Genomic DNA, 57,671 nt, shown 5'->3' on the forward strand with positions numbered 1-57,671 from the left:
CGATTCCTGTCTTTGAAATATTATTAGCCATTGGCAGGCCCATATTCCCTAAACCTATAAAACCTATTTTTTTCATTTCAGAGATCCTCCAAAGGATTTTTATCCCAGGCTACATCAGTATGCCTATCAAGCCATTCTGACGGCACGTTTGATATTGAATCATATTTCCATTTAGCTTTATTATCTTTATCTATTATGAGTGCTCGGATACCTTCCTTAAAGTCACCTATCCTAGTTATTTGAATTGCCATATTAAGTTCAAATTGAAATACTTTTTTTAGATCTAAATGTGATGAATTCTGACACTGCAACCAAATCAGATGTGCAGATGTAGGGCTCCCTCTCTTCAATGAATCTTTACCTTTCAAATACCATTCATCATTACTTTGATTCGACATAATATTCTTAGCAACTTCATGAAGATTTGAAGCATTAGTAAGTGACTGAATATTGCTTAATTCGTCTTTGAGCTTGCTCTTCGGAAAATTATTTAATTTATTTGTGTAATCAGCTTGGTGAACAATTGAATTCAATATTTTTAAGTTATCCTTTTTCATGTCTTTCCACTCGATTTCTTGGATCTCTTGAAAAAATTTTTCTAAATCTTCTGAGCTTAATGAACAATCTGTCAAATTACAAAAAAGGGTATCAGCAGCATTCAATTGAGTTGAAGTTAGCATGATATAAAGACCCAATCCTTCTGGTAAATCTTTTATTACAGATGTAAATCCTACATCTGGAAATAAACCAACACCAATTTCTGGCATTGCAAATTTTGTTCTTTCTGTAGAAATCTTAAAACTACTTCCAAACATCAGGCCCGCGCCACCACCCATTACAATACCGTCTATGATGGAAATTATAGTTTTGGGAAAATTATGAAGCTTATAATCTAGTCTATATTCAGACTCAAAAAACGTTTCTGCAAAAATTGGACCGTCGGCAGAACACATTGATTCATATAATGCTCTGATGTCACCTCCAGCACAAAAGGCCTTATCCCCTGAACCGTCCATTATGATCAATTTTATTTGGGGATCAGCTTCCCATTTGTCTAATAGTTTTGATATCTCATTGACCATATTTAATGTTAATGAGTTTAATGTTTCGGGAGAGTTGAGAGTTATATAGCCAATTTTAGTATCATTCCGACACTTTAAAATCTCAACCAATAATTCATCATCAGGCATTTTGCCAATTTGGTTTTCTTTTATCTAAGAATGCATCTACACCTTCTTTTTGATCTTTTGTATCAAATAAATTTACAAAAGGTTTAAGTTCTTCTTGATAAGGTTCGCTTGAAAGACGTGCTTTATGAATTAGCTCCTTGCATTTTGCAATGCTACTAGGACTTTGGTTTGCAACGGAAGTGGCAATAGATAAAGCGGCTTCTAAAGACTTTCCATCTTCAACCTTTTCTTCAATTAAGCCTATTTTAAGGGCTTTATCAGGTCTAATTTGTTCACCAGTTAAAATAATTCTTTTAGCCCAGCCTTCACCGACTAATCTTGGAAGTACTTGAGTCCCACCTCCGCAAGGCAGTAAACCTACCTTAGGTTCAGGTAGAGCAAGAACTGCTTTTTCTTCAGCGACTCTAATATCACAAGCTAATGCACACTCAAGTCCTCCTCCCATAGCAAATCCATTGATAGCAGCTATAGATACACCTCTAAAATTACTGAGTGAATTGAAGGCTCTTGAAAAGGCATTGCTCATTTCTTTGGCTGCATCTTTTCCTCCTTCTTGGAAAACTTTAAGGTCAGCTCCAGCAGAAAAGAATTTTTCGCCTTTTCCAGTTATAACTAAAGAAAAGATCTCATTATCTTGGTTGAGATGCTCAATAATTTCTTCTAATCCTGCCAAGCTCTCAAGATCCCATGTATTAGCACTAGGATTATTTATAGTAACCTTGGCAATGTTATCTATTTTTTCGAGTAATAATTTTTCAGACATAATTTTTATTGGATTATTGAGGCTGCATTTTCCATTATCATTCTTCGCCCAATTATCATTTTCATAATTTCGTTAGTACCTTCTAATATTTGATGGACCCTTACATCTCTTACATATCTTTCTAAAGGATATTCTTGAATATATCCGTAACCTCCAAATATTTGAAGAGCTTCATTGCAAACATTAAAGCCTACATCAGTAGCAAATCTTTTTGCCATTGCAGAATAGATGGTTGCTTCAGAATCATTTTTATCAAGTTTTGATGCTGCAAGTCTTGTTATTGTTCTGGCTGCAATAAGTTCAGTTACCATATCAGCAATCTTGAATTGCATCGTCTGGAATTCAGATATCTTTTTACCAAATTGTTCTCTTTGATTCATATAGTTTTGGGCTTCTTCTAATGCAGATTGAGCTGTTCCTATAGAGCAGGTTGCTATATTTATTCGGCCTCCATCTAATCCTTGCATGGCGATTTTGAAACCTTTTCCTTCTTCTCCTACTAAATTCTCTTTAGAAACTTTCACATCAGTCAAAGATACCAATCTTGTTGGTTGATTTTTCCAACCCATTTTAGGCTCATTTTTTCCATACTCTATGCCTGGTAAATCCGCTGGAATTAGAAAACATGAAATACCTTTCGCACCTGAATCACCTGTTCTGGCCATTAATACAAGACAATCTGTAGCTCCAGATCCTGATATGAAAGCCTTTGAACCATTTAGAATGAAATTATCACCATCTTTTTTAGCTGTAGTGCGCAAAGACGCAGAATCTGAACCTGAACCAGGTTCAGTCAAACAATAAGAGGCAAGCTTCTCACCCGAGCTGAGTTGAGGAAACCATTCTGTTTTTAATTCTTCCGAACCAAATTTGCTGATCATCCAAATCGCCATATTATGAATTGTCATAAAAGCTGTAGTGCTTGTGCAGCCCTGGGCTAGCTGCTCAAAAACTATAGAGGCATCAAGTCTACCTAAACCCATTCCTCCTAGATTAGTATCAACATAGAGTGATAAGAAACCTAACTCTCCAGCTTTCTTAAGAGTTTCTTTAGGAAAAAAAGCTTCTTTATCCCATTCAGCGGCATTAGGTTTCAATTCTTTATCAGAAAAGCTTTTTGCTAAGTCCCTGTAATGTTTTTGATCAGAATTTAAATCGAAATCCATGAACTACTCCAGATTGATGGTTAGGTTTTTTGTGCTTTCTTCATCTTCTTCAAACCACCTTTCAGTCACAGTCTTGGTCTCTGTGTAAAACCTAACTGCCTGTTTGCCATAGGCATGAAGATCTCCATAAAATGATTGTTTCCAACCAGTAAATGAAAAGAAAGGTAGTGGAACTGGTATAGGTACATTTATACCTACTTGACCAACTTCAATTTCATGTCTGAATTTTCTTGCAGACCTGCCAGAGGCTGTAAATATAGAAGTTCCATTACCATATGGATTTGCATTAATTAATTCTATTGCTTCCTCTAAAGTATTAACTTCAATGCAAAGTAAAACAGGCCCAAATATCTCTGTTTTATATATTTCAGATTCAGTTTTTACACCAGAAAATAGGGTAGTACCAATCCAGTTCCCATCTGGAAATCCTTCAACCTCACATTTGCTTCCATCTATTAGGCATTTTGCTTCGCTTTTTCCTTTTTCTATCAAACCAATAATCTTTTCTTTAGCTTGAGCGCTAATAACAGGCCCAAAACCAGATTCTTCAGAGTCCCATGGGCCTGGTTTCACCATTGCCATTTCGTTCTTCAGGTCTTCTATCCATTCCTTCGAAGAACCCACGAAAACAGCAACACTGATCGCCATACATCTTTGACCAGCTGCTCCAACTGAAGATCCTACCAAACTGTCAATAGTTTTATTTTTATTTGCATCTGGCAATACAACCATATGATTCTTAGCCCCAGCGAAAGATTGAACTCTTTTCAGATGTTCAGTTCCTGTTTTATAAATATATTGGCCGACGGGAACTGATCCAACAAATGAAATAGCTCTTATATCAGGATGTCTAATAAGCTGGTCTACTTGATCTTTACCACCATGGATTACCTGTAGGAGATTTGGAGGAGCTCCAGCCTCTGTAAAAAGCTCTGCAAGTTTATTGGAGGTCATAGGATCCTGCTCAGAAGGCTTCAGGATAAAAGTGTTGCCACAGGCTATCGCCATCGGAAACATCCACAAAGGTATCATGGCAGGAAAATTGAATGGAGTAATGCCTAAACAAACCCCCAGAGACTGAGTATAACTATAAGAATCTATTTCTCTTGCAACATTTTCAACAGTTTCGCCCATCAATAAAGGGGTAATATTCGCCGCTTGCTCAACAACCTCTATACCTCTCCATACATCTCCTTTAGCATCTTCAAAAGTTTTTCCATTCTCTTTGCTAAGAATTTGAGCTATTTCATCTTGATTAATTTTAAGAAGATCTTGATATTTCATCATGACTCTAGATCTTTCTGGAGGAGGAGTTTCTCTCCAAGAGAAAAAAGCTTCTTTAGCAGAACTTATGGCACTCTCGATTTCTTCATCAGTAGTGCATGGAGCCTCACAAAGAACTTCTTGTGTGGCAGGGTTTAGAACTTCAATCCATTTTTTTGTAGTACTCTTAACTGAGCTACCGCCTATAAAGAGATTCAATTTTTCAGTCATAAAGTATTTCTTCTTAATTTATCTGAAGTATCTTACTATCTTTCTACACCTGAAGATTTAGTCAAAGAGATAGACAGGACTAGAGAAATGACTGACAAGCCATTTGGGGTAAACCTCACTGTACTGCCGACTATCAATCCTCCTCCTTATGAAGAATATGCGCAAGCTATTGTTGGATCAGGGGTAAAGATCGTTGAAACTGCGGGACGCAGTCCAGAACCCTTTATGGAATTATTTAAAGAGTATGACGTAAAAGTTATTCATAAATGCACTTCTGTTAGACATGCTTTAAAAGCTCAATCTGTAGGTGTAAGTGCAATAACAATTGATGGTTTTGAGTGTGCCGGTCATCCTGGCGAAGATGATATTCCTTCCTTGGTTCTATTACCACAAGCAGCAGAAGCATTAGATGTACCTGTAGCGGGGTGCGGAGGATTTAGCGATGCCAAAAGTATGGTTGCGGCATTAGCTCTAGGCGGAGAGGCAATAGTCATGGGAACTAGATTTATGGCTACTAAGGAAGCTGGTATACATCAAAATGTTAAAGAGAAAATGACAGAGGCAGATGAACTCTCAACAAATCTAATGTTTAGAACTATGCACAATACAGCAAGAGTTTTTAAAAATTCGATATCTGATCAAGTAGTTGAGATAGAGTCTACAGGTTCTGCCACCTTTGAAGATGTTAAGGACCTTGTCGCAGGACAAAGGGGAAGGGTCGTTTTTGAAGAGGGAGATTTAGAACATGGCATATGGTCGGCAGGCATCTCAGTTGCAAGAGTTAAAGACGTACCAACTTGTAAAGAAATGGTTGAAAGGTTAGTCTCAGAAGCAGAGGAGATCATAGACGGAAGACTGCAGTCAGTAAAAGCTTAAGGAGATATCAATGGAAGATGTGAAAGTATATATGGTTGTAAACCTTGAAATTGAAGATAAAGATACTTATCTCAAATATGAAAAAGGTTTTTTCCCTATCTTAAAAAAACATGGCGGTGAGTTTCTAACATTTGACGATTCATTTAGGCATTTGGAGGGACCAGAACCTCTTTCTGGAGGTCGAGTAATAATATTTTCTTTTCCATCTGAAGCTGCAGCAGACGGATGGTACAATGATCCCGAATATCAGGAACTGTCAAAGTTTAGAAAAGAAGGCGCTCCATTACGCTCTTTGAGTCTCATCAAAGGTTTACCTCCAAGGTCCTGATTTATTCAAAAAAAGTGAAGTAAATTAGAAGAAGAAGCATCACATCAACAAACATTAGTACACTGATTGACGTGCAGCCATAAGATATTTCTTCTTTGTGCAATGATTTATGTATTGAAAAGGATAAGTATAAAAAAACAAGAAGGAAAAAAATCTTTATCACCGAATCAAACCCATTTTTTTGCAATATCCTTAATGGCTTTTGCCAAATCTAAAGGCTGGTCCAATAAAACATGATGTGCAGCCTTTTCTATCGCCAACATTGGAGTGCCTTCAGGAACATTCTCTCTCATAAAACTTAGAATTTCGTCGGTCATCATATTGCTTTCGGTTCCGTAAATAATTCCCAGATTACATTTCAACTCAAAAGCTTGATTCTTTGTCATATGTGAAAAGCCTAATTTATCAAAAATTGTGTCATCAAATTTCCATTGGTATCCATTTTCCACTTCTCTGATAGACCATTCGGCTATATATTTAACCAAAAATTCATTTTCACATTCCTGCTCCGGGGTCAGTCTAAATCTCTCTAAAATAGCATCTCTCGTTGGATAGGTTTTTATTCTTCTTATAGGCCCACTTCTAACATGAGTTGAATAGTCATAGGTTGGTGGTCTGATGGGTGAATCTATCATTATTATTCCCCCAAGCTCTTTGTCAGATATAGTACCAGCAAAAGCACTCATAAAACCCCCCATGCTGTGCCCACAAATAATGGGATCAGATATCTCAAAAAAGCCACTATCTTCAGCTACTGATAAGATTTCTTTTGCATAAAGTTGAGCTGAATAGTCTTCTCTATGATCACTATCACCCATTCCGGACATATCTATTGCACTAATTTGAAAATCTTCCAACAATAAAGGGGCTATAAAGTCCCACCAGTGAGAATGACTTCCACTGCCATGAACTAGGACCATGCCAGGTTTAGTTGCATCACCCCAATGTTGATAGTGAACATTTCCATCATCAACATTTATACTCCTTTGTTTCTTTGGTATTGACAAAGCTTCTTTAAACCATTCAGGATGAGAATTCACCATTTAGACATTCCTTTGAAATAAATTTATAGTTAATTAAGTTTTTGAAGATGCTAGTCTATTATAATCTTAGACAATAAGGACGATTTATGAAAAATCCACTACAAGGTGCAAATACTCAGATGGCAGACCCGAATGAAGAACCGACTGTCCCTCAGGCTGCTGCAACAGTTTTATTGGTTAGAGATTCCAAAGATGAAGGAATAGAGGTCTTTTTAGTTGAAAGGGCATCTAAAGCAAATTTTGGAGGTGCATTTGTTTTTCCTGGTGGAAAAGTAGATCCAGAAGATGGCTTAGATAATATGGAGGAAATAACAACCGGCTCATCTGATCAGTACCTTTCTAATATTCTAGGCGAAGAAAAAGGAGGTCTAGCATACTGGGTGGCCTGTATCAGGGAATGTTTTGAGGAAGCGGGAATATTAATTGCTTTTAGGGAAGATGGCTCTACATTTGACCCCTCAGATTCTGATGAAAGGCAAAGATTTATGGAGTATAGAAATAGACTAAATGCTGGAGAGGCTGTACTAGAAGAGATGTGTAAGAATGAAAAACTAACCCTTGCTACTGAAAGACTTGCTTATTTGGCCCATTGGATAACTCCTAAAATAGAAAAGAGAAGATATACAACTCGTTTCTTTGTAGCTATTGCACCTCAAGGTCAAGAGGGCCTTCATGATGGTTCGGAGAGTGTAAATAGTTTGTGGATTAAACCTGAAGATGCCCTGCAACAACAAAAAGACGGAAAACTTTTATTAATAATGCCTACTATTAAAAATCTCGAGAGTATATGTGGTTACTCAAATGTTGAATCACTCCTGGAGGATAAATCCTCAATAGACCCATCAACAATTCCTACAATTGAACCTAAGTTTTTTATGGAAGATGGAAAAATGGTAGGACTTCTTCCTGGAGATAAAGGTTACGAGGACCATTGATGGAAGCTGAAAAAGTTGTACAAATCTCCCCATTAATAAGAAGGATTACGGCTGGCAATGGAAGTGTTTTTACTGGACCTGGTACAAATACCTACTTAGTAGGCAATGAAGAAGTAACAGTTATCGATCCCGGACCTGCTATGCAGGATCATATCGATGCCATTTTAGCTGCCTCTAAAAATATCAAACAAATACTAGTGACTCATACACATCCAGATCATTCTCCTGGGGTTCGTTTACTTAAAAACAAGTTAGGCATTCCAGCTTATGGCATGCTTACGAGCTCTACAAAAAATCAAGATACAACTTTTAGCCCAGAAAGACTTTTAGAAGATGGGGAGTTGCTTGAAGAGAATGAATTTTCATTAGAAGTGGTTCATACGCCTGGTCATGCCTCTAATCATCTCTGTTTTATTCTGAAGGAAGAGAAATTTATTTTTACAGGAGATCATATTATGAGTGGCTCTACTGTAGTTATAGGACCGCCAGATGGAAACATGAATCAGTATATAAATTCATTAGAAAAACTTAAGGACTACGATATTGAAAAGATAGCACCTGGTCATGGTGATATCTTAGAAAACCCTCATGAAGTAGCTGACTGGATAATTAGCCATAGATTAGAAAGAGAGAAGAAGGTATTTTCGGCTCTCAAAGAGGCTTCTCGAGGAACGCCCGAATCTTTGGTAGAAAGGGTTTATGATGATGTAGATTCTTCTTTATTTCCTATCGCAAAAGCTTCGCTTTTGGCCCATCTAATAAAACTTGAAGAAGATAAGGTTATTGCAAAAGAAGGCGAAGAGTATATTTGGGAAGAACTTAATTAATTTTTACCCCTGTGCCGGCTAGAGCACAATAACCATCAGGATTTTTAGCTAGATATTGCTGATGATAATGTTCCGCATAATAAAAGATACCAGCTTCCTTAACTTCAGTCGTAATTGAGCCAAATCCGTTTAAATTTAATTGAGATTGATATTTTTGTTTTGTCTCAGCAATGATTTCTTTCTCATCATCTGAGGAGTAATAAATACCCGATCTATATTGGGTACCCATATCATTACCTTGTCTCATGCCTTGAGTAGGATCATGATCTTCCCAAAATGTTTTTAGTAATGATCCATAACTTACAATTGTAGGATCATAAACAACAAGAACAACTTCATTATGTCCTGTAAAACCGGTACAAACTTCTTTATAAGATGGATTTTTTGTATATCCACCAGCATATCCTGCTGCAGTAGAATAGACGCCATCTAATTCCCAAAACCTTCTCTCAACTCCCCAAAAACATCCCATTCCAAATATGGCTTGTTTTAGGTGATCTGGAAAAGGACCTTTTAATGGCGTTCCCTTTACAAAGTGGTGCTCTGGAACTTCAACTTCCTCTTCTCTGCCAATCAAAGCTTCAGATTCAAGAGGTAGGATGCTTTTTTTGTTCAGTAAATCTATTAACGACATTATTTATTCTCTCTATTTGAAATGAGTTCATCAACTACAGATGGATCTGCTAAAGTTGTGGTATCACCTAAGTTATCAATTTCGTTGGTGGCAATTTTTCTCAATATTCTTCTCATAATCTTACCAGATCTTGTCTTTGGTAATCCAGGAGCCCATTGAATAATATCTGGTTTAGCAATAGGTCCTATTTCTTTTGCAACCAGTTGAACTAAATCATATTTGAGGTCTTCTTCTGGCAAAATACCAGACATCAAAGTTACGTAGCAATAGATACCTTGTCCCTTAATATCATGTTCATAACCAACTACTGCCGCTTCAGCTACATCTTTATGAAGAACTAAAGCGCTTTCAACTTCTGCTGTCCCTAATCTATGGCCAGATACGTTAAGTACGTCATCTACTCTTCCAGTTATCCAATAATATCCATCTGAATCCCTTCTCGCTCCATCGCCAGTTGTGTAGTACCCAGGATACATTGAGTAGTAAGTATCTATGCATCTTTGATGGTCACCATATACCGTTCTGATTTGAGAGGGCCAGCTAGATTTAATGACAAGATTTCCAGAACCCTCGCCTATAATTTCTTTTCCACTTTCGTCAAGAAGAGCTGGCTCAATTCCAAGAAAAGGTTTTGTGGCACTTCCTGGCTTCATAGAAGTAAATCCTGCTACAGGGGTAATCATCATGGCTCCAGTTTCAGTCTGCCACCAAGTATCGACTATTGGACAAGAAGAATCTCCAACAACTTTGAAATACCATTCCCAAGCTTCAGGATTTATAGGTTCTCCCACCGTCCCTAAGATTCTTAGTGAATCTCTGCTCGATGATTTAACAAATTCATCACCTTGTGCCATAAGAGCTCTTAGAGCAGTTGGTGCTGTATAAAAAATATTTACTTTGTGTTTATCAATAACTTCCCAAAATCTTGAAGGCGAGGGAAAAGTGGGTATTCCTTCAAAGATTAATGATGTTGCACCATTTGCTAGAGGTCCATAAACAATATAAGAATGCCCAGTAACCCAGCCAACATCAGCAGTACACCAATATATCTCATCATCTTTATAGTCGAATACCAGCTTGTGAGACATGGCAGCTTGAAGAAGATATCCACCTGTAGTGTGTAAAACTCCCTTTGGCTTACCTGTTGATCCAGATGTATAGAGAATAAATAGGGGATCTTCGGAGTCCATTATTTCTGGTTCGCAATTGGAAGGAACGTCTTTTGAAATTTCTTCAAATCTAACATCACAGTTCTCATTCCATGAAATCTCTGCTCCTGTTCTGGTGACGACTAGAACAGTGTGGACATTTGGACATCCTTGAAGAGCCTCGTCGACGTTCTGTTTAAGAGGAACTTTTTTCCCTCCTCTCAAGCCCTCATCAGCAGTGATAACAGTCTGGCAATCAGAATCCAGGATACGGTCTTTTAAGGATTCAGGGGAAAAGCCCCCAAAAACAACAGAGTGAATCGCCCCAATTCTCGCACAAGCCAACATCGCATATGTTGCTTCGGGGATCATAGGCATATAGATACAAACTCTATCCCCTTTTTTTACATTTCTAGCTTTAAGGACATTCGCAAATTTGCATACTTCATCATGAAGTTTCTTATAGCTGATATTTTTTGTTTCTTCAGGATTATCTCCTTCCCATATGAAAGCAGTTTTTTCAGCATTTTCAGGAAGATGTCTATCTATACAGTTCACAGACGCATTTAATTTTGCATCTTTAAACCATATGATTTCGCCTTTCTCCATATTAGTCTCTTTTACTTTAGACCATTTATTATTCCAACTTAGATAATTCTCAGCCTGGGAAGCCCAAAACTCTTCTGGTTTGCTCAAAGACCATTGGTATAGTTCTTCAAATTCAGATTCTTTTATATTTGAATTCTCCAGAACTGATAGGGGAGGGTTATAGATTTTATCTTTTGTCATAAAATTTATATTAATGCAGGTGAGGGATTAAAGTACATTTTGGAACCTTCTGGTTTATTAAAGTACTCAAGTAACTTTTCCAAAAGAAGGTTGTAATCGCTTTTATTGGCTTGCAAGTCTAAATAATCCGAATTTACTATCAAAACTGGCGATCTATTGTATTCAAAGAAAAATTCTTTGTATGTCTCATTTAATAATTCTAGGTAGTCAAAACTGATTGTTTTTTCCATTTCTATCCCTCTATGCATAACTCTCTCATAGAGAGTTTTTGTCTCAGCTTGAAGATAGATAACCAAATCAGGAGATGGAAGATCTATAGCAAGATACTGATAGATTTGTTCGTAAAGCTTTAATTCTTCTGCTGAAAGGGTTGCCTTAGCAAACAGTTTGTCTTTATCTAAAAGAAAATCTGAAACTCTATTGGATGAGAAGATATCCTCTTGTTTAAGCTCTTGGATTTGTTTTACTCTTTGAAAAAGAAAAAAAAGTTGAGTTGCTAAAGCAGCTTGCGACTGATTGATATAAAAATCAGGTAAAAAAGGATTTTCGGATGGTCGTTCCAAAAAAGTGTCATAACTAAAAGAGTCTGCAAGAAGTTTTGTTAAAGTTGTTTTTCCGGCGCCAATTGGTCCTTCTACAGCTATAAATGTAGGCAACTTGTCATACTTTGTTATATCTATTTGACCTTTTTCCATGTGCTAGGTTATTACAAAATACATCTTATCCTAACTTCAAAACATTTAAGTATTTTTAAGTTTAAATAGCTTTTTTTTGCAATTTTTTAGTCCACCACGCACCGACGCCACTAAGATCTTCTCCTGATTTTTCTCTCAGCAAAAGAAAATCATAAGAAGCTCTAAATCTAGGATGTTTAATTAAAATTTTGGATTTTTCAGGTATTTTTAATAACTTCACTTGCATTTCCCATATCTCTTTTATAGATCTTTGAATTCTACCTGGGATAAAACAATGTTCATTATGTCGTTTAAGTATTACATTTGCTGCTCTCGTAATCTTTGTAATCTTTATTTTCTTTGAATTGAGTTCACCTACTTTATTTATTAAGGCAGGCCATAAGAATACTGAGAATAGAAAAGATGGAGTCAGTGTTTTATCCTCATGAAATCTTTTATCTGTGTTTCTTAAAGCATTAAATATAAATCTTCTGTCTTTCTTAGCATTAAGATATCCTTGCGTTACAGGGAGGATATATTTAACAATTTGATACTTCTGCATATCTTGCATTATTGATTCCGCATTTCCCGTTAGGAACATCTTGAGTGTTTCTTCATAAATTCTTCCTGATGATATTTCATTGAGTAAGTGTGAAAGCTTGAGTATTTCTTTCTCAAGATTGGGCTCAAAAGTTAGATCTAGCTTAGACTTGAACCTGATGGCTCTAATTATTCTTACAGGATCTTCTCTGAATCTTTTTGAACTATCTCCAATTGATCTGAGTATTCTATTTTGTATGTCTTCGTAGCCCCCAACAAAATCAATTACATCCATATTTCTGATATCTAAATATAAAGAATTAATTGTAAAGTCTCTTCTATAGGCATCATCTTCTATGCTGCCGTAATTATTATCTCTGAGAATAACTCCTTTTTGAGATTTTTTAGTATGCCTTTTGCTAGATGATCTAAACGTAGATATTTCTGTAATATTTTTGCCCGATCTTGCATGAACTATTTTAAACCTTTTTCCAATGATTCTTGTTTTTGTAATAGCCTTTTTTATTTCTTCTGGTGTGGCATCTGTTACTACATCACAATCTTTTGGTTTTAGCCTTAGAATCGAATCTCTGACAAAGCCACCAACTATAAATGCATCAAACCCTGAATTATTAAGCTTTGCGATAATGGATTTAGCATCCTTATCAAGATTCTTAATTTTTATACCATGCTTAGAGGCCTTAATGACCTTGGGAGAGTTGGTATTTTGGTTTAGCACCCAAACATTTTAGCCATATTGCTGCCTTTCATGAATCTCTTCAATTGTTTTGCAATCAATACATCTAGTTGCGGTAGGCCTAGCCTCTAGTCTTCTAATGCCAATTTCTATCCCACAGGATGCACAATATCCGTAATCATCTGATTTTAGATCTTCAATAGATTCACTAATTTTTGATAAAAGTCTTCTTTCTCTTTCCCTAGTCCTAAGCTCTAGAGTAAATTCTTCCTCATGTGTAGCTCTGTCAGACTCATCTGGAAAGTGACTAGCATTTTTTTGTATTTTGTCTGCTGTTCTGTCTTGTTCTAGTTGTAACTGTTTTTGCCAACTTGCTAGTATTTCTTGAAAATGCTGTTTTTGTTTAGCATTCATATATTTCTCATTTTTCTTAAGTGCATAGGGCTTAATCGAAGCCAGGAATTGAGACTCTTCATAACGATCTACTTTCTTAGTTTTCTTAGATGTTACTTTTTTGGTTGATACCGTCTTTGCTGAACTTTTTTTTGTAGTTGTTTTCTTGGAAGGCTTTGCTTTTAAGGGCGCCTTTTTTGCCGATGTTTTTTTAGCAGGAGTCTTTTTGATAGTTGCTTTTTTTACAGTTTTTTTCGCAGGCATTTTATGAATTCTCAAATTGTTTAATGCTAAAGGCGCAGCAATTTAGCAGAATAATTTTTCAATTGCTAGTAAAAGTTCTTTTAATTTCTTCGTATTCTTTTTTTGATAATCTCGGCCCATTTTTTTGAACAATTTTAGAAGCAGCGAAGCATCCAAATTTTGAGGATTCTTCAAGGTTTTTTTGATTATTTAGACCATTTAAAACAGCACCAGCAAACATATCGCCAGCACCATTTGTGTCTATAGCCTTGACCTGTTGTCCAGAAACAGAAAACTCATAATTTTCATCATAACCGATGCAGCCATCTGACCCTTTTGTAATGATAAGGTTACGAGTGTAATTTTTAAAAAAACCTAAAATTTCCTTTTCATTAAAACTTCCGGCGAACTCCTGGGCTTCAGATTCATTACAGAAAATTAGATCGCAATTAATTTCTATTAGTTCTACAAGTTCCTTTTTAAATGACTTCACTATAAAAGCATCTGACAAAGATAGCGCTACTTTAGTGTTATATTTTTTTGCTTGTGTTATAGCCTCTTTAAAAGTGTCATAACCTTTTGGAGAAGCAACTAGATAGCCTTCTAAAAATATGTATTCAGAATTTTTGATAACTTCCTGATCCACATTGCTGGTAGAAATATTAGAATTTATTCCAAGGTTTGTGCACATAGTTCTTTCTGCATCATCTGAGATCATGACTAGACATTGCCCAGAAGGAATTTCTGAATCAATCAATTCAGAATTATGACCTATTCCGTTAGACGACAAGTCTTCCAGATAAAATCTTCCATTGTCATCATCAGAAACAATGCAAGACATATGACAAGAAGATCCAAAAAGAGAAGCAGCAACGACTGAATTAGTAGCGGAACCACCGCAAGCCTTATCAGGTGATTTCCCAAGATCCATGAGCTCTTGAATTAAATTAATCTGATCATCTTTTTCAATTAATGTCATACCCCCCTTAGCTATACCTCTATCTTCATTTGCTTTAACGAAATCATCGTCAATTTGAAAGGTTATATCTACTAAAGCACTACCAAGACAACAAAGATCATATTTCATTTTTTTACACAAAATTTTTTAAAAAACGTAGACTGTGCCAAATGAAGCAAGTAATCAAGTATTAAATGAAATTTAAGCTGACAATAGGATTTTTTATCGGTTTGATTTCGATAATAGTCTTTATTTTCACTGCCGCAAGTATTGCCGTTCTCGACTATCGAGTTACATCTAAACTAGACGGTGTACTGTGGACCATACCTGCAAAAATCTATTCACGTCCTTTGGAATTGGCAGAAGGTATTCACCTCAATAAGGATAATTTGATTAAAGAATTAGAAATGCTTTCGTATGAAAGGGTTAAAAATCCCGTGCAGCCTGGTGAGTTTAAATTTTCTGAAGATGATCTAAAAATATTTCTACGAGGTTATTTAGATCAGCGCTCGGGTATATTTAATATCAATTTCGATGATTCTGAGATTAAGGGAATTACCAATCAGTTGGGTATAGCCGAAGATTTAATAAAACTTGAACCAACCGTTATTGGCGGCATGTACCCTTCCCATATGGAGGATAGAGTACTTCTTAATTGGCCAGAAGTACCACCAATATTAGTCGATACTATTCTTGCAGTGGAGGATCAAAATTTTTTCAACCATTATGGAATATCATTGAAGTCTATTTCACGAGCATTTCTAAGAAATGTGCAAGCTGGAGAGGTAGAACAAGGTGGAAGTACCATCACACAACAACTAGCTAAAAGCCTTTTCTTTTCATCAGAGCAAACCATCAGAAGAAAAGTTTTGGAAGCAATAGCTTCTTTGATAATAGAGACCCGTTATTCTAAAGAAGAAATTCTTTTGGCATATATTAATGACGTATTCCTTGCACAATCAGGGAAGAGAGCGATACATGGATTTGGAATGGGCGCACAACATTTTTTTGGGACGTCTATTCAAAATCTTTCTACAGATCAAGTGGCTCTATTAGTAGGAATGCTCAAAGGACCATCTTTTTATAATCCAAGAAGAAATCCAAATAATGCTACTAAAAGAAGGAACTTAGTTTTAAGAGTTTTAAATAATAGTAATAAGATATCGGACTCAGCATTTGAGATGTTAAGAAATAAAGCGCTTGGTGTCTCCTTACCTAATTATAGGACTGAGACAAGATATCCCGCTTTTCATGACATAGTTAGGCTTGAACTTCAGAAGAATTTTAATGAGAAAGAACTTAGAACTAAGGGCTTGGCTGTCGAAACTAATTTGGACCCTGTATTACAAGATTCTTTAGAGAATAATCTTCAAAAAACTAAACTGCAGTTAATAAAAAAATATGGATCTAGATTAGAAGGGCTTGAAGGTGCTGCCATTGTAGTTGATATTTCTAGTGGTGAAGTCAAAGCTGTTGCGGGTAGTACTGAACCCTCTAGTTATGGTTTCAATAGATCAATAAATGCTATAAGACCAATAGGATCTTTAGTGAAACCTTTCATCTATCTAACTGCTTTAGATCAATATAGTGACTACAACCTCACAACTTTATTAGATGATTCTAAGTTAAGTCTTATGAGTGGCGGTAAGCTTTGGGAGCCTGATAATTTTGATAAAAAATTTCACGGCGAAATACCATTACATGTAGCCTTATGGCAATCTTATAATATAGCTTCAGCCAGGCTTGGATTAGATTTGGGATATGAGGCTGTAGAAAACATGTTTCTAAACCTTGGCATAACAAAGGATGTTCCTAATTATCCTTCCCTTTTTATTGGGTCATTTGAACTTTCTCCTTACCAAGCTATTCAAGCTTATCAGACTATAGCAAGTGACGGTTTTTACTCGCCTCTGAGATCGATAAGACAAATTAAAGATACTGAGGGAAAGATCGAATTCTCTTATCCTTATAGTATTGATCAAACAATTAGACCTGAACCGGTAGCATTATTGAAATTTGCTATGCAACAAACCTTTGAGCGCGGTACTGCTAGAGGATATTCAAAGAAGCAAATTCAATTATGGAATGCAGGAGGTAAAACAGGTACTTCAGATGATCAAAGAGATAGTTGGTTTGTTGGTTTTGCGGGCGAACTCTTGGTTCTTGTGTGGCTGGGATTCGATGATAATAGACAAACTCCCTTAACTGGACGAACGGGCGCATTTCAGGTTTGGAAGAATTTCATTAATGATATAAAACCCGTCAAAACCACTCAATCTTCATTACCACGAATTAACTACGTTTGGACAGATATTGGAGATGGGTTAAGAAGTGGTAAAAAATGTAAAAATTCAATACTTATACCTTTTATAGAAGGAACTGAACCAAATAAAATACCAGATGTCAGAAGAGAATGTTCAAGTAAGATTGAGAGTTCAAGAAATACTGTAATGGATAAATTAAAAGAAGTTTTTGAGGTAGGACAGGGGTGAAGTTAATAAAAATATCAACAATTGTTTTAATTGTTACAGGCTTATTGTCATGTGCATCGAATCAAAACATGCGGGATATTAGTAAATATAAGGTTCCAGTTAATGATTTCTCCAAAACTGTGGAGCTCTTGATTTCTAACCAACAATTCTTGGAAGATGAAATTATGAAAATAAATTCACAAAATCCTTCTGTTCAAAGGATACTTTTAGCTGCTGACTCTGACTTGAAACAAGAAAACTATATTAAAACTAACTCTGAACTCGAAAGGGCTTTTAGGATAACTAAAAATGATGGTGCTCTATATCTGAGATTAGCACACTTAAGATATAAACAAGGGTTATTGAAGGAATCTGAATCCTTTGCCTCTAAAGGATTGTTGTTAACAAATATTTCATCTTGGGAAAGATTACTTCTAAATGTTTATCTTAAAAACTAAGCCTAGATAGTCTCATTGCAAGTATATATAATCCGCACCCCTTAAATATTGAAGCTTATTGATGACCAAAGTTGGAATTATAGGAGGATCGGGTTTTGCTGGTGAAGAGCTAATAAAACTCTTATCTCTGCATGACTCAAGCTCTATAGTAGCTATTAGCTCAAGAGAGCTTAAAAACACTCCTGTGTCAGACTTATTTCAAGGTACTGATTTAAATTTTGTAGATCCGGAAGATCAGATATTTTTTCAATGTGATGTCGTTTTCTTTGCTACTCCTCATGGAACTGCAATGAATAAAGCAGACTCTTTTATTCAGAAAGGAATAAAAGTCATTGATCTATCTGCAGATTTTCGACTAAAAGATCCGTCAATCTGGAAAGAATGGTATGGCTCAAACCATAAAGATTTAGAAAACTTAAAGAATTCTATTTACGGTTTAACTGAAATTAATGCTGAGTTGATCGAAACAGGCACTCTTATAGCCGTACCTGGTTGTTATCCTACTGCATCTATTCTTGGGTTGCTTCCTTTAGTTAGCAAAAAGCTTCCGATAGATTCAATTATCATTGATGCAAAGTCAGGAATTAGTGGTGCAGGCAGGACTAAAGTTAACGAAAGTTTAAAAGATGAAATTCAGGAAAATTTTAAAGCATATGCTACTGGTGGACATCGACATCTCCCTGAAATAATCGAAGTCCTTGAAGGAATTCATGGATCATCTTTAAAGATTAATTTTTTGCCTCACCTAATTCCCGCCATGAGAGGAATTTACTCAACTATGTATGTTAATTTCGAGGATACTCAGTATCAATCTATAGAAGATATTTATAGAGATTTTTATCAAGACTCACTTAACATTGAATTAATGTTAGATGGTCAGGTTCCTGAAATTCTGAAAGTTGCTGAAACAAATAATTGTCAGATAGGTGTTTATCAATCAGCCATTGAAAATCAAGTTGTGATCATTTCGGCCATTGATAATTTAGTTAAAGGAGCCGCAGGTCAGGCGATAGAATGCTACAATCTTATGACTGGTAATTATCAATTGAAAGGTATATATAATGGTTGAAACTTATACACCCTCTTTAATGCAACTGACAGACGGAGCTGTAAATAAGATTTTATCTCTCAAAAGTAAGGAGTCAGAATCTGAAATACTGAATCTAAGGGTATACGTTACAGGCGGAGGATGTTCGGGTTTTCAGTATGGGTTTTCTTTTGATAATACGATAGACGAAGATGACACCTGCATAGAAAAAGAGGGAGCTAATCTGGTTATTGACTCCTTAAGCTTGCAGTATCTTCAAGGCTCAACAGTAGATTACATAGAAGATTTAACGGGTTCAAAATTTATAATTTCTAACCCGAATGCTACTACAACTTGCGGATGTGGGGAGTCCTTCTCTATTTAGCAGGTAAATACACTTTACCTAAGTAGACTTTCTCATTGCTTCCTGTAATCGCGCTCATATCAAATTTGATATTATTAACTCTTTTGTATGCCAACCAAGCGAAACAAATAGCTTCTATGAAATCTGGATCTAGCCCGAGCTTAGCTGTCGTGTAACATTTTTCTCCCAAAAGGAATGATATCCTGCTCATCAAAAATTTATTGTGAACTCCACCACCACACATATATATATTTTCACTAACGATTTTAAGTTTCTCCAAAGAATTTGAGAGACTGCTTGCAGTAAGCTCTACCAAGGTTGCTTGAGTATCAGAAGGATCTACTTCTCGGTTTAGTTTCATTAGACAATCTTGAAGCCAAGTTAAGTTAAAGTAATCTGGGCCAGTACTTTTAGGTGGCTCAAGCGAAAAATAACTATCCATCATCATTATATTCAGTAAGTCTTGATCTACAGTTCCTGATTTTGCCCATCTACCTTTGTTGTCGTAGTCTCCCTTTCTATTCTTTTTTGTCCAAGTATCTAAAAGACAATTCCCTGGACCAGTATCAAAACCTTTAAGCTCTCCGCCACCTAATAAAGAAACATTAGTAATACCTCCTATATTTATTATTATTCTCCTCTTATTTTCTTCAGCGAATACTTCTTTATGAAAAACAGGTGATAAAGGTGCGCCTTGTCCTCCTTTCTCAATGTCATCATCTCTGAAATTGGAAACAGTTTGTAAACCAAGCTGATTACTTATTAACTGAGGATTACCAATTTGAAGTGAGAAAGGAGGTATAGAATTAGGTTCATGTTTTATGGTTTGCCCATGAGAACCTATCGCCACAATTTTTTCTTTTTTCAAACTAAGAGATGCAATAAATTCTTCTACTTTATCGGAAAAAAATTCGCCTAGTCTTAAATCTAAATCTTTAATTAGAGTTTCGTTAAGCTCTTTAGATCTTGTATTTTCACTAATTTCTTCTTTTATATTACTCGGTATATCGTAATTCTTTAGCCCAATTATGTTCAACTCATTATCAGAAAACTCAACTGCTGCACAATCTAAAGAATCTGCGCTAGTTCCAGTCATTAACCCAATGTATATTTCACCCGCCATAAACTTCTCTTTGATTAATTAGAGATTTATAATTATTTAGTTCATCCAGGAGATTTTGAGATTTTTTTCTATAGTTATTGATTTCAGAAGAATTTATGGGTGAGGCATTTGGAAATTTTACTTTAAGAGGGTCCGTGTGCTTTCCATTAACATGGAATTCATAATGCAAATGAGGGCCAGTTGCTAGACCGGTGCTACCTACATACCCAATTGTTTGACCTTGTTTGACCTTACGACCAACTTTTGTTCTGGAGCTAAATTTGTCCAGATGACAGTAACGAGTAACATAATCTTCAGAGTGCTTAATCTTAATTTCATTACCGCAACCTCCATTATATTCAGCAAATATTATTGTTCCATCACCAGTTGCTCTAATTGGAGAGCCCTTATTGGCTGCATAATCTACCCCTTTGTGTGCTCTTATTGTGTGTAAAACAGGATGTCTCCTATTGAGATTATACTTTGAACTTATGTAACTTAATTTCACAGGAGATCTAAGAAATGCCTTTTTTACATTTTGGCCATCAAGATTAAAATACTCTGAAGTTTTTGAATCCAAGTCATATCTAACTGCAATAAATTTTTTATCCCTATTATTAAACTCTGAAATAAGGATATCCCCGTCAATTGCTTTTTCTCCATTAATAATTATTTCCTCATAGATTATGCTGTAACTATCACCTTTTCTTATGTCATGAGTAAAATCTATATCCCAACCATTAATATAAGCCAAGTCCATTAATACACTGTCCGGGACATTCTCCTTTAGACCGGATACATACATTGAATCTTCAATAATCACGTGCTTAAAGACTTTAACTTTTTCTATTTTTGATAAGTATTTTGAGATAGAGTAACCATCCTCATTTCTTTCAGCTTGTATGCCACTCTTAATGTCATCAATATAAAACATTTTCAGCAGCTCTCCTTTGTCATTCATTAAGATCTTGATCTTATCTCCGACTTCAATTTTCGATAGAAGACTGCTTTCTTTGCTATTAATTAACTTGATTATGTCTTCTTGCAATACTCCGAGTTTATTCAGAATTGTAAAGAGTGAATCATTTCTTTTGATTAAAGCCTCTTTTTCTATTGGGGGTATGTCAATTTGATAGCCATCAGTAAGGGAACTTAGAGAAAGTGATTTTGTGAGTTCGGAGTATTGATTTTCTTCAGCAAATTCTATGTTACTTAGTAGGCTAATAGAAATTATCAAAATCAAGCCAATCAAAAGAGTAAAGATATGCTTTCTCGGAAAGTTTTTCAAAACATTGATTAATTCTCTAACCAGCATAAAGTCGAATCATACCCTAAAAAAGGACATATAATAGAATAACAATGAGCAAAGAGAACCTTGAATTACTCACCAGAGGGACTGAAGAAATTATCCCTGAAGAGAGCTTTTTGGAGCAAATAAAATCAAAGAAAAAGTTAAGAGTTAAAGCGGGATTCGACCCTACCTCGCCTGATTTACATTTAGGCCATACTGTACTTTTGAATAAGATGAAAATCTTCCAAGATTTAGGTCATGAAGTAATTTTTTTGATTGGAGATTTCACTGGTCTTGTTGGTGATCCTTCAGGAGTAAATGAAACACGCCCAGTTCTAACTCAAGACCGGCTTGATAAAAATGCAGAGACTTATAAAGAACAGGTTTTCAAAATCTTGGATCCTAATAAAACAGAGATCAGATTTAATTCTGAATGGATGAACCAAGTTGATCCTTCTGAATTTATTAAAATGCTTTCGTCCTATACAGTCGCAAGAATGTTAGAGCGGGATGATTTCTCAAAAAGATATAAATCTCAGCAGCCGATTTCTATTCATGAATTTTTGTATCCAATTTTACAAGGGTTTGATTCTGTAAAATTAGAAGCAGACGTTGAATTAGGTGGAACAGATCAGAAATTTAATTTACTTTTAGGTCGCGAAGTCCAAAAACACTATGGTTGTAATCAACAATCCATTATGACTGTTCCTCTTCTTGAAGGATTAGATGGTATTAAGAAGATGTCTAAATCTTTAGGAAATTATGTAGCTCTGGAAGATAGCCCTGATGATATGTTTGGAAAAATTATGTCAATTTCCGACGATTTAATGTGGCGATATTTTTCTCTTTTAAGTTTTAAATCATCTGAAGAGATATCTAATCTGAAAGAAGAGATCAAAGAAGGAGCTAATCCAAGAGATATTAAGTTTTTACTAGCTGAAGAAATAGTTGAAAGATTCAATAACGGTCTGGGCAGCAAATCAAAAGAGAATTTTATAAACAGATTCCAAAAAGGAAATATTTCACAGGAACTTGACGAAATAAATTTTGAAATCTCGGAAAATTCAGAGCTTTTAACTAGAGTCTTAAAAGAATCAGAGTTACTAAAGAGCACTTCTGATGCCATCAGGATGATAAAACAAGGTGCGATTAAAGTTAACGATGAAAGAGTTTCAGATCCTAAATTCTTATTAAAAAAAGGCTCTTCGAATCTGGTGTTGGTAGGTAAAAAGAAAGCCGCAAGAATTAATATAAAATAATAAAGAAAAACTTCTATGAAACACCATATTATGTTGTATACTGCGCTGCCCTCGTTCGCGAAGGGGAGTTTTTTAAAAGTTTTAATAAGTAATTCGTGTGGGCGCTTATAATTAAGCGCAACTTACCAAAGTCAGTAATTAATCCATATTTATATAGATTAATAAGCTGATTTAGTGTCATTTTGGCACTTAATTCAAAATTCAATTGAAGAGTTTGATCATGGCTCAGATTGAACGCTGGCGGTAACTTTTAAACATGCAAGTCGAGCGGTAACAGACATAAAGATTCAGCTTGCTGAATCCGGTGCTGACGAGCGGCGAACGGGTGAGTAACGCGTAGGAATCTACCCAGTAGCGGGGGATAGCCCGAGGAAACTCGGATTAATACCGCATACGCCCTGAGGGGGAAAGGGGGCAGTTTACTGCTCTCACTATTGGATGAGCCTGCGTAAGATTAGCTTGTTGGTAGGGTAACGGCCTACCAAGGCGACGATCTTTAGCTGGTCTGAGAGGACGATCAGCCACATTGGGACTGAGACACGGCCCAGACATCTACGGATGGCAGCAGTTAAGAATATTGGACAATGGGGGCAACCCTGATCCAGGTATACCGCGTGTGTGAAGAAGGCCCTAGGGTTGTAAAGCACTTTAATCAGAGAAGAAGCATTTTAAGTTAATACCTTATTATGTTGACGTTACCTGAAGAATAAGGACCGGCTAACTCCGTGCCAGCAGCCGCGGTAATACGGAGGGTCCAAGCGTTAATCGGAATTACTGGGCGTAAAGCGCGCGTAGGCGGTTTAGCAAGTTGTATGTGAAAGCCCTGGGCTCAACCTAGGAACTGCATCCAAAACTACTAAGCTAGAGTACGAGAGAGGAGAGTAGAATTTCTGGTGTAGCGGTGAAATGCGTAGATATCAGAAGGAATACCAATGGCGAAGGCAGCTCTCTGGCTCGTCACTGACGCTGAGGTGCGAAAGCGTGGGTAGCAAACAGGATTAGATACCCTGGTAGTCCACGCCGTAAACGATGACAACTAGCCGTTGGGCAGATTTAACTGTTCAGTGGCACAGCTAACGCATTAAGTTGTCCGCCTGGGGAGTACGGCCGCAAGGCTAAAACTCAAATGAATTGACGGGGGCCCGCACAAGTGGTGGAGCATGTGGTTTAATTCGATGCAACGCGAAGAACCTTACCAATCCTTGAAATCTAGCGAAGTTCGTAGAGATGTGAATGTGCCTTCGGGAACGCTATGACAGGTGTTGCATGGCTGTCGTCAGCTCGTGTCGTGAGATGTATGGTTAAGTCCAGTAACGAGCGCAACCCCTATCCTTATTTGCCAGCGCGTAATGGCGGGAACTATAGGGAGACTGCCGGGTGAAACCCGGAGGAAGGCGGGGACGAGGTCAAGTCATCATGGCCCTTATGGATTGGGCTACACACGTGCTACAATGGGAAGTACAGAGGGATGCGAAAGCGCGAGCTGAAGCCAAACCCTTAAAACTTTTCTTAGTCCGGATTGGAGTCTGCAACTCGACTCCATGAAGTCGGAATCACTAGTAATCGCGAATCAGAATGTCGCGGTGAATACGTTCTCGGGCCTTGTACACACCGCCCGTCACATCATGGAAGTGGGTTGCACCAGAAGTGGTTAGTCTAACCTTCGGGAAGACGATCACCACGGTGTGATTCATGACTGGGATGAAGTCGTAACAAGGTAGCCCTAGGGGAACCTGGGGCTGGATCACCTCCTTAAACTAAAATCGTTTTTTTGTAGGCGTTCACACGAATTACTTATTTATCTTTGATCTCTTTAGAGATTTTAGATGCGTTTTTTAACATTTTTATAAGTTCAATCAAGTCATATCAAAAGCATTTATGTTTTAGATATGCAAATTAACTATTCATTAAAGGTTTTATTATCTTTTAATCTGAAGCCTTTTATGAATAACTGCAAAGTAATTTGGCGTTTTGTGTTTTTTAAAACACATACAGTAGATAGAAATGCTTGAAAATATCATTAAGTTAATTGATGTAATATGGTCAAGTAATGAAGTGCAAACGGTGGATGCCTTGGCAGCTAGAGGCGATGAAGGACGTAGTAACTTGCGATAAGCTTCGGGGAGTCGGTAACAGGCTTTGATCCGGAGATTTCCGAATGGGAAAACCCACCTAGGATAACCTAGGTATCTTTATCTGAATACATAGGATAAAGAGGCAAACGCGGAGAATTGAAACATCTTAGTAACCGCAGGAAAAGAAATCAATTGAGATTCTGTGAGTAGCGGCGAGCGAAAACGGAACAGCCCTTAAGCTTTATATTGGTTAGTGGAATGGTTTGGAAAGACCAGTCGTAGAAGGTGATAGCCCTGTACACGAAAACTAATTTAAAGTGAAATCGAGTAGGTCGGGACACGAGAAATCTTGACTGAAAATGGGGGGACCATCCTCCAAGGCTAAATACTCCTAGCTGACCGATAGTGAACCAGTACCGTGAGGGAAAGGCGAAAAGAACCCCGGAGAGGGGAGTGAAATAGAACCTGAAACCGTTTGCATACAAGCTGTCGGAGCTATTAGTTTACTAATAGTGACGGCGTACCTTTTGTATAATGGGTCAGCGAGTTAATTTCTGTGGCAAGCTTAACTTTTTTAAGGAAGGCGCAGGGAAACCGAGTCTTAATAGGGCGACTTAGTCTCAGGTATTAGACGCGAAACCGGACGATCTATCCATGGCCAGGGTGAAGGTGAGGTAACACTTACTGGAGGCCCGAACCCACCTATGTTGAAAAATGGGGGGATGAGCTGTGGATAGGAGTGAAAGGCTAATCAAGTTCGGAGATATCTCGTTCTCCCCGAAATCTATTTAGGTAGAGCCTCTCATATTACTGCTGGGGGTAGAGCACTGTTTCGGCTAGGGGGTCATCCCGACTTACCAAACCGATGCAAACTCCGAATACCAGCAAGTACAGTGAGGGAGACAGACTGCGGGTGCTAACGTCCGTAGTCAAGAGGGAAACAACCCAGATCGCCAGCTAAGGTCCCAAAGTATTATTAAGTGGGAAACGTTGTAGGAAGGCCCAAACAGCTAGGAGGTTGGCTTAGAAGCAGCCATCCTTTAAAGAAAGCGTAACAGCTCACTAGTCGAGTCGGCCTGCGCGGAAGATGTAACGGGGCTAAATAATACACCGAAGCTGCGAATGAATATTTATATTCATGGTAGGGGAGCGTTCTGTATGCCACTGAAGGTAAATCGAGAGGTTTGCTGGAGGTATCAGAAGTGAGAATGCTGACATAAGTAACGATAAGAGGGGTGAAAAACCTCTCCGCCGAAAGACCAAGGTTTCCTGTCCAACGTTAATCGGGACAGGGTGAGTCGACCCCTAAGGCGAGGGCGAAAGCCGTAGTCGATGGGAAATAGGTTAATATTCCTATACTTCTTGTTGCTGCGATGGAGTGACGGAGAAGGCTAGGCCAGCACAGCGATGGTTGTCTGTGTTTAAGGTTGTAGGCTGGAGATTTAGGTAAATCCGGATTTCTAAGGCCGAGAGCTGATGACGATTATCTCTTAGGAGATAAGAAGTGGTTGATGCCATGCTTCCAGGAAAAACTTCTAAGCTATAGGTAGCAAGGAATCGTACCGTAAACCGACACAGGTGGTCAGGTAGAGAATACTAAGGCGCTTGAGAGAACTCTGGTGAAGGAACTAGGCAAAATGGTACCGTAACTTCGGGAGAAGGTACGCCCTCATTACGTGACGAGACTTGCTCTCCGAGCGGAAGAGGGTCGAAGATACCAGGTGGCTGCGACTGTTTACTAAAAACATAGCACTCTGCTAACACGAAAGTGGACGTATAGGGTGTGACGCCTGCCCGGTGCCGGAAGGTTAATTGATCGGGTTAGCCCCTCGTGGGCGAAGCTCGTGATCGAAGCCCCGGTGAACGGCGGCCGTAACTATAACGGTCCTAAGGTAGCGAAATTCCTTGTCGGGTAAGTTCCGACCTGCACGAATGGCGTAACGATGGCCACGCTGTCTCCACCAGAGACTCAGTGAAATTGAATTTGCGGTGAAGATGCCGTATACGCGCGGCTAGACGGAAAGACCCCGTGCACCTTTACTATAGGTTCACACTGGACTTTGAGTTTATTTGTGTAGGATAGGTGGGAGACTTTGAAACAGGAGCGCCAGCTCTTGTGGAGTCGTCCTTGAAATACCACCCTATTAAATTTGGAGTTCTAACTTAGGCCCGTAATCCGGGTCGAGGACAGTGTGTGCTGGGTAGTTTGACTGGGGCGGTCTCCTCCCAAAGAGTAACGGAGGAGTGCGAAGGTAACCTCAGCACGGTCGGACATCGTGCAATGAGTGCAATGGCATAAGGTTGCTTAACTGCGAGACTGACACGTCGAGCAGATACGAAAGTAGGTCATAGTGATCCGGTGGTTCTGAATGGAAGGGCCATCGCTCAACGGATAAAAGGTACGCCGGGGATAACAGGCTAATACCCCCCAAGAGTTCACATCGACGGGGGTGTTTGGCACCTCGATGTCGGCTCATCACATCCTGGGGCTGAAGCAGGTCCCAAGGGTATGGCTGTTCGCCATTTAAAGTGGTACGCGAGCTGGGTTTAGAACGTCGTGAGACAGTTCGGTCCCTATCTGCCGTGCGCGTTGGAAAATTGAGAAGAGTTGCTCCTAGTACGAGAGGACCGGAGTGAACGAACCTCTGGTGTTCGGGTTGTCATGCCAGTGGCATTGCCCGGTAGCTATGTTCGGAAAGGATAACCGCTGAAAGCATATAAGCGGGAAGCCTCCTTCAAGACTAGTTTTCCCTGGACCTTTGGGTCCTAAAGAGCCGTTCAAGACTAGGACGTTGATAGGCAGGGTGTGTAAGTGCTGTAAGGCATTGAGCTAACCTGTACTAATTGCTCGATCGGCTTGACCGTATTACATCAAGTAATTTTTTGATATAGTCAATTTGCTAAATAGATTGAATTTATAAGTTTATGTCTGATGACCATAGCAAGAGTGAACCACCTGATACCTTTTCGAACTCAGAAGTGAAACCTTTTAGCGCCGATGGTAGTGTGGTTGCGACCATGTGAGAGTAGGACATCGTCAGACTTTTTTATATAACCCTTCTAATTTTTCAATTAGGAGGGTTTTTTTCTGCCAATAATAATGCTCCAAGAGCTGAGGCATATTCTCCATTTTCCGGGAAATGTGGTGTAAATCCTGTAATCGAAGCAGCTTCTTCAAGTGACTCTTTAAGACCATTAAAAGAAGGGGCTCTTCCAACAACTACAATTTGTTTGGCCTCGAACATCATTGCCACTGAAGTTGCTATTCTGGCGGCGGTTTGACCCACTAAGTTAACAATACCAGCTGCAATATCTTCCTTAGAGTAGTCACCTTCAATCTTAGTTATCTTTCCAAAATTAACAGCAGTTGTAGAGGGAGGTAATTGACCTATGGGACCTGATACGACATCTTCCAATATCAAGTCAACCTGACTTTTATTACCTTTTTCTGCTAGTGATGCGATTTCAAAAGGGTCACTAGTGTCTAATAGCAGTTTACTTAAACCTAGGACAGTCCCTCCACCAACTCCTGTACCAGAGCAATGCGTAAATATTCCATTTTGTGCATGAATACAAGCGGTACCTGATCCAGCACTAACTATAATTACTGAGTCTTCTTTATTTAATCCAGAGAGACTCATTGAGCCCTCTCCTATCGCTTCTATTTCATTTATGTGAATAATAGGAGTTGAATCTATTTCATCGCCTAACTCTAAATGTCTGCCACCAGTAACTGCCAAGAAACCCTGATTTGAAGTAAAGTCCTTATCAGGAAAGAGTTCCCTAATTCTTTGGTGATTCAATTCTTTAGAGCTTAGCTCCATACTATGGACTAACTCGTCACCATTTCTTCTAAGTGTATCTGTTACTGTAATACCAAAATCAGCAGATATATTCATGGGGTATTCTATTAATAATGAGTTAGTATAAGCGTGGTTATTATTATAAAGGGGAAATTAGTAGGTTTGTAAATGGATATAAGACAGATAGTTATGGTCTCGGCTAAAAGAGATCCAGTTGTTAATAATCTATGTGAGTTGTTTGAATGCGAAGTGGCTTTTAATGATCCCGGAGTTAGCCATTTTGGTCTTGAAAATGCCGTTATACCTATAGGAACAGACTTTTTAGAGGTAGTTAGTCCGAAAGAAGAAAACACAACAGCCGGGAGGTTCTTGGACAAGAGAAATGGCGATGGCGGTTACATGATTATAATTCAAGTAGATAATTTTAAGGATTCAAAAGGCTTAGTAGAAAAGAATAATATAGAGGTTGTTTGGGAAACAGATTTACCCGAAGCAAAAGCTATACATCTTCATCCTAAACAAATGGGAGGGGCAATACTTTCTCTTGACTGGATGAATCCTAAAGAAAGTTGGAAATGGGCTGGACCGGAGTGGACAAGTTATATATCTGGACCTATATCAGGTGTAGATGGAGTCCAAATTCAGTCTGATAATCCTGAGGCCATGTTTCAAGACTGGCTCGATGTTTTAGGTAATCCCAAATCAAGTAAAGAAAAGTTAAAAATATTTTTAGATGATACCTGGTTAGAATTCATTCTGGATAGTGATGGAAGAGGTCCTGGGATCTCAGCTTTTAGCTTGAAGTCAAAAGATCACGATATAATTTACAGAAGAGCTGCAGAATTAGGTTTTGTAAGTGAAGGCATAATTTGTTTAGGCGGATTAAAATTCTATCTAGTATGAAGAAAAGTATTTCATACTTTTTTATGATTTTTCTCCTGTCTTGTGGGGGTGGCGGCGGTGGCAGTTCGAGTTCTCCGATTCCCCAAACTTCCACTGGTAGCGAAAGTTCTCAAAGTACAAATACGTCCTCCTCTTCAGCTTCCGCAACAATAACTACTAGTTCTTATAATCCTAATCTACCTACTTCAGGCTCAATTTCGCTTACCGGCAATTTTGACGCAGATAAAATGACCTATGAAGACTCCTCAGAATATAGTGATCAATATGGTTTAGGTTTAATCAAGGCATCATCTGCTTATGCGAGAGGAGCTACAGGAAGAGGTGCAATTATAGGTATCATGGATTCTGGCGTTGATATTTCTCACCAAGAGTTAAACAGCCCCAATAAACTTTTACCGGAAAGTTATTTAGTCTATCCAGATAGATCACCAACAACTGATGAAAAACGACATGGTTCTCATGTTGCAGGTATCGCCTTGGGTGAAAGGGATGGATCTGGAATACATGGAGTTGCATTTGATGCTCAGTTATTTTTTATCTCCATAGAACTAGGAACTGCAGGTGACACTTATGATCCTGCAACTATTGATTCGTCAGTGGACTATACAGGAATCGATAATAGTTGGTCTCAACTTGAAGCTGAGTTTGTTTCCAAGGAGGTGACAGTTGTAAACGGAAGTTTTGGCTATCAAGGGAATATAAATGACTATACCGAAGAGAATATAAGGCAAGCATTTCCAAAAACCATTGAAGTATTAGCACAATCACAAAAAGCGGATGAAAATAAAACAATTTTTGTTTGGGCGGCTGGAAATGGTGGCAACTATGCAGATCAAGGAGTTGATTATTCAAGTCCAGAGGTATTCGGAGGTTTGGCATACCTTTTACCGGAGCTAAGGGGAAATACCGCTGCAGTCGTTTCTGTCGATGAGGATGGCTCTATAAGTAGCTTTTCTAATAGGTGTGGTGTTGCACAAGATTATTGTTTAGCAGCTCCTGGAAATTCTATCTTAAGTGTATATGCTCAAGATGAACCCACAATTGATTCTTATGGAAGAGCAAGTGGTACTTCAATGGCAGCACCTCATGTTTCAGGCGGAATAGCTCTTCTCGCTGATTATTTTGATGGACAGTTAGGTAATACAGAAATACTACAAAGACTTTTTACTACAGCAAATAAATCAGGTATCTATTCTATCTCAGAGATTTATGGTCAGGGTCTAATGGATTTAGATGCTGCAACAAAACCAGTAGGTACTGCAATGATCGCCACGGCTGGTGCATCCCTTTCTGCCTTAAATCTCAAAGAAGAGGGAAGTTATATAGGTATAGTTGGCCCTGCGTTTGGTAACATTATCTCTAAAAAATTAAGTCAGTTATCTTATGTAGTTTTTGATGAATTAGGTGCCCCTTTTGAAAGATCTTTCAATGATCGCATACTTAATAACATTCCTAATATAAATTGGTTGACATCTTTTCAACTCAATCCAAGTAGAAGGGTTTATGAGAGATCAATTGCTACTAAAAATGGTTTTGTCCAATTAGGCATTAATGATGGCTACTTCCATGAACATAATGTTCTATCTTTGTGGGCTGATACTGAGAATAAATTAGCCTACTTTTCATTTGAACAAAGATTTACCCAAAATAGTAAATTATTTTTTGGCAGCGGAACAAGTCCCAATACATATCTTTCATCAAAAAAAGGCTTCAAATATAGAGGAATTCCTTTTTTGGAGTATTCTTCTGATGGATCTTATTTTGGTATGGATATCGATATACCTTCAAAAAAATCTGTGCTTTTTTCATTTTTTCAAGGCTCTCATCGAGATGGTAAAAGATTCGTAAATCAAATAGGAGATAGCAAAGGTATTCTTTTAGAGGTAAGAGATTATAAAGAAATGTCTTCAATCTCATATCAACTAGGGCTCACTACAAATAATACAAATTTATTAGGTATATCTTCAGAAGGAGGTTTTGGACAGGCTGATAAATCTTTAACTTCTTTTATTGGAGTTGACTTCTTAACTAGTGTGAAAGACTTTTGTTTTAAAAGTTCATTTCACGCAGGTATGACTTCTTCAACTTTCAATAAAATGGGAATGATAGAAGATATAGAGGACACATACTTTTCGTCTTTTGATATAGGAATTTACAAAGACAATATATTTACTAACTCAGATTCATTGGGCGTGGAAGTGAATCAACCTCTGAGGTCAGAACGAGCTAATATTAATTTCTCTCTTCCTGTTGGCAGAACAAAGGATAGACAGATAGTATTTCAAAACCTTAATCTAGATTTAACTCCTTCAGGAAGACAAATAAATTCTCAACTAGTTTATAACGCGAAAAGTTCTAACTTCTCCTTCTTTGGAAAGATAGGTTTAGTGTCTAACGAATTTCATCAAAAAGAAAACAGAGTGAAGCCATACTTTCAGTTCGATGTTGAATTAAGCTTAGAATAATCCCTGAGCTGCATGAGCAGCCAATTCTTTCTCAGATTGCTGGTCTATTTCCTTTGACGACTCTAGTGGTTTATTAAGTTCTGCCCAATCAATTTCAAATTCACTATCTGCATCCATATATGAAGTAAGGTTAAGCTTTTCATAAAGCGGAAGTACTTTGTCAGTCAGAAGACCAATTCTTTTCAGGTTTGGCATAACTCTGCTGAATAAGAGATTTGTAAACATATCTTGTGTTTCATCATTGATTATCATTTCTCTAATTTCTTCTTCACTTATATTAAACCACCTTGCGGGCAATTCAGTATTGATGATTCGATCTCTCATAACTACACAGGCTTCATAAGCAAACATTGCCCTATCTTCAACCTCTTCTTCTGAAAGAGTGCTTAAGAAATCTTCAAGATAATTCACTCCAAAGGTAACGTGTCTCGCTTCGTCTCTAATGACATAATGCACCAGTTGTCTAAGCAAGGGGCAATTTGAAGTTTCTTTAGTTGTTTGAAAAGCTGCTAGCGCCAATCCTTCGATTATTATTTGCATGCCAATGAATTTAAGGTCCCATCTTGGATCCGAAAGTATTTTATCGATCAAGGATTTCAGATTTTTATTGATAGGATATTCAATTCCAGTTACTTCCTTTAAATATCTAGCAAAAACTTCAACATGTCTCGCTTCATCAAAAGTTTGCGAAGCTGCATAAAGTTTAGCTTGGTAAGTTGGAGCACAAGATACTAGTTGTGAGGCAACTAATAATGCACCTTGCTCACCATGAAGAAATTGACTCAATGACCAGGCACTATCATGTCGCATATATTCTATTCGCTCATCTTCAGGTAATGCAGCAAGAGGGCCTTCCATTCTAGCTATCAGCTCCGCTTTCAGTGGAGGTTCATCTTTTTTTATGGCTTTCGACCAGTCTAGGTCAATAGAGCCATCCCAATTTAGTTTCTTACCTAATTCATATAATTTCTTTATACGGGTATCAGCATCAGTATAGTCCCAATTGTAGTGTCCAATTAAGGGTGTATTGAATATTTCGACGACGTCTTCAATATTTTCTTCACTGAAACTTTCTGGCAGATCAAACTCTCTGGGATCTACAGGGGGATTTTCAACAACTTTTATTTTCATATCGTAATTAAGCAGTTTTGGAGGAATAATCTAGGGGTTGAGATAATTCATCCCAATCAATACTTCCATTATCCTCGAGATCTTGGAATTGTAGAATATCCATCTCTTCGTATTTTTCTAACGTCTTATCTGTTAATAAACCTATTCTTTTTAGATTTGGCATGATCTTAGAAAATAATAGATTATTAAAAAGTCTTGATGTTTCAGATTGATTCAGAACTTGCTGTGCCTCTTCAACATTCCATCCGTAATGTTTCATGACGTTATCAGATCCAAATCTATTTCTCATAACCACACATGCCTCATAAGCAAAATCGGCTCTATCTTCTTTCTCTTCATCAGATAATGTATCTACAAATTCTTCTAGATAATTCACACCAAATGTTACATGTCTAGCTTCATCTCTAATTACTAGGTAAAAGAGGTCTTTGAGTAATGGGTCCATCGCAGCAGCTCTTTGTCTTTCAAATGCAGCGAGAGCAAGTCCTTCAATAATAATTTGCATTCCAATGAATTTGAGATCCCATCTTGGATCAGAAAGTATTTTGTCTAGAAGCAATTTGAGTCCTGGCATAACTGGATAACTCCATCCAATTCTCTCTTGAAGGTACTTATTAAAGACTTCAACATGGCGTGCCTCATCAAAAGTTTGGGAAGCTGCATAAAGCTTAGCATTATATGTAGGTGCGCATGAGACCAGCTGAGAAGCTACTAGCAAAGCTCCTTGTTCGCCATGGACGATTTGACTCAAACTACTTGCTAATAAATGCCATGAACACTCAATTTTTTTTTCTTCAGGGAGATCATCATAAGGTTTGAAACCTTTGAGCTGTTGAAATTCAGGATTAGTTGCCCATTGAGTGTGAGGATAAGGGTCATTTGACCAATCTAGATCTAAAGTTGCATTCCAATTTAATTTTTTACCGAGTTCATAAAGCTTTTTGAGGCGATTATCTGCATGAGTATAGTCCCAATTATAAGTCCCTGTTAAAGGCGTTTGAAAAATCTCAACAATATCTTCTACATCTTTTGGTTCGAGTTTATTTTCAAGATCATCGTCATGATTATCAAAGTACCTGATATCTGATGGACAGTTTTCAACTTTTGTTATTCGCATTTTTATTCCCTAAAATTTTATATAGTTTACATCAAATCAAACAAAACTGCTTTTATTGCAACACATGAAAAGTAAAATTCTTTAATCTACTTTAAAAAGATCTGTCAACTGTTCTAACATTGCTCCGCCAAGCTCTTCAGCCCTATGAATGGTTACAGCATTTTTATAGTAACGAGTTACGTCATGACCAATACCGATTGCTATTAAATTAATATCTGATTTTGTTTCGATAGAATGTATTACTTGTCTTAAATGAAGATCTAAGAAATTAGTTGGATTAGTTGATAAGGTGCTATCGTCTACCGGAGCTCCATCAGAAATCACCATGAGTATCTTTCTCTGTTCAGTTCTTCTTGCGAGTCTATCATGTGCCCAAATTAGCGCCTCTCCATCAACATTTTCTTTTAGTAAACCTTCCCTTAGCATTAATCCAAAGTTTTTTTGTCCTCTTCTCCACGGTGTATCAGCCGATTTGAAAATAATATGTCTTATATCATTTAACCTTCCTGGATTTTCTGGCTTACCATTTTCCATCCACAATTTTCTACTCTCTCCTCCCTTCCACTGCTTAGTTGTGAAGCCTAAAACCTCAGTCTTTACGTTACAACGCTCTAGAGTAGTGCTTATTATGTCGGCACAAATTGCCGCTACTGTCATGGATCTACCTCTCATTGAACCCGAACTGTCTACCAGAAGAGAAACGCTAGTATCTCGGAATTCAGTATCCTTCTCTATTTTGTAAGTTAAGGGGGTAAGAGGATCGGTAATAATTTTATGTAAACGTGCTGAGTCTAACATTCCTTCTTCTTTATTAAATTCCCAAGATCTATTTTGTTGAGCCATTAAAAATCTTTGTAATCTGTGAGCTAGTTTAGAGATTGTAGTCTTACTAGGACCCATAAGTTGATCAAGATGTTTTCTAAGTCTCTGTAGCTCTTCAGGGCTACATAAATCCTCTGCCTTAATTTCTTCATCAAAATTTCTTGTATAGACTTTATATGAGAATGTTGAAGTCTGACCTACAAGAGATTCAAGCCATGATTGATTAGTCATGATCTCCTGATTTTCATCTACAATTGCATCTTCATCTATGTCCCCAGAATCCGCATCTGTCTCTTCATCACCTTCTTGGTTATCTAGTTCTGGTGAACTCTCAGATTCCTGTGATTCTTCATCTTCTCCGCTTTCAGAAGCTGATTCTTCTTCTTGTTCATTCTCATCTTCTAAATCACTTTCTTCTTGTTCACTTTCTTCTTGATCAATATTTAGATTATTTAAAAAGTCTTCAGCAATCTCTTGAAATTTAGATTGATCATTCAGTGATTCTTTTAATTTATCTTTCAACTCTGTTTCTTGATTATCAAAAACCTTACCCCAATATTTCAGAAATAAACTGGAACTATTTGATTCAATATTTGGAAGGCACAAATTTCTTAGCCAAGTTTCTAGAGCAATTTCTAGATGATCTTCGTGATTTTCAAAGCTTTCATATAATTTACATTTATCATCAAATTTGGATTTGATGTTTGTTGCTATACCTGGATAGTTAATCGACCCAAGTATTTCTACCCGTGAGTCCTCCATGACTTTAATTAGAGAACTTACTTTTTCGTTGCTTGCGGTAATTCTGACCGATTTATCTCTATATTTTTCTACACAAGCAAGTGAATCAGCTTTTCCTCTGTAAGCTGATAACTCTTTAAGAGTTTTAGGTGGATGAGGCAGTGAAGAGCCCATTCCTCCAAGATTAATTTCTAATTCTTTGTTGCCTGATATTGCTCTAGTCGCTGCTGTAACGGCTTCTTTTATGGTCTCTGACTGAGAGCTTTTTGATGCCATGTTGGCTACTTAAACCTTTTCTATTTCTTCAGCAATAGAATCTGCGGTTTCAGAATCAAAACACCTTTGGTAGTATTCTGCAATTATAACCCTCTCGGTTTCATCACATTTATTAAGAAAGGTTATTTCAAAGGACTTATTAAGATCACTAAAGATTTTAAAATTTTCTGCCCAACTAATTACTGTCCTTGGAGACATTAAAGTTGATATATCTCCATTTGCAAAACCTTGCCTAGACAGATTAGCTACAGAAATCATATTTCTTCCAACCTCTAGACCTTCTTTATTATCCAGACTAGGTACTTTTGATAGAACAACCTTTAATTCTAGTTCCGGATCAAGGTAATTTAGGGTTGAAACGATATGCCATCTGTCCATCTGCCCCTGATTTATCTGTTGTGTTCCATGATAAAGACCTGATGTATCACCCAAGCCTACGGTGTTTGCTGTTGCAAATAATCTAAATCCAGGATGGGGAGAGATAACTTTATTTTGATCTAGTAAAGTTAATTTACCCTCTACTTCTAAAACTCTTTGTATAACAAACATTACATCAGGTCGTCCTGCATCATATTCATCGAAAACTAGTGCAGTTGGCGTTTGAAGAGCCCATGGAAGAATACCTTCTTTAAATTCAGTTATCTGTTTTCCATCTTTTAAGGTTATTGCATCTTTGCCTAGTAAATCAATTCTGCTTATATGGCTGTCTAAATTTACTCTGATACATGGCCAATTCAGCCTGGCAGCTACTTGCTCAATGTGAGTTGATTTACCTGATCCATGATAACCTTGAATCATTACTCTTCGGTTATGAGAAAACCCTGCAAGTATCGCTAAAGTAGTATTTTTATCGAATTTATAAGATTCATCGATACTAGGAACGTATTCATTTGATTCTTTAAAGGCCATTACCTTAAGATCAATATCTATATCAAATGTTTCTCTTACATCTATTTCTAGATCCGGTATTTCTTTATCGGTTTTTTTATTCATGTTTAATTAATTATAGGGAGGCGCCCATTATCCTGATTTGAACCGTTTCAGCAATACTTAGGCTGAAGTACAATAGTCATATGAAAGATAAGGAATCCATAGAAAATATTTGGAACACGATTCAAGATGAGACGCAAAAGAGAGTTAAAGCAGAACCTGTACTAGCAAGTTTTTTTCATACGACCATATTAGAGCATAGCTCCTTTTCTGCAGCGATTGCAGATCTAATTGCAAATGATCTTGGAAGCAGTTCAGTCCAACCTATGATGCTTAGAAGCGTAATTAAGGATGCAATTAATTCAGGTGAAGAAATTCTTGAAGGAACTATGACAGATCTTATTGCAGCAAAGGAGAAAGATCCTTCCTGCAAATATCTGTCTGAGCCACTGCTGTTTTTTAAGGGATTTAAGTCTTTGCAATCCCACAGAGTGGCTAGCTGGTTGTGGGAAAATTCACGACATACTCTAGCTCATTATTTTCAAAGCAGAACTTCTGAAGTTTATGGAGTTGATATACACCCAGCAGCTAAATTAGGTAAGGGAATAATGATAGATCATGGTACTGGAGTTGTTATAGGAGAAACCTCTGTGATTAAGGATAATGTCTCAATTTTCCAAGGGGTCACTTTAGGAGGCACTGGTAAAGAAACAGGAGATAGACATCCCAAGGTAATGGAAGGCGTTCTTTTGAGTGCCTCTTCTACAGTGTTAGGAAATGTAAAGATTGGGCGTAATGCTAAAATAGCTGCAGGGAGTGTCGTCCTCGAGGACGTGAAGGAGGGCACAACAGTTGCAGGTGTTCCGGCAAAAGAGGTAAGTCAAGCGGTAGATAATGTACCTGCAGATGACATCGATCATTTAATCGAATAGGAAGCATGTATGAAATATGAAACTATAAAATATGAAGTAGAGAGCAACATTTTGACTCTCACCTTGAACCGTCCTGAAAAACTAAATGCTTTTACAGGTCAGATGATGGATGAATTAATATCTGCATTTGATGAAGCAGGGAGAGATGACGATGTAAGAGTGATAATTGTTACTGGTGAAGGCAGAGGATTTTGTGCAGGAGCTGATCTATCTTCTGGATCTAATACTTTTAATAGAGATGTTAGAAATAATAAGGGTGATGAGATCGATCACAAAAAAAATCCAGAATGGATGAGGGACGGTGGTGGAAGGACTACTTTATCAATATTTGACTGTCCAAAACCTATCATAGCTGCAATTAATGGCCCCGCTGTTGGAGTAGGTGTGACCATGACTTTACCAATGGATATAAGGCTTGCTAGTGAGGATGCTAAGTTTGGATTTGTTTTTGCTAGAAGAGGTTTAGTGCCTGAGGCTGCTTCAAGTTGGTTTCTGCCACGCTTAGTAGGCATAAGCAAAGCATTAGAATGGACATACTCTGGTAAGGTTTTTAGTGCTTTAGAGGCTAAACAAGGAGGCTTAGTCCGTTCTATCCATAGTCCTGATGAACTTCTTGAAGAAGCGAGGTCGATAGCAAATGAAATTATTCATAATACTTCATCGATATCAGTTTCTCTAACAAGACAGATGTTATGGAAGATGTTAGGAGCAGACCATCCTATGGAGGCTCACAAAGTTGATTCAAGGTTTATATATGAATTAGGTAGAGGAGATGATGCTAAAGAAGGTGTCAACTCTTTTCTTGAAAAGAGATCACCTAACTTCCCCAACAAAGTTTCTAAAGATATGCCAGAACATTACCCTTGGTGGGAAGAAAAGAAATTTACTTAGTATGCAAAAAAAAGCCTTAAAAAAATTAATAAAGTTATTAGATCTTGAGACCTTAGAAGAGAACCTTTTTAGGGGCCAAAGTGAGAACATAGGTGGCCCCAGAGTTTTTGGTGGCCAAGTAATCGGACAGGCACTGACGGCCGCAGCCAGAACAGTACCTGAGAAGAGATATACTCACTCTTTGCATGCTTATTTTCTTCGTCCGGGTGATATGGAGTATCCAATTATCTATGATGTGGAAAGAACACGTGATGGAGGAAGTTTTACAACGCGACGTGTAGTAGCTATCCAGAAAGGTGAACCTATATTTGATATGGCATTGTCTTTTCATAAAAAAGAGAAGGGTCCATCTCATCAAATAAACATGGAAGATATTCCCGGTCCAAAAGAATGTGTCAGTGAATTAGAGATCAAAAAGAAAATGATCGATAAAGTACCAGCTAAGTATAGAGATTTCTTTCTTAGGGAAAAGCCAATTGAAATGAGACATTTGCCGGGTGAAAGTATGTTTGATGAACCAAAAAATAAACTTCCCTATAAACATGTATGGATGAAAGCAGTTGGAAAACTTCCAGATGATGCTTTGCAACACCAAGCTATATTGGCATATGCATCTGATATGGGACTTCTTAGCACTTCCATGAATCCACATAAACTTAGCTTTGCTAAAGGTAATGTAATGAGCGCAAGCTTAGACCATGCTATGTGGTTTCACCGACCTTTTAGAGCTGATGAATGGATGTTGTATTCCACTGATAGCCCGAGCGCAAGCAATGCAAGAGGTTTCAATAGAGGAAGTGTTTATACTGAAAAAGGCATTTTGGTTGCTTCAGCGGTTCAAGAAGGTCTAATGCGAGTTGTGAAGAAGTAGTATTTCTCCGAAAGAGCAGACTTTTACTTAAGCGTTGTAGACCCCATTAGATGTCGATCAATTTCTCGAGCTGCGGCCCTGCCTTCATTTATTGCCCAAACTACCAGAGATTGTCCTCTTCTACAGTCGCCGGCAGCAAATACTTTTGGATTAGATGTTTGGTGAACATTATGTTCAGCTTTGTAATTAGATCTTTCATCTAGCTGGATATCTAAATTGTGTACCGAATATTCCTCTGGACCTAGAAACCCCATAGCAAGCAGAATTAGATCCGCTTCCCATTCTTTTTCAGTACCTGGGATTTCTTGAAAATTTTTATCAACTTCAACAGTCTTGATTCCTATTAGTGTTCCATCTTTATTTCTTAAGAATTCTTTCCCTGATATTGAATAGACTCTGGGATCATCACCATATATCTCTTTAGATTCTTCATGGCCGTAATCAACCTTATATATTCTTGGGAACAAAGGCCAAGGATTATTATCTGCTCGTTCTTTCGGAGGTTCAGGCATGATTTCAAAATTTATTAAAGATTTACATCCATGTCTCAAAGAAGTCCCTATACAGTCCGTACCTGTGTCTCCACCACCTATTACAATGACATTTTTATCTTTTGCAGATATGAAATTGCCATCATCATGTTCGGAGTCTAATAAACTCTTAGTATTCTTTCGCAAGAAATCCATTGCAAAGTGAACTCCGGCACCTTCTCTTTCTGGAATGGGCAAATCTCTTGGATTAGTAGCTCCAGTTGCCATTAAGACGATGTCATTTGACTCATCAAGCTCTTTGACACTGACAGAGTTTTCTCCTTTTCCTCCCACGTCTGCATTTGTAAAGAACTCTATGCCCTCCATTTCCATTATTTCTAGTCTTTGATCGATTATAGATTTATCAAGCTTCATATTAGGAATGCCATACATCATGAGACCGCCTATACGATCTGCTCTTTCATAAACTTTTACATTATGACCAACACTATTGAGTTGTTGAGCCGCAGATAGTCCTGCGGGGCCTGAACCAACTATAGCAACTGACTTTCCAGTTCTATTTTGGGGAATTTGTGGTTTTAGCCAACCGTTTTGAAAACCCTTATCTGCTATAGCAAATTCTAAATTCTTAATTGCTACAGGACTTTCTGTAATACCCAGAACACATGCCCCTTCGCAAACAGCTGGACAAACTCTTCCAGTAACTTCGGGAAAATTATTTGTTAACATTAATTTATCAAAGGCTTCTTCCCATTTGTTTTGATAGACAAGGTCATTCCACTCTGGAATGAGGTTATAAACAGGACACCCTTCACCGGATTGGCAAAAAGGAACCCCACAATCCATGCATCTAGCACCTTGAACGGCAAGCTTTTCATCATCATGATCGGTATAGATTTCTTTAAAATCTAAGACCCTTTCTTTTGCTGGACGGTAAGGCTCTACCGCCCTAGAGAATTCTTTAAATCCAGTAGTTTTACCCATTGCTTTGTTGTTTTGTTTTCATTTCATTTAGAACACGTTTGTAATCCGTTGGCATAACTTTTACGAATTTTTTAGAGGCATTTTCCCAATTTTTAAGGATATTTTCTGCAACAGTCGATTCGGTATATTTATTATGTTTTAGAATTAAACCTTTAAGGTCAGATAAGTCTTCTTCCAATAGAGGCTCTAATTCAAAAGTTTCATTATTACATTTCTTCTCAAAGTCACCTTCATCATCAAAAATATAAGCTATTCCTCCGCTCATTCCGGCACCAAAATTCCTTCCAGTTGGACCTAAAATAACAGCTTTACCTCCTGTCATATACTCACATCCATGATCTCCAATTCCTTCTACAACTACTGAAGCACCACTATTTCTTACGCAGAACCTTTCCGCAGCTATGCCTCTAAAATAAGCTTCACCTTCGGTTGCTCCATAAAGGGCTACATTGCCAAGAAGAATATTCTCTTCGGCTTTAAATTTACTATTTTTAGGAGGATATATGATGAGTTTACCTCCGGAGAGCCCTTTGCCAACATAGTCATTAGCATCGCCTTCTAGCTTGAACGTAATTCCTTTAACTAGCCAAGCCGCAAAGCTTTGTCCAGCAGACCCATTAAAATTTATTTCTATCGTATCTTCGGAAAGATTATTGGTCTCCCAAACTTTAGCAACTTCGTTTGAAAGCATAGTTCCAACTGTTCTATTAATATTATTAATTTTGCTATTAAAGACAGTCTTCTTACCTTGTGTTATTGCATTTTTACATTTATTTATCAGAACATTATCCAAGGCTTTATCAAGACCATGATCTTGGCTTTGAGTATTATAGACTTCGGTATTTTCAAATATCTTTTGAGCAGGCTCAAGGATACCACTGAAATCAAGACCATTTCTTTTCCAGTGATCTATTGCTATGTCAGTTTCCAGACAATCAACTCTACCAATCATTTCATTGACAGTTTTGAAACCCATTTCTGCCATTATCATCCGTAAATCTTTGGCCACCATGAAAAGATAATTCACTACATGTTCAGGCTTGCCTTTGAATTTTTTTCTCAATTCCTCGTCTTGTGTTGCTATGCCAACTGGACATGTGTTGAGGTGACATTTTCTCATCATTATGCAACCTAAAGTAACTAAAGGAGCAGTTGCAAATCCGAATTCTTCTGCTCCTAGAAGTGCGGCAATGGCTACATCTCTTCCAGTTTTAATTTGCCCATCTGTTTGGAGAACAACTCTTGAGCGTAAGTTGTTCATAACCAAGGTTTGATGAGTTTCAGCTACACCTAATTCCCAAGGAAGTCCTGCGTGCTTTATGGATGTAAGAGGAGAAGCACCCGTTCCTCCATCATGACCTGCTATGACAAGATGATCAGTTTTAGCTTTCACAACACCAGAGGCAATAGTTCCAACTCCTACTTCTGAAACTAACTTCACGCTTATTCTGGAACTTCTATTAGCATTTTTTAAATCATGGATTAATTGGGCTATGTCTTCTATAGAATAAATATCATGATGTGGAGGAGGGCTGATTAAACCTACTCCAGGAGTTGAATGTCTAATCTTGGCTATATATTCATCAACTTTTTTACCTGGTAATTCTCCACCTTCACCAGGTTTGGCCCCTTGCGATATTTTTATTTGTAACTCATCTGAATTGGTTAGATATCTCATCGTTACACCAAACCTACCTGAAGCGACTTGCTTAATTGCTGATCTTTTAGAAACACCTGATTCATCGGGCGTGAACCTGATTGGATCTTCACCACCTTCGCCAGTATTAGACTTTCCGCCTAATTTATTCATAGCTATTGCCAATGACTCATGAGATTCAGTAGAAATCGAACCTAAGCTCATTGCACCCGTTGCAAACCTTTTTACTATTTCCTTTTCACTCTCAACTTCATCTATATTTATTGGATCTTGAGTACTTTTAAATTTTAAGAGGCCTCTTAGTGAGCTTTGTTTTGTAGAAACTTCATTTGCATGTTTTGCGAAAGCCCAATAAGCATCTTCATCATTAGTTCGAGCAGCCAGTTGCAAGGATGAGATGGTTTTCGGGTCCCACATATGAGCATCTCCACCATTTCTCCAATGAAAGTCTCCTGGATTAGGAAGTGTAGCAACATTAATTTTTTCTTCTGGGTACCCTAGATCATGTCTTCTTTTCTGTTCGTCGAATAATGCTTCAAAACTTATACCTCCGACCCTGCTTGCTGTTCCAGGAAATGATTTATCTATGATTTCATTAGATAGACCAACAGCTTCAAATATTTGTGCACCCTTATAGGAGTGGAGAGTAGATATTCCCATTTTTGCCATTACCTTAAGGATTCCCTTTTTTGTTCCTTTCTTATAGGCGTTTACTATTTGTTCGTTGTTTTTCAAAGTTGCATCTTTTAGAGTACCGTCCTCCAAGGATTGAAATATCGCCTCAAATGCTAGGTATGGATTTATAGCATCTGCTCCATAACCAAAAAGCAAACAATGATGATGCACCTCTCTTGCTTCCCCAGTTTCTACGACAATACCTATTTTTGTTCTAAGTTGGTTTTTTATAAGGTGATGATGAACTGAAGAGCATGACAATAGTGAGCTAAGAGATATTCTTGATTTGGACACTCCCTTGTCAGATAACACTACAAAAGAATAGCCTTGTTCAATGGCACTCTCTGCTTCCTGACACACCTCATCAAGCCTCGATAGCATACCTTTTAAGCCATCCTTTTTTTGATAGGTTAGATCTATAGTTTTAGTTTTCCAATTACCAATAGAGATTTCCTTTATAGAACTCAATTCTTTATTAGACAGAATTGGATTAACAACTCTTAACCTTTTTACATTGTTTTTATCGTTTTCTAGAAGATTCCCTTCAGGGCCTATTAAGCACTCCAGAGACATTATTACTTCTTCTCTGATTGAATCTATAGCTGGATTAGTAACTTGTGCAAACAACTGTTTAAAGTAATCGAATAGCAGTCTAGGTTTATCAGAAAGGCAAGCCAATGCAGCATCATTTCCCATTGACCCTAGAGGATCTCTTAATTCTGAAACAAGAGGTAAAAGCATGAATTGCATGGTCTCTGTCGTATATCCAAAAGCTCTCATCCTCTCGATGAGATTATTTTCTACACTATCTTTGACCGATTGGCCATTGAGGTTTTCCAGCTCAACTATGGACTGATTCCAATCTATGTAGTCATGTTGATTTGCAATGTCTTTCTTAATAGTTTCATCAGGAATCATCTCACCCTTTTCAAAATCAATAAGAAACATCTTACCTGGCTGCAACCTACCTTTTTTAACTACTTTTTTTGGATCAACTGGCAACACCCCAACCTCTGATGCCATAATGACTTTATCATCATCGGTCAGATAAAATCTGCTTGGTCTTAAACCATTTCTGTCTAAAACTGCTCCAACTTTTTTTCCATCAGTAAAGACGATAGAGGCAGGCCCATCCCAAGGTTCAATCATAGATGAACTATATTGGTAGAATGCTTTTTTTTGATCTGACATATTCACATCTGATTGCCATGCTTCCGGGATCATCATCATGACTGATTCTTGTAAACTTCTTCCAGACAGCAGTAGGAACTCTAGGACATTATCAAAGCTACCTGAATCAGTGCAGTCTAGTTCTGTGATAGGAAAAAGTTTTTCTATTTCTTTGCCAAATAAGTCACTCTCAACAGTTCCTTGCCTTGCTTTCATGGCATTCATATTACCTCTGAGGGTATTGATTTCACCGTTATGACACATGTATCTATTTGGTTGAGCTCTATCCCATGACGGAAAAGTATTTGTACTGAACCTTGAGTGCACCATAGCTAAATGAGTTTCAAAACTTTTATTTTCTAAATCAGGATAGAAAGGAAAAAGTTGAGAGGGAGTTAGCATTCCCTTATAAACCATTATTGTTGTTGACAAGCTGCATATATAAAAAAGTTTTGCTTCTTTAAGTTCTTCTGAGTTTCGAATTAAGTTACTGATTCTTTTCCTAATTAAGTAGAGTTTTCTATCAAATTCATCCTGGCTAATGCCCTCTGAACATTGAATGAAAAGTTGTTTGATATGTGGTTGTGCGCCTTTGGCAGCGGGACCCACATTGGCTTCTTCCGGATTTACAGGAACCTCTCTCCAACCTAAGCAGATTTGATTTTCTTCTTTTATGATAGATTCTGTTTTTTTAATACAGAATTCTCTTTCACCTTCATCTGTTGGTAAAAATATATTCCCAACTGCATATTTACCTATTTCAGGGAGGTTTATTTTAATTTTTTTGGCTTCTGCTCTAAAAAAACTATCTGGTAATGCCATAAGTATTCCAGCTCCATCGCCTGTATTTTCTTCAAACCCACATCCACCCCTATGATCCATTTGAGAATTCACATGAAAAGCATCATCCATTATTTCTCTTGATGGAATACCCTTAATATTGGCGACTAATCCGACACCGCAAGAATCTTTTTCAAATTGTGGGTCATACAATCCCTTTTTTTTGGGGAAACCAAACCTGTACTTGTCTTTAAGTCTAAAATTTTTCATATTTTGTGGGTTGTGGACCCTCAGCTGACTTATTAGCAAAAAAGTTATTACTGAGAGTTGCGCAGGAGCGTAATTGTACCTTTTGTTAAACGATCTGGGAAGTTAGCCTAGGTCAATTTAATTGATTCGATAATATCGGATTCTTCTATATCGGATAAGATTTGTGCCTCTCCTATGGAGCTAAGCAAGATAAAATTAAGATTATCGCCTTTCTTTTTTTTATCTGCTGACATAAGTTTAATCAAATTTTTTGGATGAAATTCCGTTTTTAATAGTTCCTCAGTCAGAATAGATTGAACAAGGTGCTTAATCTTATCTTTTTCCACTTTTTCGAGATTTAGTATTTTTTGAGATAAATTTGTAGCCATAACCATTCCCATTGCAACAGCCTCGCCATGAGAAAATTTCTTATAGTTCCCGTAGACTTCAATGGCATGTCCAAAAGTATGACCAAAGTTAAGCCATTTTCTGATTCCTTGCTCGGTTTCATCTTGTGAGACTACTTCTGCTTTTATCTCGATGGATTTAGAAATAGCCTGTAGGAGTTTTACATCATTACCCTCTAAAAGGTCTTCTATATTTTCTTCTAACCATTTGAAAAAGGTTTTATCTTTTATTAAGGCATGTTTGATAATCTCTGCCAGACCTTCTCTAATTCTGACCTTTTCTAGACTTTTTAAAAGTTTAGTATCGGTAAATACCTTCGAAGGCTGATGAAAAGCTCCAATCATATTCTTTCCTTTAGGATGGTTTATGGCTGTTTTCCCACCAACCGAAGCATCAACTTGAGATAGTAGGGTTGAGGGAATAAGAACAAAGTCGACTCCCCTAAGATAGGTAGCAGCTGCAAATCCTGTCATATCACAAATTATACCTCCTCCAAGAGCAAACAGGATGCAGTCTCTACTATAGCTTTGCTCAATGAGCACATCATGAATGATAGACAATGTAGCACTAGACTTATTTTCTTCATTTGCTTCTATGGTCAATTCAGAATACTTCGATGATATATTTGATAGGCTTATCTGAAGCCCCTTTTTAACTGATTCATCGATTTTTGAATCAATAACTAATAGTATTTCTTTATTTGAAAACTCTTTAAAATTATTCTCATTGAGGATATCTGTTCCCATTAAAACCGTATAATTTCTAGAGTCTGTATTTATCTTTATTTCTTTCATTTTGTTAACTTTAAAACAATTAGATCTACCGTTTCATTTGGGTCATTTGTTTCTTTTATAGTTATATCACTGCAAGCTTCGTAGATTGGATTTCGTATCTCTGCAATTTTTCTTAGTGTCTTTTCTTTGTTAGCCCGGTAAAGAAGTGGCCTATCTTGATCATTAATAGTTCTCTCTAATTGAGTTTGAATACTTATTTCCAAGTATATTACTGTACCTTTATTTAATAATTCTCTATTTTCTTCTCTTAAAACTATACCGCCGCCGGTTGAAATAACACAATTTTCTTTATTAGTTAGATTACTTAAAGTCTCGTACTCTCTGTCTCTAAATTTCTCCTCACCTTCGACATCAAAAATCCAAGATATTTTTGCTCCAGCCTTGTTCTCAATTTCATTATCTGTATCAAAAAATTCTAGGCCTAACTTTTTAGAAAGTTTTCTGCCTACAGTAGACTTTCCTGAAGCCATAGAGCCGATAATTATTAGCCTCATTAGGTTATTATAACTCCTAGATGTGGCTTAAATTAAAAACATACTTCATTTTGTTCACGTACAGCTTATATGGAAAGGTCTTTCTTATATTTCTATGTATTTCTGTAATGTCCTTATCAAGTTTGAATATATATATTGATAGCAAGTTGCCAAATGAACAAACCATTAGGGATATAGAACTTCAGATACCTCTCAAAATTTTTTCTTCAGATGGGAAATTAATAGGTGAGTTTGGAGAACAAAGAAGAACGGCTTTAAATTTTAATGACATACCAAATCATTATGTAAATGCTGTATTAGCAGCAGAGGATGATAATTTTTTCTCTCATTCTGGAGTGAGTTATTCCGGACTTCTTAGGTCTCTTTATAGGCTTGCAGTTTCAGGGCAAATTCAAGGAGGAGGAAGCACTATAACAATGCAGGTTGCTGGGAATTATTTAACAAGCAGAGATATAAGTCTTTACCGAAAAGTAAAAGATATATTTCTAGCCTATAGATTAGAAAAGACATACTCAAAAGAAGAAATTTTTGAGTTTTATGTGAATAGAATTTTCTTCGGAAATCGGGCCTACGGAATAGCTGCAGCCAGCGAAGTTTACTATGGCAAACCTTTATCAGATTTAAATTTAGCGCAATGGGCAATGATTGCTGCACTTCCTAAGGCCCCTTCTTCCATAAATCCTCTTGTTAACCCTAAAAGGGCATTAATAAGACGTAATTGGATTCTACAAAGAATGCTCGATTTAAAATACATTCATAAAGAACAGTTCAATATAGCAATTGAAGCGCCAATTAGTGCCAATTATTATGGACTAGTTTCAGAAGTCGAAGCACCTTATGTCGCTGAAGAAGTGAGGCGTTATATGATTCAGGAATACGGTTTAAAAGCATATTCTGAGGGACTTGAGGTTTATACAACTATTAATTCAAAATTCCAAAACAATGCTTCAGATGCTTTGCGATCAGGTTTAGAAGATTACGATAAAAGGCACGGTTTTCGTGAACCAGAAAATATATTTGACCTCTTTCCTGAAAATTTTTTTCAGTATTCGAAAGCAGAAAAGATTTACAAAGCAGAAGAAGCTTTAAACAAAGAATCCAGGGATTTAGAAGATAAATCGGATATATCTAATGTTTTCCAATACTTAGAGACATTTACTGAAAATAAAGGACGTTTCATAGGAGTTGTAATTGATAATTCAAAGGACCTAGAAGTTCTTACAAAATATGGTAATTTTATTTCCATTAGGTGGAATGAAGATTTAAAGTGGGCCCGACCTTACATTTCCGAAAATAGAAGAGGTGCGAGACCTCGATCCTTTTTAGACATTGTAAAACCAGGCGATTTAGTTTGGCTGTCTAAAGATAGCATAACTAAAACTATTTCTCTTACACAGATTCCTGAGGCACAAAGTGCATTAATTTCGATTGATCCAAAATCAGGTTCAATTCTTGCCTTAGTCGGAGGATATGATTTTTTCTTAAGTAAATTCAATAGGGTAGAGCAAGCCTCTCCATTGCTGGGTTCAAATTTTAAGCCATTTTTATACGCAGCTGCTTTTTCAAATGGATTTACAGCTTCTTCCCTCATCAATGATGCGCCTATTATATTTGAAGATGAGGCTTTGGAAGAAAAATGGAGACCAAGGAATGCTAGTGGTAAGTTCTATGGACCGACAAGACTTCGTGAAGGTTTACTGCAAAGCAGAAACCTTGTATCGGTTAGATTATTAAGGGAGTTGGGGGTTGATAAAGTAAGAAGTTTTGCCGAAAAATTTGGATTTGATAAGCAAAGATTGCCAGCAGATCTTTCTTTATCTTTAGGAACTGCATCATTAAATCCTTTATCGAATGCAGTTGCTTATTCAGTGTTTGCAAATGAAGGAAAAAAGGTAGAACCTTATTTGATCTCTAAGATTTTAGATAGATCAGGCGAGATTTTGTTTGAAAAAATTATACAAGAACCACAACAAGTTATTGATCCAAGGGTAGCTTTTTTGATCAACGATATCTTAAAAGAAGCCGCAGTTAGAGGGACAGCTAGAAAAATTTCTGAACTACAAAGAAAAGATTTTGCTGGTAAAACTGGTACAACAAACGAAGCTGAAAGTACATGGTTTACTGGATATAATGATCAAATCGTCACTTCCGTTTGGGTTGGGTTTGATCAGCCCAAAAGCTTAGGAGACCGAGAGTTCGGCTCATCCATAGCCTTACCTATTTGGCTGAATTATAAAAAACAAATAATAGATGAAATACCCATGTCTTCTGTACTTCCTCCTGAGGGTCTATCAATAGTTAAAATTGACAGGGATTCAGGTAAATTGGCAAATGAGCTAACTAATGAACCGATGTTTGAATATTTTCTTGAAGAGAGCATCCCTAATTAGTTTCTAACGATACGATTAGAAATTCAAATTGGTCATCGATCCTCTTTGAGGGAGATTCAGTAAAGCCAGATCTTACAAACTGTTGAATTATTCCTTCAGAACAAGCTAACAAAAGATTTGCGGCAGATGCAGTGGGTAGCCTGAGTTTCTTTTTTGTTTCTTGTTCGTATTTTTGTAGGTTTTGTTTTATGAGTAACTCTACTTTAGCCATCATTTGCTTTATTCTTTCGTCCAGACTTGTTTCATCTACTGAAAATGCTTCTCTAGTCAGTAGTCTAGCTAAGCCGGGGTTCTTCTCGCTGAAGGTCACCAATAAAATAAGTATTTTTTTTACTTTTCCAAGTTCATCCCCTTCGGCAGAATTAATGCTGTTGATGAGATCAAAAATATTTTGTTCACAAAAGTCTACTAGGCCTGAATAAATCTTCTTCTTGCTAGGAAAATGCCTGTAGATTGCTGCTTCAGTAATTTCACATTCAGCCGCTAGAAGGGATGTTGTGATTTTTACGGGCCCTTTTTCACCAAGCATTTTAGCAAGGCTTTGCATGATATCTAATTGGCGCGGTTTAAGCTGACTCATAATTTGGATTTAGCTTATCATAGTTCCTACGCCCTCTTCAGTTAGTACTTCTAGTAAAACTGCATGCGGAACTCTTCCATCAATTATATGACAAGTTTTTACACCTCTCTTCTTGGCATTAAGGGCAGCCCTAAGTTTTGGAGTCATTCCGCCTTTTATATATTCTTCTTTGAGTATTCTTTGACCTTTCTGCAAAGAGATTTTAGAAATAAGTTGATTTTTAGAATCTCCAATCCCTTTAACATCTGTTAAGAGTATAAGTTTTTCTGCATCAAGAGCTATCGCAACCTCACCTGCTACAACATCAGCGTTTATATTTAAGTATTTATGCTGCCTTGATATCCCGATAGGGGCTATGACTGGGATAGAACCTTTTTCTATTGTTTTTTTGAGATCACGAGTTTTTATATTATTTACTTTTCCAACATAACCTAAATCAATGCTGCCTTGGCTCACTTCTTTTGATGCTCTAATAATTTGATACTTAGTATGGTTAAAAGATATTGCATTGCCACCAAACTTTTTTATTAATTTCACAATCTCATTATTAATTTTTATCCCGAGGACTTTTTTCACGACAGTCATGGCAGATTTAGTTGTAATCCTAAGTCCACCAATGAACTCTGAGTCAACACCTGCCTTAGCCAGCTCATTATCAATTTGAGGGCCCCCTCCATGCACAATTACAGGTTTCATTCCTACTAATTTCATGAGAGCTATATCTCTTGTAAAACTGTTTTTAAGTGACTCATCTATCATGGCAGCGCCGCCATACTTAATAACAATTACTTTATCTTTAAACTTTCTTATATAAGGAAGGCCTTCAGTTAAAACTGAGGCAATATTCTCTGCCTGTATTCTAGTAATGGTCATTATTAAAATTTATTTATATTTGGTTTTATTCTCTTTAATCCTATGTAAAAAATCTCTTTTATCTTATTTAAATCATCATTTGTTTCAGCTTCAAATCTCAATACTAGACAAGGTGAAGTATTAGAAGGTCTCAGTAATCCCCAGCCTTTTTCAAATTCAACTCTAATACCATCTATGTTTACTATTTTAGCGTCACTAAAATTAGAATTTTCTATAAATGTTTTTACTATTTGAAATTTTTCTTCGTCTGCAGCAGGTATATTTATTTCTGGAGTTGAAAGCATGTTAGGAACAGTTACAAATGGATCATCTTGTTCAGAATTTGCAATTATTTCTAACATTCTGGCACCAGCATATATCCCATCATCAAATCCTGGCCATCTATCATTAAAGAAAATATGACCACTCATTTCGCCACCCAGTAAAGCATCTGTTTCCCTTATTTTCTGTTTTATAAAAGTATGACCAGTCTTGCAGATCAAGGGCTTTCCTTTAAGCTTTTCAATTTCATCCGAAAGTAGTTTGGAGCACTTAACATCAAAAACAATCTTGGCATTTGGACTGGATTGAATGATTTGTCTCGAAAACATTATCATCTGTCTATCAGGAAAGATCATTTCTCCTTTTGGAGAAATTACACCTAATCTATCGGCATCTCCATCAAAAGCCAGTCCCACCGAGCATTTATTCTCTTTTACACTTTTAATGAGATCCTCCATATTTTCTAACTTGGATGGATCAGGATGATGATTTGGGAAGGAACCATCAAGTTCTCCATATAACTCTATTACATTGCAACCTAATCTTTCATATACATCTTTCGCCACAACACCTGCTGCACCATTACCACAATCTATTGAGATATTTATATTTTTATTTAACTTAATGCTTTCCAATATTCTTTTTATATAGGTCTCCTTTATTTCTTCTTTCTTTGTTATCCCTTTTCCCACTATAAAATTTTCTTCTAAGATCCTCTGCTTAAGATTCAAGATTTCTTCGCTAGATGTCGAATGATTATTAAAAACAATTTTGAATCCATTGTAGTTTCCTGGATTATGACTGCCAGTTATTACGACACCACTTGACGTGTTTAATTCATAGGTCGAGTGATAGAACATTGGACTTGTAACTATGCCAATATCAATCACATTACAGCCAGTAGACATTATTCCTGAAGAGAGCCAATCGTAAATTTCAGGACTTGAAAGTCTTGCGTCTCTTCCAATGATGAATTCTTGGATATTTCTATCAATTGCTTCTGAGCCCAAAGCTCTGCCAAGACTTTGAACTACTTCTGGGGTTAAGTCTTCATAGGCTATACCTCTAATATCATTCGCCCTAAATATGTTTTGGTTTATCTCCACTTTGTAATTATATATTCTGAATAATCCATTTACTCTACATAAAATAATTTATATCGATAGAATATAAAAAAAATAAAGGAATTTGATTTGGATCTCTCAAAAATAACTGGTGAAATTTGGTTTGATGGCGAAATGATAGATTGGCAAGATGCTAATACTCATCTTTTGACTCATACTCTTCATTACGGATTAGGTGTTTTTGAGGGAGTAAGGGCGTATGGCACTGTTAAAGGACCTTCTATATTTAGGCTTCATGATCATACAGATAGGTTATTCAAATCAGCATCTACAGTTAATATGGTGATTCCCTTTTCAAAAGAGGAAATCAATAAGGCTCATGGAGATGTTATAAGAGCAAATGACCTGGAAGAGGCCTACATTAGACCTATGTGCTTTTATGGATCAGAAGGAATGGGCCTTAGAGCAGATAACTTGAAGGTCCATACAATGGTAGCGGCTTGGGAATGGCCTTCTTATATGGAACCTGAAGCCAGAGAAAAAGGTATAAAAGTTAAACTTTCTTCTTTCAAGAGACAGGTAAGGAACCCTGTTGCAAATTCTAAAGTTAATGGTAACTATGTTCACTCAATTGTTGCTTTGAATGAAGCACTTGAGAATGGCTTTGATGAGGCTCTGATGCTTGATTCTGAAGGTTTTATAGCTGAAGGTAGCGGGGAAAATTTTTTCTTGGTAAAAAATGGGATTCTCTATTCTCCTGATCTTGATTCGTGCCTTGATGGCATTACTCGAAGAACAATTCTTACTTTAGCAGAGCAGTTAAATATAGCTTTCATCGTAAAAAAACTGACCTTAGAAGACGTATTGGAATCTGATGAATCTTTTTTTTCGGGCACTGCAGCCGAAGTTGTACCTATAAACTCAATCGATGGCAAACTAATCGGTTCGGGGACCAGAGGTCCAATCACTGAAAAATTGCAAAGCGCCTACTTTGACCAAGTGAGGGGCATCAGAGATGCCAATCATCTTTGGCATACTTATACCAAGTAAGAATCATGAACATTTTAATCATTGGACCTTCTTGGGTTGGTGATTCTGTAATGGCTCAATCTCTCTATATACAGCTTAAAAAAGAAGACCCAAATTGCTATATTGATGTCGTCTCTCCTCCTTGGACTGCACCCATAATGGAGAGAATGCCTCAAGTTGCTAAAAATATATCGTCTCCTTTTTTACATGGCGACATAAAACTGCTTTCAAGAAATAGATTTGGTAAGAGTTTGATGAAGTTTAACTACGATCGATCAATAATATTAACTAATTCTTTCAAATCAGCTTTGGTACCTTATTTTGCAAAAATTCCTATAAGAACAGGATGGTTAGGTGAGTTTAGATATGGTTTGTTGAATGACATAAGGAAACTAGATCCAACTAAAAATCATCTTATGGTAGAAAAATTTGTATCTCTTTCTTTGCAGGATAATAATTATTCTCTAGAAAGTCTTGATTTCCCTTCACTCACAATTGACTTAGTTAATCAAAAAAATGTGTTGACTAAATTAAGTATAGATTCCAGTTTAAGAAGTCTAGCTATTTGTCCTGGAGCAGAGTTTGGCCCTGCAAAGAAATGGCCTCCAGAGTACTATGCTGAAGTAGCACGGGCTTATATCGAGAGAGGCTGGAATATACTTTGTCTTGGGTCTCCTAATGATCAAGAAACAGGAGAGAAAATAGAATCTTTTCACAACTTAGATAAAGAGAACAAGTTTTATAACTTGATCGGTAAAACTTCTTTAAATGATGCAATTGATATATTAGATCTTTGTGACAGAGTTGTTACTAATGATTCTGGTTTGATGCATATAGCTGCTGCAGTAGGAACTCCTTTAGTGGCATTGTACGGACCCTCCTCACCTGCTTATACTCCTCCTCTCACAGACAATAAGAAAATACTAAGGAAAATGGAAGGTTATGAAAAGAAAAGGAAGGGGGATTTAGATAGAGGATATCATCAATCTCTTATGGCAATCAAACCAACTGAAGTTATAAATGCTTTAGAGGAAATACAGAAACTTTAATGAATAAGAAACTGGCACTAGTTTTATATAAATACTTTCCTTATGGAGGACTGCAAAAAGACTTTGTGGAAATAGCTAAGGAGCTTCTTTCAAGAGGTAATATCTTAAAGGTCTATACAAGGAGTTGGGAAGGCGAATTCCCTGATGATCTAGAAATAATTCAACTAGGAGAAACAGGAGTCTCAAATTACTCAAAGAATAAAAAATTTATTAAAAAAGCTTTTAAGGCCTTGGAAGATTTTGAGCCTGATATTATTTTTGGTTTTAATAAAATGCCCGGATTGGATTTATATTTTGCAGCAGACTCATGCTTCGCTTTTCAGTCTCAGTCTAAGCCTTTTTTACAAAGATATACTAGAAGGTTTAGACAATCTATTAAATATGAAGAGGAAGTCTTTTCTAGGGATGTATCAACTAAGACACTCTTACTTAATAATAAGCAACTGAATGAGTTCTCGAAGTTTTATTCAACCCCATCTAATAGAATGACATTAGTGCCTCCTGGAATCGATAGAGACTGGAGCACATATAAACCTATTAATATTCGAGAGAGATTAAGCATACCTCCGGAAGACAAGGTCCTGCTTTTTGTTGGTTCAGATTTTTCTAGAAAAGGATTGGATAGAGCTATTTTGGCGCTTAGCTATTTACTTAAGAAAAAAAAATCTGCTACGTTAATAGTAATTGGGGATGATGACCAAGCTCCTTATAAGAAGCTTCTTCAACACGAATCACTTGATAAAAAAGTTTGTTTCATCGGACCTAGCCTGGAAGTGGCATCATTTATGAAATCAGCTGATCTTCTAATACATCCAGCAAGAGAAGAGGCAGCTGGTAATATAATAATAGAAGCTATTGTATCAGGACTGCCTTCGGTAGTTACAGAATCTGTTGGGTTCTCTAGCGAAGTACTAAAACATCAATCTGGGGAAGTATTGAAAGGGGATTTCAACCAAGACAATTTTAATTTATTGGTGGCTGATACCCTTGCTGATGAAAAACTATCCGTTATTAAAGAATCTATTCATAATTTATCTGATTGTGATTATTTTTTCTCTCGGTTTAAATACATAGCAGATTACATAGAAAAGGAATTTTAATGGACAAGGTAAAGTTTCTTAATGATGACCTAAAGCATTTCTTTACTGACAAACCCTTCGAATTTGCCAATCACTTAGATGGAGATATTTTCAGGAAATATGAAAATAGAGTTACAAAAAGATTTGAGCTCAAACAAAAAAATTACTTTATAAAAACTCACGGACCAGTAGGGTGGAAGGAAATTCTTAAAAACCTTATACAATTTAAAACACCTGTTATAGGGGCAAAGAGAGAGTACCAAGCGCTAAATCATTTATCTAAATATGATGTTAAATGCCCTGAAGTCAGGGGATTTGGACTTAGGGGTCTAAATCCAGCCGACTCGTCATCTTTTCTAATTACCAAAGAACTCCATAACACCATATCGTTAGAAGATTTTTTCTTTAAAAGAATCCACGAGGAGCTTTCTTTTAAAGACAAAAAAAATTTGATTATAAAAGTGGCTTCTTTGATTCGCAGAATGCATGCAACAGGCCTCAATCATAGAGATCTTTACCTTTGTCATATTCATATTCAGAAAAATACAGATATCAATGAAGTTGACTTGTCTTTAATAGATCTTCATCGAGCTCAAATCCGGAGTAAGGTTCCTCTTAGATGGCTAGTTAAAGATTTAGGCGGTTTTATACATTCAGTTTTACAGTTCAATTTGACTGAAAGAGATTTTTACAGATTCTTCATGACCTATTTCGATTGTTCCTTAGAATTATTGTTACAGACACATCAAAAATTACTTCAAACAATTTTAGACAGGGCATTTGAGATGTACTTAAAGCCACAGGTAAAGGGTATTTCTCTAAATTTAAGAGATAAGGAAGTAAACGAATCTGGGTTCTCCAAATATATTGAAGACAAAAGAAGATTTGTAATAAGAAAGGATAAAGAACTATTTAAAGATCAGATTCTTAAGTTTCTAGATGACGAGGAAAGTTTGATTAATTCAGGCGAGGTTATCAAAAATGAAAGAGGTCATCTGGTAGTAAAGCTAAAATTAAAAGACCAATATTTCTACTTTAAAAAATATCGAATAAAAAATATCTATCATGGATTTACCAGACTGCTGAAACCTACTCGCGCTAATAATTCTATGAAAGCTACATTTTGGTTTAATGCCGTGGGCATAAAAACTGCGACCCCAATCTTATTTTGTGAGGATAAGGGTTTTCTTGGGGCTAGAGCTTCCTACTTAATCACTGAATCTATAGTAGGCAAGAGTTTAGATGATGCACTCATGATAAAGGATAATCATATTAGGGTGATTTCATCTATCGAAGCCTTTTTTAAGAGGATCAACTGGATTGGTTTCTGCCACGGAGATGCAAAGACATCCAATTTCTTTATGGATAAAAGCTTAATAGCTTTTGATCTTGATTCGTCTTGCCAAAGTTTTATGCATCCTTTTCAAAGAAAAACCTTATTACGTGATAAGAAGCGAATACTTAAGAGTCTTAAGGGTTACAATGCAATCTATTCCAAATTATCTAAAAGATTTCATAGGAGTTAAGATTGAAAGTTGGACTGTTAAGCTACAGAAGCCATCCTTATTCAGGCGGACAAGGAATTTATATTAAACACTTGAGCAAGGCTCTAAAAAATCTAGGTCATGAGGTTTCTGTGCTCTCTGGCCCTCCATATCCTGAGTTAGATTCCGGAGTAAATCTTATTAAAATACCAAGTCTTGGACTCTTTGAGAGTGGTGATAGGCTCAAGGCATTCAGATTAAGATTCTTGTGGAGTCCAATAGATCTCTACGAATGGATAACAGTTATGACTGGTGGATTTCCTGAGCCTTACACTTACGGCAAAAGAGTTTTAAAGAGACTCAAAGAAAATAATCTTAAATTGGATGTATTATTGGATAATCAATCCTTATCTAGCTCTTTACTGGAAATTCAAGCACATTATCCGTTGGCAGTAACAATTCATCATCCAATAACTAAAGATCATAAATTGGAAATGCAAAATGCAATTAATTGGAAAGAAAGGTTATCTTCT

The 57,671-nt window shown here is 37.0% G+C and carries 45 protein-coding genes, 3 rRNA genes and 1 pseudogene (2 of these 49 running past the window's edge); 23 read left to right on the plus strand and 26 right to left on the minus strand.

The features are described from left to right. The 5 genes in view from mmsB to M9C83_00625 are tightly spaced (at most 5 nt apart) and all read right to left on the minus strand, a layout consistent with a single transcriptional unit that may run on beyond the window. Nucleotides 1-76, minus strand: the start of a protein-coding gene (gene mmsB / locus M9C83_00605; protein URQ66733.1) for a 3-hydroxyisobutyrate dehydrogenase. It extends 803 nt beyond the left edge of the window; only the first 76 of its 879 coding nucleotides appear in the window; it begins with the start codon at nt 74-76; the stop codon falls past the left edge of the window. Between the two features lies 1 nt (nt 77). Beyond that, a complete protein-coding gene (locus M9C83_00610; protein URQ66734.1) occupies nt 78-1,190 on the minus strand; it encodes an enoyl-CoA hydratase/isomerase family protein in 1,113 nt (370 codons plus the stop codon). Continuing rightward, nucleotides 1,183-1,953, minus strand: a complete 771-nt coding sequence (locus M9C83_00615) for an enoyl-CoA hydratase (protein URQ66735.1) — start codon at nt 1,951-1,953, stop codon at nt 1,183-1,185. Before M9C83_00615 ends, M9C83_00610 begins: the two co-directional genes overlap by 8 nt. Nucleotides 1,954-1,958: 5 nt before the next feature. Then, entirely contained in the window at nt 1,959-3,119 is a 1,161-nt protein-coding gene (locus M9C83_00620) for an acyl-CoA dehydrogenase family protein (GenBank protein URQ66736.1), read from the minus strand. 3 nt (nt 3,120-3,122) lie between these two features. Next, nucleotides 3,123-4,613: a CoA-acylating methylmalonate-semialdehyde dehydrogenase gene (locus M9C83_00625; protein ID URQ66737.1), complete on the minus strand. Its 1,491-nt coding sequence runs from the start codon at nt 4,611-4,613 to the stop codon at nt 3,123-3,125. A 45-nt stretch (nt 4,614-4,658) separates the two neighbouring features. On the opposite strand from M9C83_00625, the pseudogene M9C83_00630 reads away from it, so the two are divergent. Both M9C83_00630 and M9C83_00635 read left to right on the plus strand, forming a co-directional pair. Continuing rightward, nucleotides 4,659-5,489, plus strand: a pseudogene (locus tag M9C83_00630) (nitronate monooxygenase). A gap of 10 nt (nt 5,490-5,499) precedes the next feature. Next, a complete protein-coding gene (locus M9C83_00635; protein ID URQ66738.1) occupies nt 5,500-5,817 on the plus strand; it encodes a DUF1330 domain-containing protein in 318 nt (105 codons plus the stop codon). 167 nt (nt 5,818-5,984) lie between these two features. Here M9C83_00635 and M9C83_00640 read toward each other — a convergent pair whose 3' ends face one another. After that, nucleotides 5,985-6,860, minus strand: a complete 876-nt coding sequence (locus M9C83_00640) for an alpha/beta hydrolase (protein ID URQ66739.1) — start codon at nt 6,858-6,860, stop codon at nt 5,985-5,987. Nucleotides 6,861-6,946: 86 nt separating this feature from the next. Between M9C83_00640 and M9C83_00645 the strand changes: the two genes are divergently transcribed. Both M9C83_00645 and M9C83_00650 read left to right on the plus strand, forming a co-directional pair. Continuing rightward, a complete protein-coding gene (locus M9C83_00645) occupies nt 6,947-7,795 on the plus strand; it encodes an NUDIX hydrolase (GenBank protein ID URQ66740.1) in 849 nt (282 codons plus the stop codon). After that, nucleotides 7,795-8,622, plus strand: coding sequence for an MBL fold metallo-hydrolase (locus M9C83_00650; GenBank protein URQ66741.1), 828 nt, complete (start codon nt 7,795-7,797; stop codon nt 8,620-8,622). Before M9C83_00645 ends, M9C83_00650 begins: the two co-directional genes overlap by 1 nt. Here the strand turns inward: M9C83_00650 and msrA are convergent. From msrA to M9C83_00680, 6 genes are all read right to left on the minus strand, one after another. Next, a complete protein-coding gene (msrA, locus tag M9C83_00655) occupies nt 8,615-9,256 on the minus strand; it encodes a peptide-methionine (S)-S-oxide reductase MsrA (GenBank protein URQ66742.1) in 642 nt (213 codons plus the stop codon). The genes M9C83_00650 and msrA overlap by 8 nt on opposite strands. Then, nucleotides 9,256-11,193, minus strand: coding sequence for an acetate--CoA ligase (gene acs, locus M9C83_00660; GenBank protein URQ66743.1), 1,938 nt, complete (start codon nt 11,191-11,193; stop codon nt 9,256-9,258). Before acs ends, msrA begins: the two co-directional genes overlap by 1 nt. A 5-nt stretch (nt 11,194-11,198) precedes the next feature. Next, a complete protein-coding gene (locus M9C83_00665; protein URQ66744.1) occupies nt 11,199-11,888 on the minus strand; it encodes a deoxynucleoside kinase in 690 nt (229 codons plus the stop codon). Between the two features lie 61 nt (nt 11,889-11,949). After that, nucleotides 11,950-13,146 (minus strand): polynucleotide adenylyltransferase PcnB, encoded by a 1,197-nt coding sequence (gene pcnB, locus M9C83_00670; GenBank protein URQ66745.1) that lies wholly within the window; start codon nt 13,144-13,146, stop codon nt 11,950-11,952. A 9-nt stretch (nt 13,147-13,155) separates the two neighbouring features. Then, nucleotides 13,156-13,761, minus strand: a complete 606-nt coding sequence (gene dksA, locus M9C83_00675) for an RNA polymerase-binding protein DksA (protein URQ66746.1) — start codon at nt 13,759-13,761, stop codon at nt 13,156-13,158. Nucleotides 13,762-13,819: 58 nt separating this feature from the next. After that, a complete protein-coding gene (locus tag M9C83_00680; GenBank protein URQ66747.1) occupies nt 13,820-14,827 on the minus strand; it encodes an adenosine kinase in 1,008 nt (335 codons plus the stop codon). 65 nt (nt 14,828-14,892) lie between these two features. Between M9C83_00680 and mrcB the strand changes: the two genes are divergently transcribed. From mrcB to erpA, 4 genes are all read left to right on the plus strand, one after another. Further along, a complete protein-coding gene (mrcB, locus tag M9C83_00685) occupies nt 14,893-17,190 on the plus strand; it encodes a penicillin-binding protein 1B (protein URQ66748.1) in 2,298 nt (765 codons plus the stop codon). Continuing rightward, the gene (locus tag M9C83_00690) at nt 17,187-17,627 is read left to right on the plus strand and encodes a hypothetical protein (protein ID URQ66749.1); all 441 of its coding nucleotides are present in this window, start codon (nt 17,187-17,189) and stop codon (nt 17,625-17,627) included. The genes mrcB and M9C83_00690 overlap by 4 nt, the downstream gene beginning before the upstream one ends. A 61-nt stretch (nt 17,628-17,688) precedes the next feature. Then, a complete protein-coding gene (gene argC / locus M9C83_00695) occupies nt 17,689-18,696 on the plus strand; it encodes an N-acetyl-gamma-glutamyl-phosphate reductase (GenBank protein URQ66750.1) in 1,008 nt (335 codons plus the stop codon). Further along, nucleotides 18,686-19,039: an iron-sulfur cluster insertion protein ErpA gene (gene erpA, locus M9C83_00700; protein ID URQ67376.1), complete on the plus strand. Its 354-nt coding sequence runs from the start codon at nt 18,686-18,688 to the stop codon at nt 19,037-19,039. The genes argC and erpA overlap by 11 nt, the downstream gene beginning before the upstream one ends. Here the strand turns inward: erpA and M9C83_00705 are convergent. Together M9C83_00705 and M9C83_00710 are read right to left on the minus strand one after the other, a co-directional pair. Continuing rightward, complete coding sequence (locus M9C83_00705; protein URQ66751.1) at nt 19,032-20,141, minus strand: anhydro-N-acetylmuramic acid kinase; 1,110 nt, start codon at nt 20,139-20,141, stop codon at nt 19,032-19,034. The two genes, erpA and M9C83_00705, sit on opposite strands and share 8 nt — an antisense overlap. After that, nucleotides 20,131-21,408, minus strand: coding sequence for a peptidoglycan DD-metalloendopeptidase family protein (locus M9C83_00710; protein URQ66752.1), 1,278 nt, complete (start codon nt 21,406-21,408; stop codon nt 20,131-20,133). Before M9C83_00710 ends, M9C83_00705 begins: the two co-directional genes overlap by 11 nt. Nucleotides 21,409-21,479: 71 nt before the next feature. On the opposite strand from M9C83_00710, the gene tyrS reads away from it, so the two are divergent. The 4 genes from tyrS (at nt 21,480) to rrf (ending at nt 27,788) form a co-directional block, all read left to right on the plus strand. Next, a complete protein-coding gene (gene tyrS / locus M9C83_00715) occupies nt 21,480-22,670 on the plus strand; it encodes a tyrosine--tRNA ligase (GenBank protein ID URQ66753.1) in 1,191 nt (396 codons plus the stop codon). Nucleotides 22,671-22,872: 202 nt separating this feature from the next. After that, a 16S ribosomal RNA gene (locus M9C83_00720) occupies nt 22,873-24,425 on the plus strand. A 286-nt stretch (nt 24,426-24,711) separates the two neighbouring features. Beyond that, nucleotides 24,712-27,610: ribosomal RNA gene (locus tag M9C83_00725) — 23S ribosomal RNA — on the plus strand. Between the two features lie 63 nt (nt 27,611-27,673). Further along, a 5S ribosomal RNA gene (gene rrf, locus M9C83_00730) occupies nt 27,674-27,788 on the plus strand. The 16S, 23S and 5S rRNA genes sit together here, the layout of an rRNA operon. Nucleotides 27,789-27,813: 25 nt before the next feature. Here rrf and M9C83_00735 read toward each other — a convergent pair. Continuing rightward, on the minus strand, nt 27,814-28,644 hold the full coding sequence (locus M9C83_00735) for a hypothetical protein (protein ID URQ66754.1): 831 nt from the start codon (nt 28,642-28,644) through the stop codon (nt 27,814-27,816). Between the two features lie 72 nt (nt 28,645-28,716). On the opposite strand from M9C83_00735, the gene M9C83_00740 reads away from it, so the two are divergent. Beyond that, nucleotides 28,717-29,451: a hypothetical protein gene (locus tag M9C83_00740; GenBank protein ID URQ66755.1), complete on the plus strand. Its 735-nt coding sequence runs from the start codon at nt 28,717-28,719 to the stop codon at nt 29,449-29,451. Then, the gene (locus tag M9C83_00745) at nt 29,448-31,916 is read left to right on the plus strand and encodes a S8 family serine peptidase (GenBank protein ID URQ66756.1); all 2,469 of its coding nucleotides are present in this window, start codon (nt 29,448-29,450) and stop codon (nt 31,914-31,916) included. Before M9C83_00740 ends, M9C83_00745 begins: the two co-directional genes overlap by 4 nt. On the opposite strand, the gene M9C83_00750 is transcribed toward M9C83_00745, so the two are convergent. The 4 genes from M9C83_00750 to M9C83_00765 all read right to left on the minus strand — a co-directional run bounded on the left by M9C83_00750 (nt 31,908) and on the right by M9C83_00765 (nt 36,996). Next, on the minus strand, nt 31,908-33,047 hold the full coding sequence (locus tag M9C83_00750; protein URQ66757.1) for a ferritin-like domain-containing protein: 1,140 nt from the start codon (nt 33,045-33,047) through the stop codon (nt 31,908-31,910). The two genes, M9C83_00745 and M9C83_00750, sit on opposite strands and share 9 nt — an antisense overlap. Before the next feature lie 7 nt (nt 33,048-33,054). After that, entirely contained in the window at nt 33,055-34,164 is a 1,110-nt protein-coding gene (locus tag M9C83_00755; protein URQ66758.1) for a ferritin-like domain-containing protein, read from the minus strand. An 81-nt stretch (nt 34,165-34,245) separates the two neighbouring features. Then, nucleotides 34,246-36,003 (minus strand): cobaltochelatase subunit CobT, encoded by a 1,758-nt coding sequence (locus M9C83_00760; protein URQ66759.1) that lies wholly within the window; start codon nt 36,001-36,003, stop codon nt 34,246-34,248. A gap of 9 nt (nt 36,004-36,012) precedes the next feature. Further along, nucleotides 36,013-36,996: an AAA family ATPase gene (locus tag M9C83_00765; GenBank protein ID URQ66760.1), complete on the minus strand. Its 984-nt coding sequence runs from the start codon at nt 36,994-36,996 to the stop codon at nt 36,013-36,015. 80 nt (nt 36,997-37,076) lie between these two features. On the opposite strand from M9C83_00765, the gene cysE reads away from it, so the two are divergent. Genes cysE through M9C83_00780 form a run of 3 tightly spaced genes read left to right on the plus strand, consistent with a single transcriptional unit; the run spans nt 37,077 to nt 39,627 of the window. Then, nucleotides 37,077-37,865 carry a serine O-acetyltransferase gene (gene cysE, locus M9C83_00770; GenBank protein URQ66761.1) on the plus strand — a complete coding sequence of 263 codons (789 nt, stop codon included), beginning with the start codon at nt 37,077-37,079 and terminating at the stop codon, nt 37,863-37,865. A 9-nt stretch (nt 37,866-37,874) separates the two neighbouring features. Further along, a complete protein-coding gene (locus M9C83_00775; GenBank protein URQ66762.1) occupies nt 37,875-38,756 on the plus strand; it encodes a crotonase/enoyl-CoA hydratase family protein in 882 nt (293 codons plus the stop codon). A 1-nt stretch (nt 38,757) separates the two neighbouring features. Beyond that, nucleotides 38,758-39,627, plus strand: a complete 870-nt coding sequence (locus M9C83_00780) for an acyl-CoA thioesterase II (protein URQ66763.1) — start codon at nt 38,758-38,760, stop codon at nt 39,625-39,627. A gap of 23 nt (nt 39,628-39,650) precedes the next feature. Here M9C83_00780 and M9C83_00785 read toward each other — a convergent pair whose 3' ends face one another. From M9C83_00785 to M9C83_00800, 4 genes are all read right to left on the minus strand, one after another. Continuing rightward, a complete protein-coding gene (locus M9C83_00785; protein ID URQ66764.1) occupies nt 39,651-41,102 on the minus strand; it encodes a glutamate synthase subunit beta in 1,452 nt (483 codons plus the stop codon). Next, entirely contained in the window at nt 41,095-45,654 is a 4,560-nt protein-coding gene (gltB, locus tag M9C83_00790) for a glutamate synthase large subunit (protein ID URQ66765.1), read from the minus strand. The genes M9C83_00785 and gltB overlap by 8 nt, the downstream gene beginning before the upstream one ends. A 107-nt stretch (nt 45,655-45,761) precedes the next feature. Further along, nucleotides 45,762-46,835: a 3-dehydroquinate synthase gene (gene aroB / locus M9C83_00795; protein URQ66766.1), complete on the minus strand. Its 1,074-nt coding sequence runs from the start codon at nt 46,833-46,835 to the stop codon at nt 45,762-45,764. Next, entirely contained in the window at nt 46,832-47,329 is a 498-nt protein-coding gene (locus M9C83_00800) for a shikimate kinase (protein URQ66767.1), read from the minus strand. Before M9C83_00800 ends, aroB begins: the two co-directional genes overlap by 4 nt. 107 nt (nt 47,330-47,436) lie before the next feature. On the opposite strand from M9C83_00800, the gene M9C83_00805 reads away from it, so the two are divergent. Then, on the plus strand, nt 47,437-49,719 hold the full coding sequence (locus M9C83_00805) for a PBP1A family penicillin-binding protein (GenBank protein ID URQ66768.1): 2,283 nt from the start codon (nt 47,437-47,439) through the stop codon (nt 49,717-49,719). Here the strand turns inward: M9C83_00805 and slmA are convergent. The 3 genes from slmA to M9C83_00820 are packed head-to-tail and all read right to left on the minus strand — an operon-like array spanning nt 49,712 to nt 52,539. Beyond that, nucleotides 49,712-50,299, minus strand: coding sequence for a nucleoid occlusion factor SlmA (gene slmA, locus M9C83_00810; protein URQ66769.1), 588 nt, complete (start codon nt 50,297-50,299; stop codon nt 49,712-49,714). The two genes, M9C83_00805 and slmA, sit on opposite strands and share 8 nt — an antisense overlap. Before the next feature lie 9 nt (nt 50,300-50,308). Continuing rightward, the gene (argB, locus tag M9C83_00815; GenBank protein URQ66770.1) at nt 50,309-51,172 is read right to left on the minus strand and encodes an acetylglutamate kinase; all 864 of its coding nucleotides are present in this window, start codon (nt 51,170-51,172) and stop codon (nt 50,309-50,311) included. A 2-nt stretch (nt 51,173-51,174) separates the two neighbouring features. Beyond that, nucleotides 51,175-52,539: a phosphomannomutase/phosphoglucomutase gene (locus tag M9C83_00820; protein URQ66771.1), complete on the minus strand. Its 1,365-nt coding sequence runs from the start codon at nt 52,537-52,539 to the stop codon at nt 51,175-51,177. A 132-nt stretch (nt 52,540-52,671) separates the two neighbouring features. Here M9C83_00820 and M9C83_00825 point away from each other — a divergent pair, with 132 nt between their 5' ends. The 5 genes in view from M9C83_00825 to M9C83_00845 are tightly spaced (at most 5 nt apart) and all read left to right on the plus strand, a layout consistent with a single transcriptional unit that may run on beyond the window. Continuing rightward, entirely contained in the window at nt 52,672-53,547 is an 876-nt protein-coding gene (locus tag M9C83_00825) for a branched-chain amino acid transaminase (protein URQ67377.1), read from the plus strand. 5 nt (nt 53,548-53,552) lie between these two features. Beyond that, the gene (waaF, locus tag M9C83_00830; protein ID URQ66772.1) at nt 53,553-54,575 is read left to right on the plus strand and encodes a lipopolysaccharide heptosyltransferase II; all 1,023 of its coding nucleotides are present in this window, start codon (nt 53,553-53,555) and stop codon (nt 54,573-54,575) included. Then, nucleotides 54,575-55,675, plus strand: coding sequence for a glycosyltransferase family 4 protein (locus M9C83_00835; GenBank protein URQ66773.1), 1,101 nt, complete (start codon nt 54,575-54,577; stop codon nt 55,673-55,675). Before waaF ends, M9C83_00835 begins: the two co-directional genes overlap by 1 nt. Further along, the gene (gene rfaP, locus M9C83_00840) at nt 55,675-57,180 is read left to right on the plus strand and encodes a lipopolysaccharide core heptose(I) kinase RfaP (GenBank protein ID URQ66774.1); all 1,506 of its coding nucleotides are present in this window, start codon (nt 55,675-55,677) and stop codon (nt 57,178-57,180) included. Before M9C83_00835 ends, rfaP begins: the two co-directional genes overlap by 1 nt. Before the next feature lie 2 nt (nt 57,181-57,182). Continuing rightward, nucleotides 57,183-57,671: the 5' end (the start) of a glycosyltransferase family 4 protein gene (locus M9C83_00845; protein URQ66775.1), read on the plus strand. The gene runs 726 nt beyond the window's last position; the window shows 489 of its 1,215 coding nt (coding positions 1-489); its start codon is at nt 57,183-57,185; its stop codon lies beyond the right edge, outside the window.

Source organism: SAR86 cluster bacterium, from assembly GCA_023703575.1.
Lineage (GTDB): Bacteria > Pseudomonadota > Gammaproteobacteria > Magnimaribacterales > Magnimaribacteraceae > Magnimaribacter.

Bases quoted from the DNA above. Each gene is read 5' to 3' on its own strand.
- M9C83_00750 (URQ66757.1), bottom strand. From the start codon at position 33,047: ATGAAAATAAAAGTTGTTGAAAATCCCCCTGTAGATCCCAGAGAGTTT.
- M9C83_00635 (URQ66738.1), top strand. From the start codon at position 5,500: ATGGAAGATGTGAAAGTATATATGGTTGTAAACCTTGAAATTGAAGAT.
- M9C83_00745 (URQ66756.1), top strand. From the start codon at position 29,448: ATGAAGAAAAGTATTTCATACTTTTTTATGATTTTTCTCCTGTCTTGT.
- slmA (URQ66769.1), bottom strand. From the start codon at position 50,299: ATGAGTCAGCTTAAACCGCGCCAATTAGATATCATGCAAAGCCTTGCT.
- waaF (URQ66772.1), top strand. From the start codon at position 53,553: ATGAACATTTTAATCATTGGACCTTCTTGGGTTGGTGATTCTGTAATG.
- aroB (URQ66766.1), bottom strand. From the start codon at position 46,835: ATGAAAGAAATAAAGATAAATACAGACTCTAGAAATTATACGGTTTTA.
- M9C83_00625 (URQ66737.1), bottom strand. From the start codon at position 4,613: ATGACTGAAAAATTGAATCTCTTTATAGGCGGTAGCTCAGTTAAGAGT.
- gltB (URQ66765.1), bottom strand. From the start codon at position 45,654: ATGAAAAATTTTAGACTTAAAGACAAGTACAGGTTTGGTTTCCCCAAA.
- cysE (URQ66761.1), top strand. From the start codon at position 37,077: ATGAAAGATAAGGAATCCATAGAAAATATTTGGAACACGATTCAAGAT.
- M9C83_00620 (URQ66736.1), bottom strand. From the start codon at position 3,119: ATGGATTTCGATTTAAATTCTGATCAAAAACATTACAGGGACTTAGCA.
- M9C83_00665 (URQ66744.1), bottom strand. From the start codon at position 11,888: ATGGAAAAAGGTCAAATAGATATAACAAAGTATGACAAGTTGCCTACA.
- M9C83_00645 (URQ66740.1), top strand. From the start codon at position 6,947: ATGAAAAATCCACTACAAGGTGCAAATACTCAGATGGCAGACCCGAAT.
- M9C83_00610 (URQ66734.1), bottom strand. From the start codon at position 1,190: ATGCCTGATGATGAATTATTGGTTGAGATTTTAAAGTGTCGGAATGAT.
- tyrS (URQ66753.1), top strand. From the start codon at position 21,480: ATGAGCAAAGAGAACCTTGAATTACTCACCAGAGGGACTGAAGAAATT.
- dksA (URQ66746.1), bottom strand. From the start codon at position 13,761: ATGCCTGCGAAAAAAACTGTAAAAAAAGCAACTATCAAAAAGACTCCT.
- M9C83_00650 (URQ66741.1), top strand. From the start codon at position 7,795: ATGGAAGCTGAAAAAGTTGTACAAATCTCCCCATTAATAAGAAGGATT.
- M9C83_00755 (URQ66758.1), bottom strand. From the start codon at position 34,164: ATGCGAATAACAAAAGTTGAAAACTGTCCATCAGATATCAGGTACTTT.
- argC (URQ66750.1), top strand. From the start codon at position 17,689: ATGACCAAAGTTGGAATTATAGGAGGATCGGGTTTTGCTGGTGAAGAG.
- msrA (URQ66742.1), bottom strand. From the start codon at position 9,256: ATGTCGTTAATAGATTTACTGAACAAAAAAAGCATCCTACCTCTTGAA.
- M9C83_00640 (URQ66739.1), bottom strand. From the start codon at position 6,860: ATGGTGAATTCTCATCCTGAATGGTTTAAAGAAGCTTTGTCAATACCA.
- M9C83_00805 (URQ66768.1), top strand. From the start codon at position 47,437: ATGTCCTTATCAAGTTTGAATATATATATTGATAGCAAGTTGCCAAAT.
- acs (URQ66743.1), bottom strand. From the start codon at position 11,193: ATGACAAAAGATAAAATCTATAACCCTCCCCTATCAGTTCTGGAGAAT.
- M9C83_00680 (URQ66747.1), bottom strand. From the start codon at position 14,827: ATGAAATATGATCTTTGTTGTCTTGGTAGTGCTTTAGTAGATATAACC.
- M9C83_00775 (URQ66762.1), top strand. From the start codon at position 37,875: ATGAAATATGAAACTATAAAATATGAAGTAGAGAGCAACATTTTGACT.
- M9C83_00780 (URQ66763.1), top strand. From the start codon at position 38,758: ATGCAAAAAAAAGCCTTAAAAAAATTAATAAAGTTATTAGATCTTGAG.
- M9C83_00785 (URQ66764.1), bottom strand. From the start codon at position 41,102: ATGGGTAAAACTACTGGATTTAAAGAATTCTCTAGGGCGGTAGAGCCT.
- M9C83_00615 (URQ66735.1), bottom strand. From the start codon at position 1,953: ATGTCTGAAAAATTATTACTCGAAAAAATAGATAACATTGCCAAGGTT.
- M9C83_00760 (URQ66759.1), bottom strand. From the start codon at position 36,003: ATGGCATCAAAAAGCTCTCAGTCAGAGACCATAAAAGAAGCCGTTACA.
- mrcB (URQ66748.1), top strand. From the start codon at position 14,893: ATGAAATTTAAGCTGACAATAGGATTTTTTATCGGTTTGATTTCGATA.
- M9C83_00735 (URQ66754.1), bottom strand. From the start codon at position 28,644: ATGAATATATCTGCTGATTTTGGTATTACAGTAACAGATACACTTAGA.
- argB (URQ66770.1), bottom strand. From the start codon at position 51,172: ATGACCATTACTAGAATACAGGCAGAGAATATTGCCTCAGTTTTAACT.
- M9C83_00740 (URQ66755.1), top strand. From the start codon at position 28,717: ATGGATATAAGACAGATAGTTATGGTCTCGGCTAAAAGAGATCCAGTT.
- M9C83_00825 (URQ67377.1), top strand. From the start codon at position 52,672: ATGATAGATTGGCAAGATGCTAATACTCATCTTTTGACTCATACTCTT.
- M9C83_00835 (URQ66773.1), top strand. From the start codon at position 54,575: ATGAATAAGAAACTGGCACTAGTTTTATATAAATACTTTCCTTATGGA.
- M9C83_00765 (URQ66760.1), bottom strand. From the start codon at position 36,996: ATGAATAAAAAAACCGATAAAGAAATACCGGATCTAGAAATAGATGTA.
- rfaP (URQ66774.1), top strand. From the start codon at position 55,675: ATGGACAAGGTAAAGTTTCTTAATGATGACCTAAAGCATTTCTTTACT.
- M9C83_00800 (URQ66767.1), bottom strand. From the start codon at position 47,329: ATGAGGCTAATAATTATCGGCTCTATGGCTTCAGGAAAGTCTACTGTA.
- M9C83_00705 (URQ66751.1), bottom strand. From the start codon at position 20,141: ATGGCGGGTGAAATATACATTGGGTTAATGACTGGAACTAGCGCAGAT.